Genomic DNA, 57,671 nt, shown 5'->3' on the forward strand with positions numbered 1-57,671 from the left:
TCGCCCCCCCCGGGCCCCCCCGGGCCCCCCCCCCCTCCCCCCCCCCCGGCGCGTTCTTGGGGGCGCCCCCCCCCCCCGCGGGGGGGCGCACGCCCATGATCACGAGGGGGCGGGGGTCAGGGGCGCAGGAGCTCCTCCTCCAGGCGGAGCACCTCGAGGTCCCGGCCCACGCCGGCCACGGCGGTGACCCGGCCGTCGGCGTCGCGGTAGCGGACCACGGCGTCGCCGCCGGCCAGCGAGCCGTCGACCTCTGCGCTGCCGCTGCCCTCGCCGCCGGACAGGTCCGGAACTTCGCCGGCCAGTCGGTACTGGCGGCTGAACTGCTTGGTCCAGAAGAAGGCCGGCTCCGCCAGGCCGCCGTCCTGGCTGCGGCCGAGGACGTCGAGGGCCGCCGCGGCGCCCTGCCGCTGCGCCTGCGCCCAGTGCTCCACCCGCCGGCGCCGGCCGGTGGTGGCGTCGGGCCAGGCGGCCACGTCACCGGCGGCCCACACGCCGTCCGCCGACGTGCGCCCGCGGGCGTCGACCACCACGCCGCCACCCTCATCGTCGTCGGCGAGCTCGAGGTCGGCGCGGCGGGCGAGGTCGAGCCGTGGCGTGACGCCCGTGCCCACCACGAGCAGGTCCGCGCGGCCCTCGGCCGGGGCCCTGGTGCCGTCCTCCAGCTCGAGCACCCCGTCGTTCCAGCGCACGGCGCGGCCGGTGACGAAGATGACGCCCTCCGCCTCGTGCGCGGCGCGGACGGCCCGGCCCACGTCCTCGCCCATCTGGCGGGCCAGCGGCACCTCGGAGGTGGCCACGACGGTGACGTCCACGCCCTTCTCGCGCAGCACCGCGGCCGCCTCCAGGCCGATGAAGCCGGCGCCGAGCACCACGGCGCGGCGCTGCTCGGGGGCGTCACCCACGGCGGCCAGCAGCGCGTCGGCGTCCTCCAGGGTGCGCAGCAGGCGCACGTCGTCGCGGCTGAAGCCGGGCAGGTCGGGCCTGACCGGCTCCGAGCCGGGCGCGAGCACCAGCGCGTCGTAGCCGAGCACCGTCGTGGCGCCGTCGCCGGCGCGCACCGTCAGGCGCTTCTGGTCGGTGTCCAGCACCGTCGCCTCGCTGCCCAGGCGCAGCTCCACGCCGTGCTGGTCGTACCACTCGCGGGCCAGCAGCGGCAGCGCGTCCTTGGGCTTGGCGCCGGCGAGGTAGAACTTGCTGAGCTGGGTCCTGTCGATGGGCGGGTGCGGCTCGGCCGAGACGAGCACCAGCTCACCCGCGTAGCCCTCGCGGCGCAGCCGCTCCACCGCCGCGAATCCCGCCGCGCCCCCGCCGACGACGACGACGCGGTCCAGCGCCCCGTCGCCGCTGGTGCCGGCGGCCTCCGGCCCGGGCGCCGGCGCGCCGGCCCGCCCCGTCACGCGGACGACGGCCTCCTCCCCGCTGCCCTCGACCTCCACGGCGTACCGGGTCAGCGGCTGGTAGGCGGGAGCGAGCAGCGCCTCGCCGGTGCGCAGGTCGAAGCAGGCGTGGTGGAAGGGGCAGCGCACGAGGTCCCCGGTGCGCAGGCCCTTCGCCAGCGGCGCACCGACGTGGGTGCAGGTCGCGGACAGCGCGGTGACGCGCTGCTCGCCGCCGTCGTCGACGTAGCGGGTCAGCAGGACCTGCTCGGCGTCGTCGCCCGTTCCGAGGGCGCCGGCGAGGACGCCGTCCAGGGGCAGGTCGCCCAGGCGGACGCCGCGGGTGAGGTCGGGGGTCGTGTCGGTGTCTTCAGCCACCCCCGAAGAACTACCCGCTGGGAGCGGGTGCCGCCTGTCGAAGGTGGCGCAGACCCATGATCACGGCGGGTGGCCGTGATCATGGGCGCTCGCCACCCCGCCGCTCGTCAGAGCGGCTCGAGCAGGCGGCGCAGGAAGCGGCGGGTGCGCTCCTCACGCGGGTCGGCGATCACCTGGGCCGCTGGCCCGCGCTCGGCGACCACGCCGCCGTCGAGGAAGAGGACCTGGTCGGCGACCTGCTGGGCGAAGCGGATCTCATGCGTGACCACGACCATCGTCGTCCCGCCCTCGGCCAGGTCTCGCATGACGGCGAGCACCTCGCCGACCAGTTCCGGGTCGAGCGCGGAGGTCGGCTCGTCGAAGAGCACCACCTGCGGGCGGATCGCAAGCGCCCGGGCGATGCCCACGCGCTGCTGCTGACCGCCGGACAGCTGGGAGGGCAGCGCGTCCTCCCGGCCCGCCAGGCCCACGCGCTCGAGCAGCACCAGCGCCTCGGCGCGGGCCTCCTCGCGCGGACGCCCCTGCACCACGACCGGGCCCTCGAGGAGGTTCTCCAGCACGGTGCGGTGGGGGAAGAGGTGGTGGGCCTGGAAGACCATGCCGCTCTGGGCCCGCAGCCGGGCCTCGGCGCGCTGCGCAGCGCGCCGCCCCTGCTGCGGCAGCCCGGCGAAGTCGACCGAGACGTCGCTGATCCGCACGGCGCCGGCCTCGGGGCGCTCCAGGGCGTTGAGGCAGCGCAGCACGGTCGTCTTGCCGGAGCCTGACGGACCGATGAGGACGCTCACGGTCCCGGCCGGCACCGACAGGTCGACCCCGCGCAGCACACGGGTCTTCCCGAAGCTCTTCTCCAGCCCCGTGGCCTCGAGCAGCGGGGCGCTCATGCGGTCACGTACCTGTTCAGAAGGGCCTCGAGCCGGTCCTGGACGGCTGACAGTCCCACGCAGACCACCCAGTAGTAGACGGCGGCCATCGAGTAGAGGGTGAGGAACTGGTAGGTCGGGGCCGCGATGAACTGCGCCACCCGGAACAGCTCCGTCACCGTCACCACCGACACCAGGGACGTGTCCTTCAGCAGCGAGATGAGCGTGTTGCTCAGCGGTGGCACGGCCAGGCGGGAGGCCTGGGGGAGCACCACGCGGCGCAGCGTCGTCCCGTAGCCCATGCCGACGGTCGCGGCGGCCTCCCACTGCCCCCGCGGCACCGAGAGGATGGCGCTGCGGACCACCTCGGAGGCGTACCCGCCCACGTTCAGGCTCAGCGCGAGGATCGCGCTCGGCCACGGGTCGATCGTCAGGCCCAGCGAGGGCAGGGCGTAGAAGACGATGAAGAGCTGCACCAGCAGAGGGGTGCCGCGGATCGCCGAGACGTAGACGCGCGCGACACCGGAGACGAGCCGCACCGGCGACAGCCGCATGAGGGCGACGACGACGGCGATCGTGAGCCCGATGGCGAACGACGCCGCGGTCAGCGGGATGGTGCCGAGCAGCAGCCCCTGCAGCAGGGGCCACGCCGAGGTGCGCGCCAGCTCCCAGTCGACCACCGGGTCACCACCCGCCGGGGGCGGCGGCCGTCACTGGGAGACGTCCTCGCCGAAGTACTTCTGGGAGATCTCCGCGAGCGTCCCGTCGGCCTTGAGCTCGGCCAGCGCCTCGTCGACCTCGGGCGTCAGCTCCGACCCCTTGGCCAGGGCGAACGCCTGCTGGCTGGTGTCGGGGGTGCTCCCGGCGATCTTCACCGAGGTGTCGCCGGTGGTCTTGAGGTAGTCGAGGGCGGCGAGGTCGTCGTTGACGGTGGCGTCGACACGGCCCTGCTTGAGCAGCGTCACCGCCTGCGCGAAGCCCTCCACACCCTCGACGGTGGCACCGGCGTCGGTGGCGACCTGGGCCCAGTTGCTGGTCAGCGACTGGGCGGTCGTCTTCCCGGCCAGGTCGGCCACAGAGGTGATCGAGGTGTCGTCGGCGCGGGTGATGATGGCCCCGGTGGAGGTCGTGTACGGGGTGGAGAAGTCGTACAGCGCCTGGCGCTCGGGGTTCACGGTGACCTGGTTGGCGATGACGTCGTAGCGGCCGGCCTCGAGGCCGGCGAAGATCGCGTCCCACGTGACGTCGGTGAACTCGACCTGCACACCCATCCGGTCGGCGACGGCGGTGATGACGTCCACGTCGTAGCCGGTCAGCTTGCCGCCGTCCTCCTGGTCGTGGTAGGTGAACGGCGCGTAGGTGCCCTCGGAAGCCACGCGCAGCACGGCGCCCGTGCCGGACGCCGAGCCCGACGGCGCAGCGCTGCTGCTGCCGCTGACGATGCCGTCAGCCGGGGAGCCACCACCGCAGGAGGACAGGGCCAGCGCGGCGGCGGCGGCGAGCAGGACGAGGGGGGAGCGGCGGAGCACGGGCGACCTCCGGGTCGGTGGTGGAGCGGTGCGCCCCCGGACGGTCCGCGGGAGCAGCTGGTGGGGTGGTGGCGCAGCGGGGGACGGCGCTGCGGTGCTGAGCGCCGTCCCCCGCGGTGCAACGCTCGATCAGGCGCGGATCTGCCGGCGGCTGGAGATGACTCCGGTGTCGAAGCCGGCGAGGTGCAGCCCGCCGTGGAAGCGGGCGTGCTCGATCTTCACGCAGCGGTCCATGACCACGGAGATCCCGGCCTCCTCGGCCCGCCGGGCGACCTCCTCGTGCCACGAGCCCAGCTGGAGCCAGAGGACGCTCGGCGAGGTGCCCCCGCCCCTGGTCTCCTTCAGCTGCAGCACCTCGTCGAGCACGCTCGGCAGGTCCTCGTGGCGGCGGAAGACGTCCACGACGTCGGGCACCACGGGCAGGTCCGCCAGGCTCGGGTAGACCGGGCGCCCGAGGATCTCCGTCGCGCGCGGGTTGATGAAGTAGACGTCGTACGGGGAACTGGAGAGCAGGTACGTCGCCACGAAGAAGCTGGCGCGGGCCTGGTTCTCCGAGGCGCCGACGATGGCGATGCTCTTCGCCTCGCGCAGCAGCGCGAGGCGCTCGGGGGCGGTCGGGCCCACCCACGTGCGAGTGGTGTCCACGGTGAGCGTCATGCGTCAGCCCTCCTTCACGGCGGCGGTCAGGGCCTGGTCGAGGTCCCAGAGGATGTCGTCGAGGTCCTCGAGCCCGACGGAGATGCGCACCAGCTCCGGCTTCACGCCCCCGGCCTCGAGCTGCTCGGCGCTCAGCTGCTGGTGCGTGGTGGACGCCGGGTGGATGACGAGCGTGCGGGTGTCGCCGACGTTGGCCAGGTGCGAGGCGAGCTGCACGGCCTCGATGAAGCGGCGCCCGGCCTCGCGGTCGCCCGCCACCCCGAAGGAGAACACCGAGCTCGGGCCGAGCGGCAGGTACTTCTTCGCGCGCTCGTGGTGGACGTGGGAGGGCAGCCCGGCCCAGTTGACCCACGCGACGCGGGAGTCGGCCTCGAGCCACTCGGCCACGCCGCGGGCGTTGCGCAGGTGCTCCTCCATGCGCGGGGCGAGGGTCTCCACGCCCTGCAGCAGCTGGAACGCCGACTGCGCGGACAGCGACGGGCCGGTGTCGCGCAGCTGCTCCGAGCGCAGCTTGGTGAGGAACCCGTACTCGCCGAAGTTCTGCCACCAGCGGATGCCGTTGTAGCTCGGCACTGGCTCGGTCATCTGCGGGAAGCGGCCGCTGCCCCAGTCGAAGCGCCCCGACTCGACGACGACGCCGCCCAGGGTGGTGCCGTGGCCGCCGAGGAACTTCGTCGCGGAGTGGATGACGATGTCGGCGCCGTGCTCGATCGGGCGGACCAGGTAGGGCGGGGTGAGCGTCGCGTCGACGACGAGCGGCACTCCCGCGGCGTGCGCCACCTCGGCCAGGCCCTCGAGGTCGGCGACCTCGCCGGAGGGGTTGGCCACCACCTCGGTGTAGACGGCCTTGGTCGTGTCGGTGATCGCGGCGGCGTAGTCGGCGGGGTCGGTGCCGGCCACGAACGTCGTGTCGACGCCGAAGCGGCGCAGCGTCACGTCGAGCAGCGTCACCGTCCCGCCGTAGAGCTGCGAGCTGGCGACGACGTGGTCGCCAGCACCGGCCAGCGCGGCCAGGGTGATGAACTCCGCGCTCATGCCGGAGGCGGTGGCCACCGCGCCGATGCCGCCCTCCAGCGACGCGATGCGCTCCTCGAACGCCGCGACCGTGGGGTTGGCCAGACGGCTGTAGATGTTGCCGTACTTCTGCAGGCTGAAGAGGTTGGCGGCGTCGGCGGTGTCCTCGAAGACGAACGACGTCGACTGGTAGATCGGGACGGCGCGCGCGCCGGTCGCCGAGTCGGGGGTCCCGCCGGCGTGCAGCGACCGGGTGCGGAACCCCCAGGCGCGCTCGCCGCTGGGGCGCTCGGTGAGCGGGTCGGGGGAGACCGCGCCGGGCACGGTCTGCGGGGTGGCGTCCTGGCCGGCCGCCTCGGGGTTCACGGCGGCGCCGCCGGGGGTGTCCTGGCTCATGCGTCCATCCTCTCTCTGGCTGTCCTGGGGCCTGTCCGTCCTCCCCCTCCGCGACGATCAAGGGACCCCGCGCCACGTCCACCGACGGTCGGGCGAGGGGATGTGGCGCTCACGTCCTTGGTCGTCGCTGAGGGGGAGGGGGTGGGTCAGCTCGGGCGGGTCTGGCGGCGCTGGATGCCGTCGCGGACGGCGTCGACGGCGCGCTCGTCGGCGAGCGACGTCGTGTCACCCGGCGCCCGCCCCTCGAGCAGGTCGCCGAGGATGCGCCGCATGATCTTGCCGCTGCGGGTCTTGGGCAGGTCGCGGACCACCACGACGTGCTTCGGCTTGGCCACCGGCCCGATGACGGTGGCCACCTGGGCGCGCAGCGCGGCCTCGAGCGCGGGGTGCGCGTCGCCGTCGTCCAGCACCGACCGCGTGGAGGGGATGACGAAGGCCGCCACCGCCTGGCCGGTCAGCTCGTCGGCGACGCTCACCACTCCGGCCTCGGCGACGTCGGGGTGCGCCACCAGCGCCGACTCCACCTCGGTGGTCGAGAGGCGGTGCCCGGAGACGTTGACGACGTCGTCCAGGCGCCCGAGCAGCCACAGGTACCTGTCGGCGTCGTAGCGTGCGCCGTCACCGGCGGCGTAGAAGCCCTGCACGGCGAACTGGCGCCAGTAGGCGTCGCGGTAGCGCTCCGGGTCGCCCCACACCGTGCGGGCCATCCCCGGCCACGGCCTGCGGACCACCAGCCAGCCGCCCTGCCCGGGCTCCACCTCGCGGCCGGTGTCGTCGACGACGGCGGCGTCCAGGCCGGGCAGCGGGCGGGTGGCCGAGCCGGGCTTCAGCGTGGTCGCCCCCGGCAGGGGAGCGACCACCGTGGCGCCGGTCTCGGACTGCCACCAGGTGTCGACGACGGGCGCGCTGCCCCCGCCCACGTGCTCGCGGAACCACACCCACACCTCGGGGTTGATGGGCTCCCCGACGCTGCCGAGCAGCTTCAGGCTCGACAGGTCGTAGCGGGCTGGCACGTCGTCGCCCCACGTCATGCACGTCCGCACCAGCGTCGGCGCGGTGTAGTACGTGGTGACCCGGTGCTTCTCGATGATCTCGAAGTGCCGCCCCGGGGCGGGAAAGTCGGGCACGCCCTCGTACACCACCTGCGTGACGCCGTTGAGCAGCGGCCCGTAGATCGCGAAGGTGTGCGCCGTCACCCACGCGAGGTCGGCGGTGCACCAGTGGACGTCGGTCTCGGGGTGGGCGTCGAAGTGCGCCCAGTGCGCGTACCGGGCGTGGGTGAGGTAGCCGCCGGTGGTGTGCAGCAGGCCCTTCGGCCGGCCCGTCGAGCCGGAGGTGTAGATGATGAAGAGCGGGTGCTCGGCGGGGAAGGCCACGGCCTCGTGGACCGGCTCGGCGACGTCGACGGTCTCGTGCCACCACACGTCGCGCCCGTCGGTCCACGGGATGGGCTCCCCGGCGTAGGCCTCCTCACCGGTGCGGCGGACCACGAGCACGTGCTCGACGTGGTCGAGGCCGGCGACCGCCTCGTCGACAGCGGCCTTGACCGGCACGGCCTTCCCGCGGCGGAACTGCCCGTCGGTGGCCACCACCACCTTGGCGGCTGTGTCCGCCACCCGGAACCGCAGCGCCTCCGCCGAGAAGCCGCCGAAGACGAGGGAGTGCACCGCCCCGATCCGCGCGCACGCCAGCACCGTCACCAGGGTCTCGGGGATGACCGGCAGGTAGAGCACCACGCGGTCACCCGGCTCCACGCCGAGCGCCGTCAGGGCGTTGGCAGCGCGGCTGACCTCGGCGAGCAGGTCGGCGTAGGTGGTCGTGCGGGTGTCGCCGCGCTCGCCCTCGAAGTGCGTGGCCACCCGGTCGCCGTGGCCCGCGGCCACGTGCCGGTCCAGGCAGTTGACGGCGGCGTTGAGCGTGCCGCCGTCGAACCAGCGCGCCGACGGCACCGACAGCTCCGCCAGCGGGTCGGTGGGGTCAGCGCCGTCGCCGAACCGCGGTGGGGACCACTGCAGCACGGTGTGCCACGGGGTGTCCCAGTCCAGGTGCGCCGCCTGCTCGGCCCAGAAGGCCTCCGGGTCCTCCTCACCGCGCCGGTGCCACTCCTCGGCGGTGGCGGCGTCGAGGTTGGCCGCCCGGGCGAGGCCCTGCGGGGCGGGGAAGGTGCGCTCCTCGGCCAGCAGGGTGGTCAGGGTGGCGCTCACGGGCTGCGGCTGGGTCATCAGGGCGGGTCCTCCGGGCGGGAGCGGGGTCCAGGGGCGAGGGTGGGGTGTGGTCGCTGGGGCGCAGGGTGCGGGGCTCGTGCTGCTGGTGGCGGCCACCGCGCTGCACCTGGGGTTCCAGCTGGTGGTGACCGCGCTGGTCTACCCGGCGCTGCTGGCGGTCGGTGACGACGACGACGAGCGCGCCGCCGTCCGGTGGCGCCTCGCGCACGACGCGCACCGCCGGCGGATCACGCCCGTGGTCGGCCTCGTGTACGGGCTGCTGGCGCTCGCCTGCGCGTGGGTGCTGCTCGCGGGTCCGCGCAGTGCGGCGGCGCTCGTCTCGGTGGGCGCGGTCGTCGTCGTCGTGCTGGTCACGGCGACGGCGGCCGGGCCGGCCCACGGGCGGCTGGCCGCGCAGGGCCGCTCGCAGCCGCTGGTGCGCCGGCTGCGCCGCGCGGACGCGCTTCGCCTGGCCGGCGCCGTCGTCGCCGCTGCCGCCGCTGCCGCCGCGGCGACCGGGTGAGGGCTCACGCCCACCGCCGCAGCGCCCACCTCTCGAAGAGGCCGACCACGGCGTCGCTGAGCTTGCCCAGCACCGCGAGCGTGATGATCGCCAGGAAGATCCTGTCGGTGCGGCCGTTGTTGCCGCTCTCGGTGAGCAGGAAGCCCAGGCCGATCGAGGAGGCGATGAGCTCGGCCGCCACGAGGAAGAGCCAGGCCTGCGCCAGTGCCAGCCGCAACCCGGCCAGCACCGCCGGGACGGCCGCGGGCAGCTGCACCTGGGCCAGCAGGGACAGCCCGCGCAGCCCGTAGGCCCGGCCCGCCTCGACCAGCTGCGCGTCCACGTGGCGCAGCGCGGAGGCCGTGGTGGTGAAGACGGGGAAGAAGGCCCCGATGGCGATGAGGATGACCTTGGGCGGCTCGCCCAGGCCCACGTAGATGCCCAGCAGCGGCACCCACGCCAGGGACGGGACGGCGCGCAGCCCGCCGATGGTCGGGTGCAGCAGCGCGTCGGCCCAGCGCGACAGCCCGACCAGGGAGCCGACGGCGAGGCCGACCGCCGCGCCCGCGGCGAAGCCGAGGAGCACGCGCTGCGTGGAGATGGCGATGTGCTGCTGGAGCAGCCCCCGCTCCCACAGGTCGCCGGCGGCGCGCACCACGGCCGCGGGCGCGGGCAGGTTCACCGGGGGGTAGACCTGCAGCGCCACCAGCAGCTGCCAGAGCCCGAGCAGCGCCAGCGGCGGCAGCGCGCCCCACCACGGCGAGATGCGCCGGCGCGTCCCCGGCCCGCTGCGCCGGGTGCGCGGCGCTGAGGGGTCCCCGGAGCCGCCCAGGCCGCGGGCCTGTGCGCTGCGCCCGTCCAGCGTCGAGGGGTCGGCGCTCACGAGGGGTCCGCCTGCTGGGCGTAGGTCGGGTCGAACAGGCTCTCCAGGGCGGCGTCCACCGTGGCCTGGTCGGCCACGTCGCCGTTGGCCACGAAGAGCGGGCCGATCTTCTCCAGCACCGCCGCCTGCGTGGTGCCGGGGACGGGGGAGATGTCGAGCTTCGTGCGCCCCAGGGTGGTCGCGGCCACCTGCGGGTCGATGCCGGCGACCTCGGCGAGGAGGGCGGTGGCGGCCTCGAGGTTGGCCGGCACCCACGCCCGGGCCTTCTCGTAGGCGTTGACGACCGCCTGGGCCAGGTCGGGGGACTCGGCCAGGAAGTCCTCGCGGGCGTTCAGGACGCCGTAGGAGTTGAAGGCGATGTTGTCGTAGACGATCTTCGCGCCGCTCTCCGCCTGCGCGGCGGCCATGATCGGGTCCAGGCCCGCCCAGGCGTCCACGTTGCCGGCGTCCAGCGCGGCGCGTCCGTCAGCGTGCTGGAGGTTCTCCAGCGTGATGTCGGAGGTCGTCAGCCCCGCCGTGCCGAGCGCCTGCACGAGGAAGAAGTAGGGGTCGGTGCCGGTGGTGGCGGCAACCCGCTTGCCGCGCAGGTCCGCGACGCCGGTGATGGGGGAGTCCTTCCCGACCACCACGCCGGACCAGTTCGGCTGGCTGAAGACGTCGATGGTCTTGATGGGCGAGCCGTTGGAGCGGGCGAGCAGCGCGGCCGCGCCCGCGGTGGAGCCGACCTGGATGTTGCCGTTGCGGAGGAACTCGTTGGCCTTGTTGGAGCCCGCGGACTGCACCCACTCCACGGTGACGCCCTGGCCGCCGAGCTCGGACTCCAGCCAGCCCTGGTCCTTGATGACCAGGCTCAGCGGGTTGTAGGTGGCGAAGTCGAGGGTGAGGGTGCGCGCCTGCTGGCTCCCCGAGGAGGAGGCGCTGCCCGCGGCCGCGGCGGGCGCCGCGCCGGAGGCGTCCTCGCCCTGGGCGCACGCGGCGAGGCCGGCGGCGCCGAGCGGGGCCAGGGCGAGCAGCCCCAGCAGGGAGCGGCGGGAGGGGTGGGCGGGCAGGGCGGGGCTGGGCACGGGGGGCCTCCGGAGGTCCGTCGAGGTGCGGGCGGGCACGGGGTGGGTCAGGGGCAGGGACGGGTCAGGGGTGCTGCGAGGGGTGGTGCGAGGGCCGCGGCGCGCGGCGGGGGCGGGGACCGTGCCGGGCTCAGGCCCGGGGGACCCCGAGCAGCTCGAGCAGCTCGGCGCGCAGCGCGGCCAGGTGGGCGTCACCGCGGTCGCGGGGGTGCGCCACCTGCACGGCGGTGGTGCGCAGCACCCCCGCCCCGGCCTCGGGGGCAGCGCCCTCCGGGCGGCCCAGGACGACGACGCGGTCAGCCAGGTGGAGGGCCTCGTCGACGTCGTGGGTGACGAGCAGGACGGTGGTGGGCGTGGCCGCCAGCACCTCCAGCAGGAGGTCCTGCATCGTCAGGCGCGTCAGCGCGTCGAGCGCGGCGAAGGGCTCGTCCAGGACCAGCACGCCCGGGCGGCGGGCCAGCGCCCGCGCCAGGGCGGCGCGCTGCGCCATGCCTCCTGAGACGCTGCGCGGCCGGTGGCCGGCGAAGCGCGACAGGCCGACGACGTCGAGCAGGGCCGCCACGCGCTCGCGGCCCTCCTGCGCCGGGGTGCCGCGCGGCAGCCCCAGGGCGGTGTTGCCGGCGAGGGTGCGCCACGGCAGCAGGCGCGGCTCCTGGAAGGCGACGGCGCAGCGGGGGTCGTGGTCGCGCACCGGGCCGCCGTCGAGCAGCACCCGGCCGGCGTCGGGGGAGTCCAGGCCGGCGACCGCGCGCAGGAGCGTCGACTTGCCGCACCCGGAGGGGCCCAGCAGGGCCACCACCTCTCCTGCGGCGACGTCGAGGTCCACGCCCTCCAGGACGACGTGGTCCCCGAAGCGGCGGCCGACCCCCTCCAGCCGGACGGGGACCGGCGAGCCGGCCCCACCGGCTGCCGAGGGGTGCGGGGGCTGGGCGGCGGCCCCGGTGCGGGTGCGCGAGGGTGCGCTGACGGCGCTGGACACGACGGCCTCCATCGGTCCTGGCGGTAGCACCGGTCCGAGGGAGCACCTCGGGTGGTTGCTGCGGCGTCGCTGAGCCAGGTCTCTCGGCCGCTCGGGATGGTCGGGCCCGATGGTACGGGGTCCGCGGGGCAGGTCGGCCCTCCAGGTCCCCCGCGGAGCCCCGCGGCGGCTGCGGGGCCGGTCCCGGTCCGGGCCGGGTGCTCGCCCGGGGGCTGCGGCCCGTGACGGCCCGTGCCCCCGCGGCGTCCGCTCGGGGGAGGGTCCGCGCCCGCGCCGGTGACCGCGTCGCCCGGTCGGAGTGCTGCTCGGTGGACAGGTCCCCGCGCGCCCGACAACCTCGCCGACGTGGACACCGCGACGGAGCAGCTGATCGCCTCTCTCGAGGCGCTGCTCGACGCCGCCAGCCTGGACGGGCCGACCACGCAGGTCGTCCCACTGGAGGACTGGGCCGCTGAGCAGGCATGATGGCGGTGTGGTGACGGCAGGCGCGCGGCGCGGGCGAGGTGACCTCGAGCGGGAGGTGCTCGCGGCCCTGGGCGCCGCAGGAGCCCCCGCCACCCCCGCGGAGGTGCGCGAGCGCCTGGCCGGGGACCTCGCCTACACCACGGTGATGACCACCCTGGCGCGCCTGCACGAGAAGGGCCTGGTGCTGCGCGAGCGCGACGGGCGGGCGCACCGCTACCGGGTGGCCGACGCCACCGAGGTCGCCGCGGCGCGGATGCGCCGGACCCTGGAGTCCAGCGAGCGCCGCGAGGCGGTGCTGGCCCGCTTCGTCGGCGACCTCGCCCCGGAGGACGTGCCCGTGCTCGAGCGGCTCCTGCGCGACGCCGAGCGGCGCGGCTGAGGCCGCAGGCGGTGGTCTACGCCCTGCAGGCGCCCCTGGTCGCCAGCCTGTTGCTCGCGCTGGGAGCCCCGGCGGTGGCGCGCCGGTGCCCGCCCCGGGCCGCCACGGTGGTGCTCGCCGCGTGCGCCGTCGGCTGCGCCCTGACCACCGCGCTGGTGCTGCTGCTGCACCTGGTCGTGCTGGTCGCCCAGCTGCCCGCGGTCGCCGCCCGGGCCGCGTACGACGCGGGCCGCCTCGCCCACCACGTGCCGGTGCCGCAGCAGGCCTCGCTGGTGGCCGTGGCCGTGCTGCTGGCCGGTGCGCTGCGCGCCGCTGCGCTGCACCGGCGCCGCGCGCTGGCCCTGCGGGCGGCTGACGACCTGTGCGCCCGCCTGGGCGGGCGGGTCGGGGGCGTCGTGGTCGTCGACGACGGCGCGGAGGCCTTCGCCCTGCCCAGCCGGGGAGGACGCGTCGTGGTGTCCCGGGCCCTGCTGGAGGCCCTGCCCGGTGAGGAGCAGGCGGCCCTGCTGGCCCACGAGCGCGCCCACCTGCACGACCACCACGACCTCCTGCGCGCCGCCACCGCGTGGTCGGCCGCGCTCGACCCCCTGCTGGCGGGCCTTCCCGCGGCGGTGCGGTACGCCAGCGAGCGGTGGGCCGACGAGGCCGCCGCTGCGGCGCTCGGTGGTGACCGCCCGCTCGTGGCGCGCGCGGTGGCCCGCGCCGGGCTGGTGCGCACGGCGCTCGAGGGCAGGGCGGCGTGGGGCAGCGTCGCCCTGGCCGGCGGCGAGGGCGACGTCGTCCGCCGCGTGCGGGCGCTGCTGGCGCGCCGGCCCTCCAGCGGCCGTCCGCTGCTGGCCGCCGGGGCGCTGTGCCTGGCGCTGCTGGTGGCCGCGGGCGGCCACGCCGTGGAGGACACCGCCGAGGTCCTCCAGCACGTGCGCAGCGGTGGCCAGGAGGCGGAGGGGCTGGCCTCGGTCCACCTCGTGCACCAGGCGGGTCACCGCGCCCTGGAGGAGCTCACCCCGTAGCCGTCACCCGTCCGGAGCAGCGGCCGCGCCGGTCGTGAAGGGCGTCACCCCCGATGTACTACTACGTTGCGAGTAGTAGATCGGGGGAGATGTCGTGCACCAGCTGTCACCGGCCGCCCGCCCGCGCCACCGCGCCCACCTCCGCGTGGTGCCGGTGCCGCCGCCGGGTCCGGGCGGCGCCGCGGGGAGCGGCTTCCGCGGCGACGTCGAGGGGCTGCGCGCCGTGGCGCTCGGCCTGGTCCTCTGCTTCCACGCGGGCGTCCCCGGTGCCGGCGGAGGGCGCCTGGGCGTGGACGTCTTCTTCGTCATCTCCGGCTTCCTCATCACCGGCCTGCTCGTGCGCGAGGTCGAGCGCACCGGGAGCGTCCGCCTGGCCGCGTTCTACGCCCGCCGGGCGCGCCGGATCCTGCCCGCGGCCGTCGTCGTCCTCGTGGTCGCGCTGGCGACCACGGGGGCGCTGGCGCCGCAGCTGCTCGCCAGCACCGGTCGTGACGGCTTGGCCGCGGCGCTGCAGGTGGCGAACTGGCGCTCCGGACTGGCCGACCCCGTCCAGCTGTCGGGCGAGGCCGAGGCCAGCCCCCTGCTGCACTACTGGTCGCTGGCGGTGGAAGAGCAGTTCTACCTGCTGTGGCCGCCGCTGGTGCTCCTGGCGCTGGCCGCGGCGCGGCGCCGGGGGAGCTCTGTCCGGCGGGCCGTGGCGGTGGCCGCCGGCGCCGTGGTCGCGGTGTCGCTGGCCTGCTCGGTGCTGCTGACGCCCGTCTGGCCCGCGCTGGCCTACCTGGCCACCCCCACGCGCGCCTGGCAGCTGGCCACCGGCGCGCTGCTGGCGCTGGCCACGCCCCGCCTGCTGCGGCTCGCGGCGGGTGGCCGCGGTGGCGCGCTGCGGCGCTGGGCGCCGGCCGCGGGCTGGGGGGCGCTGCTGGTGGTGCTGACGAGCGCTGCCTGGACCGGCGGCGTGGCCTACCCCGGCTGGGCGGCCCTCGTGCCGACCCTGGCCACCGCGGCGGTCGTCGCCGCGGGCACCCCGGGACTGGGCGGCGAGCGCCGCGGCGCGGGCCGGCTGCTGGCGTGGCGGCCGGTGCGCTGGGCCGGGCGCGCGTCCTACTCCTGGTACCTGTGGCACGTGCCCGTGGTCTTCGCCGGCCAGGCGCTCGGCCTGTCGGGCTGGCCGGCGCTGCTGGCGCTCGAGCTCCTCGTGGCCGGGCCGCTGGCCGCGCTGACCCTCGCGGTGGTCGAGCAGCCGTTCCGCACGTCCGCGCGCTTCGCGGGCCCGGTGCGCGGGCTGGTGCTCGGCGCGGCGGCCACGGCCGTCGCCGTCGGCGCCTCGGTCGCCGCGGTGCTCCTCGCCTGACGCCGCCGCGGCGGGGCAGGGCGCGGAGCCCCGGAGGACCTGCTGGCGCCTTCTGAGGACCTGCTCGAGCGGGCGACGGGAATCGAACCCGCGTAGCCAGTTTGGAAGACTGGGGCTCTACCATTGAGCTACGCCCGCACCACCGCCGGTCACCACCCCGCGAGACGGGGCCGTGGACGGCGGCGCGGGCACGAGCGTAGCGGCACGGCGCGCGGCCCCGGGCGCGTAGCCTTCACACCGTCCGCTGGGCACGGGGTGTGGCGCAGCCAGGTAGCGCGTCCGCTTTGGGAGCGGAAGGCCCCCGGTTCGAATCCGGGTACCCCGACGAGCGGCGATATGGTGGCCGGCAGTGCCCGGCGCGGTCCGGTGCTGCCCGCGCGAGGCCCGCACCAGCCGGCCACCAGCGCTCCGGACGCCCGCTGGACCGCACCGCTGGACCGCCCGACCACCTGAAGACCTGGAGAACCCCTGCTGTGAAGAGCGACGTCGAGACCCTCAACCCGACGCGGGTCAAGCTCACCGTCGAGGTGCCCTTCGCCGAGCTGAAGCCGAGCCTCGACAAGGCCTACAGGTCGATCGCCGGTCAGGTCTCGGTGCCCGGGTTCCGCCGCGGCAAGGTGCCGCCGCGCGTCATCGACCAGCGCTTCGGCCGCGGCGTGGTCATCCAGGAGGCCGTCAACGACGCCCTGCCCGGCTTCTACCAGCAGGCCGTGCAGGAGAGCGCGGTGCGCCCGCTGGGCCAGCCCGACGTCGAGATCACCGAGGTCCCGGGCGGGGAGGGCGCCGACGCCGGTGAGCTGAAGTTCACCGCCGAGGTCGACGTCCGCCCGAGCATCGACCTGCCCGACTTCTCCACCATCTCCGTCACCGTCGACGACGTCGAGGTCACCGACGCCGACGTCGAGGCCAAGCTGGAGGAGCTGCGCGTCCGCTTCGGCACCCTCGTGCCCGTCGAGCGCGCCGTCCAGACCGAGGACTCGGTCACCCTGGACCTCACCGCCTCCATCGACGGCGAGCAGGTCGACTCCGCCGAGGGCATCACCTACGTCGTGGGGCGCGGCACGATGCTCGAGGGCATCGACGACGCGCTCGAGGGCGCGTCGGTGGACGAGGAGCGCTCCTTCACGACGACCCTGGCCGGTGGCGAGCACGCCGGCGAGGCGGCTGAGGTCACCGTCGTCGTGCGCTCGGTCAAGGTCCGCGAGCTGCCCGAGCTCGACGACGACTTCGCCCAGCTGGCCAGCGAGTTCGAGACCGTCGAGGAGCTGCGCGCCGACCTGCGCTCCAAGGCCGAGGACGAGGCGGTGTTCCGCCAGGGCGTGCAGGCCCGCGACAAGGTGCTCGAGGCGCTGCTCGAGCAGGTCGAGGTCCCCGTGCCCGACGGCGTGGTCGAGGACGAGGTGCACCGCCACCTCGAGAACGAGTCCCGCCTGGAGGACGACGAGCACCGCGCCGAGGTGACCGAGGAGACCCGCCGCGTGCTGCGCACGCAGTTCCTCCTGGACGCCGTCGCCGAGCAGGAGCAGGTCAGCGTCGCCCAGCAGGAGCTGGTCGAGTACATCGTCGCCCAGGCCCCCGCCTACGGCATGGACCCGAACTCCTTCGCGCAGGCCATGGACCAGGCCGGCCAGGTGCCGGCGCTGGTGCAGGAGGTCGCCCGCCGCAAGGCGCTGGCCTCGGTCCTGGAGAAGGCGACCGTCACCGACGCCTCCGGCAACCCGGTCGACCTCGGTGACGACGAGGACGAGGACGCCGAGGGCGAGGCCGCTGAGGGCCAGGTCGCCGAGGGCGCTGCCGACGCCGAGGCGCCCGCCGCGGAGGAGAAGCCCAAGCGCACCCGGGCCAAGAAGCCGGCCGCCGACGCCGCCGGCTCCGAGGAGGGCGCTGCCGACGCCGAGGCGCCCGCCGCGGAGGACAAGCCCAAGCGCACCCGGGCCAAGAAGCCGGCCGCTGGCTCGGAGGAGGCCGCCGAGGGCTCCGAGAGCGTCGAGGCGCCCGCCGCGGAGGACAAGCCCAAGCGCACGCGCAAGCCGAAGGCCGAGGCCGCCGAGGCCGCTGGCTCCGAGGAGGCCGCCGAGGGCTCCGAGGGCGCCGGCTCGCAGAGCTGACCGCGCGCTGACCGCGCTCCGCCCCGGCGGAGCCGCCACCACCTCTCGCACGGGCGCAGGGTGGCCCTGGTCCCGTCCCACGGGACCGGGGCCACCCTGCGCCCGTCTGGGACGGCGCCGCAGCCGCCCAGCGGCGGCCCGCCGGTGGCGTGCGCTCGTGGCGAACAGGGGCGCAGACCGGGACTGCCCCGTCCGCGCCCGGCGCTAGGGTCGACAGGGTCGCCAACCCGTCACCGGGGGCGACCACGACGGTGGCCGGAGCCTTCCGGCCCAGACGGATGGAGAGCGACTCCCGTGAGCGATTCCCGGCCGCGCGGACCCCAGGCTGCCGACGTGACGGCCCGCAGCCAGCCCTCGTCCCCCATGGGGCTCGACGAGCACATCTACCAGCGCCTGCTGCGCGAGCGGATCATCTGGCTGGGCTCGGAGGTCCGCGACGACAACGCCAACGCCATCTGCGCGCAGCTCATGCTGCTGGCCGCCGAGGACCCCGACCGCGACATCTGGCTGTACATCAACAGCCCCGGCGGCTCGGTGACCGCGGGCATGGCGATCTACGACACCATGCAGTACGTCAAGCCCGACGTCGCCACGGTGGCGATGGGCCTGGCCGCCTCCATGGGGCAGTTCCTGCTGGCCAGCGGCGCCAAGGGCAAGCGCTACGCCACCCCGCACGCGCGGATCATGATGCACCAGCCCTCGGGCGGCATCGGCGGCACCGCGTCCGACATCGCCATCCAGGCCGAGCTGATCCTCAACATGAAGCGCACGCTGTCCCAGCTCACCGCTGAGCAGACCGGTCAGACGATCGAGCAGATCAACAAGGACAACGACCGCGACCGCTGGTTCACGGCCGCTGAGGCCAAGGAGTACGGCTTCATCGACCACGTCATCCGCAGCGCCGCCGACGTGCCGGAGGGCGGCGGCACCGACTCGCCCGCCTCCGGCTCGGCTGCGGCCTGAGCACGCGAGCAGAGTCAGGAGCCAGCAGATGAGCAACCCCACCTTCCCGCACGGCGCGCCGTCCTCCCGCTACGTCCTCCCGCAGTTCGAGGAGCGCACGGCGTACGGCTTCAAGCGCCAGGACCCCTACACGCGCCTCTTCGAGGACCGCGTGATCTTCCTCGGGGTGCAGGTCGACGACGCCTCCGCGGACGACGTCATGGCCCAGCTCCTCGTCCTGGAGGCGCAGGACCCCGACCGCGACATCACGCTGTACATCAACAGCCCCGGCGGCTCGATGACGGCGCTGACCGCGATCTACGACACGATGCAGTACATCCGCCCCGACATCCAGACCGTCTGCCTGGGGCAGGCGGCCTCGGCGGCGGCGGTCCTGCTGGCCGCGGGCAGTCCCGGCAAGCGCCTCGCGCTGCCCAACGCCCGTGTGCTGATCCACCAGCCGGCCAGCCCCGGCGGCGACTACGGCCAGGCCTCCGACATCGAGATCCAGGCCGCTGAGGTGCTGCGCATGCGCTCCTGGCTGGAGACGACGCTGGCCAAGCACACCGGCCGCAGCGCCGAGCAGATCAAGGTCGACATCGAGCGCGACAAGATCCTCACCGCCGACCAGGCCAGGGACTACGGGCTGGTCGACCAGGTCCTGGAGAGCCGCAAGGCCTCAGCGCTGACCTCCGCGTGAGGTCGCGGGCGGTGCCCGGTCGCAGCGTCTGCGGACGCGCCGCCGGGCACCGCCCGCAACTCCGCTCGTCCCGCTGACAGAGAGTCGTCAGTGGTGTTCCATGGACCCATCCGCGCGGTCGCGCGGGACTACTCGAGGAGGCCCCCCACGTGGCACGGATTGGCGATGGCGCGGACCTGCTCAAGTGCTCGTTCTGCGGGAAGAGCCAGAAGCAGGTCAAGAAGCTCATCGCGGGCCCCGGGGTCTACATCTGCGACGAGTGCATCGACCTCTGCAACGAGATCATCGAGGAGGAGCTCGCCGAGGCCAGCGAGCTCGGCCTGGTCGAGCTGCCCAAGCCGCGGGAGATCTTCAGCTTCCTCGAGCAGTACATCATCGGCCAGGACGACGCCAAGCGGGCGCTGAGCGTGGCCGTCTACAACCACTACAAGCGCATCCAGGCCTCCGACCCGGCCAAGAAGGTCGAGGAGCCGGTCGACATCGCCAAGTCGAACATCCTGCTCATCGGCCCCACGGGCTGCGGCAAGACGTACCTGGCGCAGACGCTGGCGAAGATGCTCAACGTGCCGTTCGCCATCGCCGACGCCACGGCCCTCACCGAGGCGGGCTACGTCGGCGAGGACGTCGAGAACATCCTGCTCAAGCTCATCCAGGCCGCTGACTACGACGTCAAGAAGGCCGAGACGGGCATCATCTACATCGACGAGGTCGACAAGATCGCCCGCAAGAGCGAGAACCCGTCGATCACCCGCGACGTCTCCGGCGAGGGCGTGCAGCAGGCGCTGCTGAAGATCCTCGAGGGGACGACGGCGTCGGTGCCGCCGCAGGGCGGCCGCAAGCACCCCCACCAGGAGTTCATCCAGATCGACACGACGAACGTGCTGTTCATCGTGGGCGGGGCCTTCGCCGGCCTCGAGGAGATGATCTCCGGGCGGATGGGCAAGAAGGGCATCGGCTTCGGGGCCCCGCTGCACGCGGCCTCCGACCTGCCGAGCATGTTCGGCAAGGTCATGCCCGAGGACCTGCTGAAGTTCGGGCTGATCCCCGAGTTCATCGGCCGCCTGCCCGTCATCACCACGGTGCGCGAGCTCGACGCCGAGGCCCTGGTCCGCATCCTCACCGAGCCGCGCAACGCGCTGGTCAAGCAGTACCAGCGGATGTTCGAGATCGACGGCGTGGAGCTGGAGTTCTCCGACGAGGCGCTCGTCGCCGTCGCCGAGCAGGCCATCCTGCGCGGCACCGGCGCCCGCGGCCTGCGCGCGATCATGGAGGAGGTCCTCCTCCCGGTGATGTTCGACCTGCCCAGCCGCGACGACGTCGCCCGCGTGGTGGTCGACCGCGACGTCGTGCTCAAGAACGTCAACCCCACGCTGGTGCCCAAGGACAAGGCCTCCGAGGCCCGCAAGCGCGAGCGCCGCGAGAAGTCCGCCTGACCCCGCAGCGGGTGCCGCACCCGCCCAAGCTGCCGGAGAGCGCACCAGCTCGGACCGTGGACGCTGTGCTCCGGTGTGGAGACCCACACCGGAGCACAGCGTCCACGGTCATCTGGACACCTCGGCTGCTCGTCGGCCCACAGGTCCTGTTGTGGCCAGTGCTGTCCACAGGCCGGAGGGCGGCTCGCCCCCTCCGCCGCGCTCCCTCACCACGCTCGCCGACGTGCGTCCCTCACTGGTCCCCACGGCGCTCGCTCAGCTCGGCGGAGTGGCCACGTGGTCGGACCTGAGCGGTGCGACCAGCTCGGGCGCGGTGGCGCGCGCTGTGGCGTCCGGAGCCGTGGTGCAGGCACTGCCCCGGGTGCTGCTGCTGCCCGAGCTCCTCGCAGACGCGGACGCGCGTGACCTGGCGGCCCTCCTGCACGCCGGTCCACCCGCTCAGCTCAGCCACCTGAGCGCCCTGCGCCGGTGGGGACTGCCGCTCCCGCCCGCTCGACCAGACGATCCGGTGCACGTCGTCGTCGCGGCCGCCCGCCGCCGACGGGCGGGAGGCGAGCACCCCGTGGCGGTGCAGGTCCACCGGACGCGGACGGGGTCACCGGGGCGGCGGAGAGACGGCATGCCCGTGGTCTCGCTGGAGAGGGCCGTCGTGGAGAGCTGGCCGCTGCTGACCGGGGCGGACCAGCGAGCGCCGGCCATCGTGGCGGTGCGGCGCCGGACGACCACGGCGGCTCGCGTGCGCGAGGAGCTCGCGCGGCACCCGCGCCTGCCCGGACGCGCTGGGCTGGAGGCCCTGCTGGCGAAGATCGACGCGGGGAGCCGCAGCGAGCTCGAGCTGTGGGGCTACGAGCACGTGTTCACAGGGCAGACCTTGGCCGACCTCGAGCGGCAGGTCACGGTCGTGGTGGGCGGGACGACCTTCGTGCTCGACTGCTTCGACCGGCGGGCGATGCTCGCCGTCGAGCTGGACGGCCGCCAGTACCACGACGGCCCGTGGCAGCGGGAGCGCGACCTGGCACGCGACGCGGCCGTCGCGGAGCTGGGCATCCTCACGGTGCGCTACGCGCACCGCCGGCTCACGAGGGAGCCAGCGGTCTGCCGCGACCAGCTGCTGCGCCTCGTCGCCGTGCGGCGCCAGCAGCTCGGCACCTGATCACGGGGCGACCGTGGACGCTGTGCTCCGGTGTGAGCCTCCACACCGGAGCACAGCGCCCACGGTCGGGCGCCAGGGGGTCGGCGTCAGGCGGTGGGGGCCGGGGGCGCGAGCTCCACGTCGGTCACAGCGATCGCCTCGGCGCCGCCGCTCGCGCCCGCGTCCGCGGTGATGCGCAGGTCGCGCACGCGCCCGGCGGCGGCGAGGTCGGCAGCCCCGGCCTGCAGCAGCGGGACGAGCGCCGCGGGCGCCGACACGGTGGCCGTCACGACCTCGGTGCGCATCGACGCCTTCGCCTCGCTCTTGGCCTTGCGGACCCCGGCCAGCGCACGCCCGACGGCGGGCAGCAGGGCCGGGTCGGCGCCGGCCGCCACCTCGTCGAGGGGCTCGGGCGTCGGCCACGCGGCGGTGTGGACCGAGCCCTCCTCGGCGCGCCACCAGCTCCAGACCTCCTCGGTGGCGAAGGGCAGGAACGGCGCGAACAGCCGCAGCATGACGTCGAGCGAGCGGGCCAGCGTCGCCCGCGCCGACGCGGCGGCGGCTTCGCCCTGCGCGCCGTAGGCGCGGTCCTTGACCAGCTCGACGTAGTCGTCGCAGAAGGTCCAGAAGAAGGCCTCGGCCGCCTGCAGCGCGGCGGTGTGCTCGTAGCGCTCCAGCGCGTCGGTCGCCGTCCGCACCACGGAGGCCAGCCCGGCCAGCACCGAGGCGTCGATCGCCTCCGTGACCGGCGCGCTCGGGTTGGTGGCGCCCATCGAGAGGGCGAACTTGGAGACGTTGAGCAGCTTGAGCGCCAGGCGGCGCCCGATCTTCATCTGCCCGACCTCGAAAGCGGCGTCGGTGCCCAGGCGCGCGGAGGCGGCCCAGTAGCGGACGCCGTCGGCGCCGTGCTCCTCCAGCAGGCCCAGGGGCGTGACGACGTTGCCCTTGGACTTGCTCATCTTCTTGCGGTCGGGGTCGAGGATCCAGCCGCTGATGGCCGCGTCGGACCACGGCAGCGAGGCGTGCTCGTGGTGCGCGCGCACGACGGTGGAGAACAGCCAGGTCCTGATGATGTCCTGCCCCTGCGGGCGCAGGTCGTAGGGGAAGACGGCGGAGAACAGCTCCGGGTCGCGCTCCCAGCCGCCCGCGATCTGCGGGGTCAGCGACGAGGTGGCCCAGGTGTCGAAGACGTCGGTCTCCCCGACGAAGCCGCCGGCCGCCCCCCGCTGGGACTCGTCGAAGCCGGGCGGGACGTCGGTGGACGGGTCGACGGGCAGCGACGCCTCGTCCGGCACGAGGACGTCCTCGTAGGAGACCTCCCCGGACTCGCCGACGCGGTACCAGACCGGGATCGGCACGCCGAAGAAGCGCTGGCGGGAGACCAGCCAGTCACCCGTGAGCCCGCCGACCCAGTTCTCGTAGCGCACGCGCATGAAGTCGGGGTGGAAGCCGAGCTCCTTCCCCCGCGCCAGCAGCTGCTCGCGCAGGTCCTCGAAGCCGGCGGCGGAGCGGCCGCCGTTGCGCAGGTACCACTGGCGCGAGGTGACGATCTCGAGCGGCTTGTCGCCCTTCTCGAAGAAGTTGGCCTTGCGCTGCGTGGGCTTGGGCTCGGCCTGGAGCGCGCCGGACTCGCGCAGCGCCTCGACGACGGCGACCCGCGCCGAGTGCGTCGTCTTGCCCGCCAGCGCCTCGTAGGCCGACGCGCCCGCGCCGCTCAGCCACGCGGGCACCTCGCGCACCAGGCGGCCGTCGCGGGCGACGACGGGACGGGTCGGCAGGTCGAGGTCGCGCCACCAGGTGACGTCGGTGAGGTCGCCGAAGGTGCAGCACATCGCGATGCCCGCGCCCTTGTCGGGCTCGGCGGCGGGGTGCGCGAGCACCGGCAGCTCCACCCCGAAGACGGGGGAGACTACGGTGGTGCCGAACAGCGCCTGGTAGCGCTCGTCGTCGGGGTGGGCGATGAGCGCCACGCACGCCGGGAGCAGCTCGGGGCGGGTGGTCTCGATGACCACCTCGCCGCTGCCGTCCGCCTTGGCGAAGGCGACCTCGTGGTAGGCGCCGGGGTAGTCGCGGGCCTCCAGCTCGGCCTGGGCGACGGCGGTCTGGAACGTCACGTCCCACAGGCCCGGCGCCTGCGCCTGGTAGGCGGTGCCGCGGGCGAGGTCGCGCAGGAACATCCGCTGCGAGGCGGCTCGGGCGGGCCCGCCGATGGTCGAGTACGTCAGCGACCAGTCGACCGACAGGCCGAGGCGGCGCCACAGCGCCTCGAACTCCTTCTCGTCCTCGGCGGTCAGCTGCTCGCACAGCGCCACGAAGGTGCGCCGCGAGACGGGCACCTGGTCGGCGGCCTTGACCGAGCCCGCGTCACCGGCGTGCGGCGGGGTGAAGCCCTCGCCCTCGTAGGGCAAGGACGGGTCGCACCGGACGCCGTAGTAGTTCTGCACGCGCCGCTCGGTGGGCAGGCCGTTGTCGTCCCACCCCATCGGGTAGAAGACCGTGCGCCCGCGCATCCGCTGGAACCGGGCGACGACGTCGGTGTGCGTGTAGCTGAACACGTGCCCCACGTGCAGCGAGCCCGACACCGTGGGAGGCGGGGTGTCGACGGCGTAGACGCCTCCCGGCGCGCGCAGCGCGGCCTCGCGGGCGAAGGCGTAGGTGCCGCGCTCGGTCCACGCGGCGTCCCACGCCTGCTCGAGGCCCTCCAGGGCCGGGCGGTCGGGCACCGAGGGGGCGGCCTGGGAGGTGGGGCGGTCAGTCACGGACACGCCGTCATCCTCCCAGACCTGGCCGCTCGCCGTGCTCGCCGCAGCTTCCTCAACGGGTGACGAGGGGGACCACCGCGCCGCCCGTCAGCTCCTTCCGGTAGAGGTCACGCAGCCCGTTGGTGTCCGAGGTGACGAGCGGCTGGACGGTCACCACGACAGCGCTGCCGTCCGAGGGCAGCGTGACGCGGCCGTACTCCGCAGGGGAGATCGCTCCCTTGGGACCGGTCACCGCGGAGCCGGACGCGTTGGCGGTGACCAGGCGCAGGGAGGCGACGGACGGCAGGTCGCCCGAGGCGGTGGACAGGTCTCGCAGCAGGACGTCAGTGCGCCCGTTGGTGTCACCCGGGGTCTGAGGTGAAGCAGTGGAGAAGGCCGCCCACCGGCCCGTGCCGTCGAGGGCGACCTGGTGCTCCCAGGTGCCGGTCTGCCCGTTGCCCAGCGCGACGAGCCTGTCCCTCACGACGTCCTTGACGTACGCGAGCCCCGTGCTCCCCGACGCGGTGGGCGTGGTGGAGAGGAGTTTCGCGGCGCTGACGAACACCACGCGGTTGCCGTCGTCGCTGACCGCCACGTCACCGGTGTCGCGGTAGGTGCCCACCTCGACGGTGCGCCCGTTGGTGGTGGTGGAGGAGACGACGAGGGCAGCCCCCCGCTCTCCGGCGCTGAGGTCCTTCCGGTAGAGCACCAGCGGGCCGGTCGAGCTGGTGGCCGTGAAGAACGCGTAGCGCCCGTCCCTGCTCATCGCGAGCGCGGGCCCGGTGGCCGTGCGCGGCAGGTTGCCGCCTCCGGTCGCCGTCGACACCCGGGTCACGGCTCCGGTGCCCAGGTCCTTGGCGAAGACGTCGACCGCCTTGTTGGTGTCACCAGCCACCAGGTCGGCTCGCGCCGAGTAGAAGAGGACGCGCCCCCCGTCCCCGGAGACCGCGACCGACGGGCTCGTCGCGTACACGCTCGATCCGGTCTGGAGGACGGTCCCCGCCACGGAGGCGCTCACCGCGCCCGTGGGAGGCACGCTGACGAGCTGCCAGCTCGCTGCCGGCCGGCTCAGGTCCGCCCGGTAGACGTCGGCCAGGCGGTTGGTGTCCGACGGCACGAGAGCCGCTGTCGTGGACAGCACGACGAGCGTGCCGGAGTCGCTGATGGCGACGTCGCTCGCGTTGGTGGGGTCGCTGGCACCGGTCGCCGAGGCGGCCAGCGGAGCGATCCGCCGAGCCGGTGTGCGGCCCGTGGTGTCCACCCGGTACAGCTCCGAGGCGCTGTTCGTGTCGGTGGGCTCTAGCCGGGCCGAGGTGGCGACCACGACGAAGCGTCCGTCGCGGGAGGCGGCCAGGGCGCCGCTCTGCCCAGCGCCGCCGGTGGGCGTGCCGCTGGCCAGCGGCGTCGTGCTGACAGCGGCGGACGCGGCAGAGCGGTTCCCGCTGGTGTCGACGGCGACGACGGTGAGCACCACCGGGATGCTGTCCACCAGACCCGTGACGGTGGCGCTGGTCTCCGGAGCCGTGGTGGTGGCGGCAGTCCTCCCGTCGCTGTGCAGCACGAGGTAGGAGGCGATGTCGGTGTCCGCGGGGGCCGTCCACCGGAGCGTGGCCCGGCCGTCGCCCGGCACGGCGGTCACCGCCGACGGGGCGGCCGGCGCGAGGGTGTCGCGCGGGGTGGCCGTCACCGCGGTCGAGGGCGCGGACTCGTTCTGCGCGGCGTCGACGGCGACGACGGTGTAGGCGTAGGCCCTGCCGTTGACCAGGCCGGTGTCGGCCCAGCTCGTCCCCGGCGCGCTCACGGTGGCGACCTGGCTGCCGTCGCGCAGGACCCTGTGGCTGGCCACGTCCTGGTCGGACGGAGCGGCCCACTCGAGGACCACGCGCTGGTCCTCGGCGACGGCCACCACACCCGTGGGCGCCCCCGGAGCGGTGGTGTCCGCGGGGGTGGCGGTCCCTCCGGGTGAGCGGTCGGACTCGTTGTCGTGGGCGTCGACAGCGCTGACCTCGTACCTGTAGGAGACGCCGTTGGCGAGTCCTCGGTCGGTCCAGACGTCGGTGGGCGCGTCGAGGGAGGCCACCAGCTGGCCGTCGCGGTAGACCCGGTGCCCCGCGAGGTCGCCCTCCGAGCCCACCGTCCAGCGCACGACGACCTCCTCGTCACCTGGGGTGCTGCTCACCCCTGTCGGCGGGGCCGGAGGCGTCAGGTCGGTGGGGGTGGCGCTGACGGCGGGGTCGGTCGGCAGAGAGCTGTTGCCGCGGTCGTCGACGGCGATGAGCCGGTAGGCGTAGGTGCGGCCGTTCACCACGTCGCTGTCGGAGTAGGCGGCGGTCGGCCCGGGGACCACGGCGATCTCGGCCCCGTCCCTCAGGACGCGGTAGGCGGCGAGGTCGGCCTCGGTGTTCGGCGTCCACGACACGCTGACGGTGCCGTCGCCCCCCGCGGCGCTCAACCCGCTGGGGGCAGCCGGCGGCGTGGAGTCCACCGGGGCGGCGGTGCCGCCGGTGGAGCGCGCCGACTCGTTGCCGTCCGCGTCCACGGCGCTGACCTCGTAGGCGTGGATCTGGCCGTTGGTCGCGGAGGTGTCGGTGAAGGAGGTCGCGGGAGCGGCCACCTCGGCGAGCAGCACGCCGTCGCGGTAGACGCGGTAGGACGCCAGATCGGGTTCGGTGCCCGCGTCCCAGCCCAGCGTGACCGAGCCGTCCCCGGCAGCGCTCGTCACGCCCGACGGGGGCGCCGGCGGCGCGGTGTCGGCGGGGGTCGCGGTCACCGGTGCCGATGCGGCGCTGGCGTTCCCGGCGGTGTCCACGGCGACGAGCCGGTACGTGCTGGCGCCGCCGTTGACGAGGCCGGTGTCGGTGTAGGTGGTCGTCGGGTGCGCGACCACCGCGACCTGCGTCCCGTCGCGGTAGACGCGGTAGCTGGCCACGTCGGGCTCGGTGCCCAGGGTCCAGGTCAGGACGACCTGGCCGTCCCCGGGCACGGCGGCGAGGCCGTTCGGGGCGTCCGGGGCCGTGGTGTCGGCCGGCGTCGCCGTGGCGGTCGCCGTCGGCGGGCTCTCGTTGCCGTGGGCGTCCACGGCCGAGACGGCGTAGCCGCGCGCCTGGCCGTTCACCAGCCCGAGGTCGGTCCAGCCGGTCACGGGAGCCGTGACCGTGGTCAGCAGCGCGCCGTCCCGGTAGACGCGGTAGGAGGCCAGGTCCGCCTCGGTGACCGCCGCCCACGCCAGCTCCACGCGGCCGTCCCCGGGGGTCGCCGTCAGAGCCGTCGGGGCTGCGGGCGCGGTGAGGTCGGTGGGCGTCGCGGCGACGGTCGCGGTCGGCGCGCTGCGGTTGCCGTGGGTGTCGACGGCGCGCAGGGAGTACTCGTAGCGGCGGTCGTTCGTCAGCGCGATGTCGGTGTAGGTGGTGGCCGGCGCGGGAAGGGTCGCCACGACCGCGCCGTCCCGGTGCACCTCGTAGGAGGCCAGGTCGGCCTCGCCGTTCGCGGTCCAGGTCAGGGTGACGAGCCCGTCACCGCGGGCGGCGGCGAGGTCCGCGGGCACCGCGGGGGCGGTGAGGTCCGTCGGCGTCGCCGTGACAGCGGGGTCGCTGGCCGGCGAGCCGTTGCCGGCCGCGTCCACGGCGACCAGGCGGTAGGCGTAGGCGCGGTCGTTGGTCAGCCCGGTGTCGGTGTAGGTGGTGGCGGGAGCGGTCAGGGTGGCCACGACGGCGCCGTCGCGCAGGACGCGGTAGGAGGCGAGGTCGGCCTCGGTGACGGCGGTCCAGCTCAGGACGACCCGCCCGTCCCCGCGCGCGGCCACCAGGCCGGTGGGGGCGGCGGGGGGCGTGAAGTCCCGCGGGGTGGCGCTGACGGGGGGCGCCGTGGCGGCCGAGGCGTTGCCGCGGGTGTCCACCGCGACGAGCGCGTAGGCGTAGGCGGTGCCGTTGGTGACCGCGCCGTCGTCGTAGGTGGTGGCCGGTGCGGTGACGGTGGCGATCACGGCGCCGTCCCGCAGCACCCGGTAGGAGGCCAGGTCGGCCTCGCTGCTCGGGGTCCAGGAGAGGCTGACCACGCCGTCGCCGGCCACGGCGGAGGGGCGCGCTGGCACGGCCGGCGGGGTGAGGTCGGTCGGTGTGGCGACCACCGGCGCGGAGGCGGCGGAGGTGTTGCCGGCGGTGTCACGGGCGCCCAGCGTGTAGCTGTAGGTCCTGTCGTTGACCAGACCGGTGTCGGTGACGCTCGTGGCGCCGGCGCCGATCACGGCGCCGGGCACCCGCACGCCGTCGCGGACGAGGTCGTACCCCGCCAGGTCGCTCTCGGTGTTCCCGGTCCACGTGAGCACCACCTGGCCGTCGCCGGCGGTGGCGGCCAGACCCATCGGCACGGCGGGCGGCGTGAGGTCGGTGGGGGTCGCCGACACGGCGGGGGAGGAGGCGGCGCTGGCGTTGCCGCGCGCGTCGACGGCGGCCAGCGCGTAGCTGTAGCTGCGGTCGTTGACCAGGCCCGTGTCGGTGTAGCCGGTGGCCGGGGCCGTGACGGTGGCCACGACGGCGCCGTCGCGCAGCACCCGGTAGGAGGCCAGGTCGGACTCGCCGTTCGCGGTCCAGGACAGCACCACGCGCCCGTCACCGCGGGTGGCGGTCAGCCCGGTGGGGACCGCGGGCGGGGTGAGGTCGGTGGGGGTGGCGCTCACCGCGGGCGCCGACTCCGCCGAGCGGTTGCCCGAGGTGTCCAGAGCGGACACGGAGTACTGGTAGGTGCGGTCGTTGACCAGGCCCGTGTCGGTGTACCCGGTGGTCGGCGCGGTGACCGTGGCCACCGGCGTGCCGTCGCGCAGCAGGCGGTAGGAGGCGACGTCGTACTCGGGGCTCGCGGCCCAGGTCAGCGTGACGCGGCCGTCACCGCGGACCGCGGTCACCCCCGTGGGGGCGGCCGGGGCCACGGTGTCGTGGGGGACCGCGGTGGCCGCGGCGGAGTCGGCGGAGGTGTGGCCGGTGGAGGAGTACACCGCCCGGGTGGTCCACGTGTAGGAGCGGCCGTTGACCAGGCCGGTGTCGGTCCAGGTGCGGGTGGGCGAGCTGACCGTGGCGACAGGAGCCCCGTCCCGGCGCACCTCGTAGGAGCTCACGGTCGAGTCGGCCGGGGCCGACCACGAGAGCGCGGCCTGCCGGTCGCCGACGGTGGCGGTGAGCCCGGTCGGCGGCAGGGTGGTCGGCGTGACCAGCACCGTGGCCGGCGTCTGGCTCGTGTAGGGCCCCTGCGCGCCGATGCCGATGAGGCCGGCGTTGTAGGTGACGGTGCGGACCTCGACCGTGTACTGGGTGCCGTTGGTGACCGGGGAGATGCTCGCGGTCAGCGCCGTGGTCTCCGCCATGGTCACCTTCGACCCCCCGGCTGGGGTGTAGGCGACGACGTAGCCGCGGATGTTCGCCTCTGCCGGTGCTGTCCAGGACAGGGCGATCCGGGCGTCGAGCGGTGCCGGCTGCGCCACGGCCGGCGCCGCCGGGTCCGTGAAGGACACCGGCGCGGCGTCCAGCCGCCGGGGCGCGGGGCCCCCGGGGCCGCCGGTGATCAGCACCGCCAGGACGGCACCCACGGCCACCAGCGGCGCGAGGGCCCCGCGCAGGCCGCTCCGGCGACCGTGCGCGGGCCGTGCTCCGCCCAGCCGCATGCGTGCTCCCGTCCGTCAGAGCTGTCCGTCGGACGTGCAGGTGCCCGCCTCCCCGGTGCCGTCGGCGCGCCGGAGGGGCACCTTGAGGCTGGAGGGGCCGCCGTCCCCGGTCGGCCCAGCGCGACCGGTCCGGGCCGCTGTGGTGGGATCGGCCCGTGGGTGAGCAGCGGGCAGTGGTGACGGGTGCCAGCTCGGGGATCGGTGCCGCCACCGTCCGGCGCCTGCGCGCCGAGGGCTTCGAGGTGCTCGCGGTGGCCCGGCGCGCCGACCGGCTCCAGGCCCTCGCCGCCGAGACCGGCTGCTCCGCCCTCACCGCCGACCTCACCGACCAGGCCGACGTCGACGCCCTGCGCGCCGCCGTCGAGGACCGCTTCGGCGGTGACCTCACCGCGCTGGTCAACAACGCCGGCGGCGCCTTCGGCACCGACACCGTCGAGGGCGCCAAGGCGGAGGACTGGCAGCGGATGTTCGACGTCAACGTCCTGGCCACCCTGCGCACCACCCAGGCGCTGCTGCCGGCGCTGCGCGCCGGGCGCGGCGGCGACGTGCTCGTCATGAGCTCCACCGCGGCGCGCATCGTCTACGAGGGCGGAGGCGGGTACACCGCCGCCAAGCACGCGGAGTCGGCCATCGCCGAGACGCTGCGCCTGGAGCTGGCCGGCGACCCCGTCCGCGTGCTCGAGGTGGCCCCGGGCATGGTCAGGACGGAGGAGTTCTCCCTCAACCGCACCGGCGGTGACGCCGCGCGCGCCGAGGCCGTCTACGCCGGCGTGCGCGAGCCCCTGGTCGCCGAGGACGTCGCCGACTGCGTCGCCTGGATGCTCACCCGCCCGCGCCACGTCAACGTCGACCTGCTGGTGGTGCGCCCGCTGGCGCAGGCCGCCCAGCACAAGGTGGTCCGCGAGCAGGACTAGGACGACGACGGGCCGCGTCCGGACGGCCGCACGGCCGGAAGAGGCCGGTCAGCGCCCGGGCGCGTCAGCGGTCGGCTAAGTCCCGGCGGTCGGCGAAGGCCTCCAGCACCCGGCGCCCCGCGTCAGCGGTGCGCCGGCACGCCTCACCCGCGCCGTCGGCGACGACCGCGTCGGAGAGCACCTCGGTGGCCACCGTCGCCGGCGGCCGGGAGGCCGACCCGTCGAGGGCGGGCGCGAGCGCCTCCAGCCAGGCGAGCAGGTCCACCACGCCCTCGCCGGGCAGCTGGCGGTGGTGGCGGCCCTCCTCGCGCAGGTCGGCCATCGGCTCGGGCAGCGCGTCGCACAGCTGCACCGAGACCACCAGGCCGTCGTCGGCGGCGGCCGCGACCTCCTCCAGCGACCCGCCCGAGCGGTGCCAGTGCCACGCGTCGAGGATCAGCCCGGAGTTGGGGGCGCCGACGTCCTCCACCAGCGCGCGGGCGGCGGCCAGCGTGCGCAGCTCGGCGTAGGGCATGAACTCCACGCCGATGCGCAGCCCGTGGCGCGCGGCGCGGGTGCACAGCCGCTCGAAGCCGCGGCGCACGACGTCGTCGGGCACGACGTCGAACAGGCCCACGTTGATCTGCTGCGCCCCGGTGAGGTCGGCCAGGTGCAGGAGGATGTCCTCCTCCAGGCGGGTGCCGCGCACGTCGGCCTCGGTCCACCAGTCGCGCAGGAACTCCAGCTCCACCACCTCCAGCCCCGCGCGGGAGAGGTAGCCGCGGATGTCGTCCTCGGCGATGCCGCTGCGGCGGGCGCTGAGGTAGTCCGCGGCTCCCAGGCCGATGCCGGCGTACCCGGCCGAGGCCGCGGCGCGCACGCGCTGCGCGAAACCGGTGGTCTTCAGGGTGAGCGCTGACAGGTGCAGCGGGGGGACGCGGACTGGTGCGGACGGCTGGGTCTGGATCATGGTGGGTACTCCGAGCGGTCGACGAGACCTGGCGCGCTGTCCTTCCGACCGTAGGGTTGGCCGCTGACCGAGGGGGGCGCGGATGAGCAGGTCGGAGGCTGATGGGGTGAGCGGCGGGGAGTTCGTCGCCCTGACGGCGCAAGGGGTGTCCCAGCACGTCGTCACCCGGGTCCGGCACGTCGCCGCCGCCCTCCCGCAGGCGCTAGCGCTGGACGACGGGGTCGTCCGGCTCGACTACGCCGAGCTGGAGCGCCGCGCGGCGGCGCTGTCCTCGAGGATCGCGGCCGCCGCGCCGGGCGGTGAGCCGGTGGCGGTCCTCCTCAGCCACGGCTCCACCGCGGGCGTGGCGGTGCTGGCAGTGCTGGGCACGGGCGCGCCCGTCGTCGTCCTGGACCCCACCACGCCGGTGGAGCGGCTGCGCCACTACGTCGAGCAGTCCGGCGCCTCCACGGTGGTCACCGACGCCTCGCGCGCCGCCGACGCCGCCGAGCTGTGCCCCCGGGTCGTGCGCACCGACCGCGCCCTGGTGGCCCTCGCGCAGGACGACGCCGCGGTGGCGCCCGACTGCTCCTGGCCGCTGGCCGACGACCAGCTCGACAGCCGCGCCCCGGTCGTCATCGTCTACACCTCCGGCTCCACCGGGCGCCCCAAGGGCGTGGTGGCGCACTCGGAGTCGGTCCTGCACGACGCCACCACCAACGGCCGGGGCTGCTACGGACCCGGCGCGGTGATCGGCAACCTGCTGCCGATGGCGTTCAGCGCCGGCATCGGCCTGCTGCTGGCCGGCATGGCCACCGGGTCCGCCCAGGCCCTGTTCGACCCCCGCACCCGTGCCGTCTCCGAGCTGCCGGGCTGGCTGCTGCAGGCCGGGGTCACGGTGCTCGCCGCCAGCCCGGCCATCCTGCGCGGGGCCGTGGCGGCGCTCGCCCCCGGTGAGCAGCTGGGTCGCCTCGCCGCGGTCACGACGGCGGGCGAGACGATCCACGCCGCCGAGATGCAGCGCCTGCGCACCGCGCTGGGACCCGGCTGCACCGTGCACAACCGCTACGGCTCCTCCGAGACCTGGCTCATCGCCGAGCACGTCATCACCCCCGGCGACCCGGGGCCGACCGGCGCCGTGCCGGTCGGGCTGCCGGTCGAGGGCGTCTCGCTGCGGGTGGTCGACGAGGCCGGACGGCGCCACGCCACCGGCACCGGCCGCCTGGAGGTCACCTCGCGCTGGCTCACGGACGGCTACTGGCGCGCACCCGAGGCGACCGCGGCGGTCTTCACCGCCGGCGCCGACGGCTCCACCTCCTACCTCACCAGCGACACCGCCACCATCGCCGCCGACGGCGTGGTGCGGCTGCTGGGGCGGGTCGACCACAGCGTCAAGATCCGCGGGCACCTCGTGGAGCCCGGCGAGGTCGACGCGGTGCTGCACGCCCTCCCGGAGGTGCGCGAGGCCGTGGTCGTCGGCGTGGTGCCCGGCGAGGAGGGCGGCCGCTCGCGGCTGGTGGCCTACGTGGTGCCCGAGGCGGCCTCGCTGCAGGTGCCCCAGCTGCGGCGCGCGGTGCGCGCGGCACTGCCGGCGTTCATGGTCCCCGAGCAGGTCGTGCTGCTGGAGCGGCTGCCGCGCACCGAGCGCGGCAAGCTGGACAGGTCCGCCCTGCCCCCGCCGCCGGCGGTGGAGGTCGGCGGGGTCCCGCCGCGCACCGACTGGGAGCGCGTGGTGGCGGCCTTCGTGGCGCGCGCGCTGGACCTGGACGCCGTCGGCGCCCACGACGACTTCTTCGAGCTCGGGGGTGACTCCCTGGCGGCCGAGGCGCTGCTGGCCGCCATGGGCTCCTCCCTCGACGTCCCCTCCGAGGTCCTCACCACGAGCCTCATCGCCGAGAACCCCACGGTGGCCGAGCTGGCCGAGGCGCTGCGCCGCCGGCGCCGCTCCGGGCGCGACGCCGCGGTGGTCACCTTCAACGGCGGCGGCTCGCGCCGCCCGCTGTTCGTCGTCGCCGGGGCCGGCGGCGTCGCGCTGGCCTTCCGGCGCCTCGCCGAGCGGCTGGGCGGCGACCAGCCCCTCATCGCGCTGCAGGCCCGCGGCCTGGAAGGTGGTGGGCGCCCGGAGTGGTCGGTGCGCAGCCGCGCCCGCCACCACCTGGCGCAGCTGCGGCAGGTGCAGCCGCACGGCCCCTACCGCCTGGCCGGTCACTCCCTGGGCGCGCTGGTCGCCCTCGACCTCGCCCAGCAGCTGCGCGACGCCGGCGAGGAGGTCGAGTCCCTCATCGTGATCGACTCCTTCCCGCCCGACCCGGCGCTGGCGCCGCCGGCCCTGGAGGGCCCCCTGCCGCAGCGCGCCAAGACCCTGGCCTCGATCCTCCTGACCGGCGTCGTGCAGAGCCGCGGCATGGGCCACTACGACAGGTTCCACCTGCAGGGCAAGCTGCTGCAGCGGCGCTACCGCACCCGGCCGTGGGAGGGGCGGGCCCTGGTGCTGGTGGCCGCCGACGACCCCGACGCCGAGGCGCGCTCGCGCTGGGCGGAGCACCTGCGCGGCCCGTGGACGATGCACCGCACCGGCGGTGACCACACCGGCGTGCTGCAGGAGCCGCACGTCGGGCCGCTGGCCGAGCTGGTCAGGGACGAGCTCGACGCCCTGGAGCGCCGCGGCAGCGGCGCCGGGCACCGCTCGGTCGGAGCCGCCTGACGCCGTCGTCCTCCCCGTGCTGCGAGCGCCGGGAGGACGACGGCGGTCAGCGGGGCGCCCGGAAGGTCGCCGCGATGTCGGCTCCGCCCTGCCCGGCGTCCACGGCCGCGGCGAAGCGTCGCTGCACGGCCTCGGCCACCGCCAGCTCCACGCCGGCCCCGCGCGCGGCCTCGACGATGAGCCGGGTGTCCTTGGCCGCACCGGCCAGCGGGAACGCCGGCTCGTCGAGGGCGTCCTCGAGCATCGCCGCGCCCTTGACCTGCACGTAGGGCGAGTCCATGGCGCCGCCGCGCACCGCCTTGAGCACCAGGTGCGGGTCGACCCCGAGGGCGCGCGCCAGCACGAGGGACTCCGCCACCGACTCCACGAGGCTGGCGACGAGGCTGTTGCACGCCAGCTTCAGGGCGCTGCCCGCGCCGACCTCGTCGGACTCCACGGTGCGGGCGCCGACGGCCTCCAGGACCGGGCGCGCGGTCTCGCGGGCCGCCGCAGGGCCCGCGGCGAGCACGACGAGCTTCCCCTGCTCGGCGGGCCCCTTGGTGCCGAGCACCGGCGCGTCGAGCAGGGCCACGCCGTGCTCGCCGGCCCACGCGGCGACCCTGCGGGTGCCGTCGGGGCCGATGGTGCTGGTCTGGACGACGACGACGCCCTCGCGCAGCCCCGGCTCCGCCTGCGCGAGAACGTCGAGCACCGCGTCGGCGTCCATGAGCATGACGACCACCACGTCGGCGCCGCGCACAGCCTCGGCCGGGGAGTCGGCGACCGTCGCGACGTCGGCCAGCGGCTCGGCGCGCTCGCGGGTGCGGTTCCACACGGTCAGCGGAAGCCCGGCGCCCGCGATGTTCCGGGCCATCCCGGTGCCCATGATCCCCGTGCCAAGCAGCGCGACGGTCGGGCGGGCGGCGCCCTCGGCGGTGGTGCTGTCGGCGGTGGTGGTGGTCTGCTCGGTCACGTCCGCCACCCTCGCCCGCCGCCGTCGATCCCGCAGCCGGGCGCCCGGTTGCGGTCCCGAGGGGGCCCGGAACCGCAACGGGGCGCCCGGCTGCGGGGAGGGGGCAGAAGGGGGAGGCGCGTCAGGGGGACCGCGGCGTAGGATCGGGGGCACAGGCACCGACCCGGCCATCACCGGTGAGCCTCCGGAAGAACAGGGCCCGCGCCGACAGGAGCGGCCCCCAGTAGAACCGGACGGGAGCAGCCCGTCAGCGCTGCACGACGAGCGGTCGCAGCCCGGCACCACGGGAAGCGGCAAGCGGGGTGGTACCGCGGGGCCCGGCCAGCACGGCGGGCGTCGTCCTCGCACCGACCTGATCTGGTGGATCGCGGAAGGTGTGACGTGACCGAGCTCTCCGACCGGAAGTCCTACCCCCTGGCGTCGGCGCTGGGCCACGACGCCGGCGTGCCGGCCTCGCCGAGCTTCCCCGACCTCGAGGCCGCGGTCCTGGCGCACTGGGAGGCCGACGGCACCTTCGAGGCGTCGGTCGGCCAGCGCGAGGCCGGCGAGGAGGGCGCCAACGAGTACGTCTTCTACGACGGCCCGCCCTTCGCCAACGGCCTGCCGCACTACGGCCACCTGCTCACCGGGTACGTCAAGGACGTCGTGCCACGCTACCAGACCATGCTCGGCAGGCGCGTGGAGCGCCGCTTCGGGTGGGACTGCCACGGCCTGCCCGCCGAGGTCGAGGCCGAGCGCCAGCTGGGCATCCACCACAAGTCCGAGATCGAGGCGCTCGGCGTGGCGGCCTTCAACGACGCCTGCCGCACCTCGGTCCTGAAGTACACCGACGAGTGGCGCGACTACGTCACCCGCCAGGCCCGCTGGGTCGACTTCGACCACGACTACAAGACGCTCGACACCGACTACATGGAGTCGGTGATGTGGGCCTTCAAGACCCTGTGGGACAAGGGCCTGGTCTACGAGGGCTTCCGCGTGCTGGCGTACTGCTGGCGCTGCGAGACGCCGCTGTCCAACACCGAGACCCGCATGGACGACGTCTACCGCCAGCGGCAGGACCCGGCCGTCACCGTGGGCATGACCCTGACCAGCGGGGACTGGGCCGGCGCGAAGGCGCTCATCTGGACGACTACGCCGTGGACCCTGCCCTCCAACCTCGCCATGGCCGTCGGCCCCGAGGTCGAGTACGCCCTGGTGGAGCCCTCCGAGGGCGCGTTCGCCGGGCAGCGCCTCGTGCTGGCCGCCGCGCGGGTCGGCGCGTACGCCCGCGAGCTGGGCGAGGCGCCGGCGGTGCTGGCCACGAAGGTCGGCCGCGAGCTGCTCGGCACCACGTACACCCCGCCGTTCGGCTACTTCAGGGGCCGGGAGAACGCCCACCAGGTGCTGCTGGCCGACTACGTCACCACCGACGACGGCACGGGCGTGGTCCACATCGCCCCGGCCTTCGGCGAGGACGACAAGCTCGTCACCGACGACGCCGGCATCGAGGCCGTCGTGCCCGTGGACGGCCGCGGGGAGTTCGACGCGCGCGTGGCCGACTACGCCGGCCAGCACGTCTTCGACGCCAACGCCGCGATCATCAGGGACCTCAAGGCCGCCACCCGCGGCGAGGGCGCGGAGGTTGACGGCGGCCCGGTCACCCGCGGCACGGTGCTCGTCCGCCAGGAGACCTACGACCACCCCTACCCTCACTGCTGGCGCTGCGGCAACGCGCTCATCTACCGCGCCGTGAGCAGCTGGTTCGTGGCGGTCTCGCAGTTCCGCGACCGCATGGTCGAGCTCAACCAGCAGATCGACTGGGTGCCGGGCCACGTCAGGGACGGCTCCTTCGGCAAGTGGCTCGAGGGTGCGCGCGACTGGTCCATCAGCCGCAACCGCTTCTGGGGCAGCCCGATCCCGGTCTGGACCAGTGACGACCCGTCGTTCCCACGAGTCGACGTCTACGGCTCCCTGGCCGAGCTCGAGCGCGACTTCGGCGTGCAGGTGACCGACCTGCACCGCCCGTTCGTCGACGAGCTGACCCGCCCCAACCCGGACGACCCGCGCCCCGAGGGCGAGCGCAGCACCATGCGCCGCGTCCCCGAGGTGCTCGACTGCTGGTTCGAGTCGGGCTCGATGCCGTTCGCGCAGGTCCACTACCCGTTCGAGAACGCCGAGTGGTTCGAGGACCACTACCCGGGCGACTTCATCGTGGAGTACGTCGGCCAGACCCGCGGCTGGTTCTACACGCTGCACGTCCTGGCCACGGCCCTGTTCGACAGGCCCGCGTTCCGCACCGCGCTCGTGCACGGCATCGTGCTCGGCGACGACGGCCGCAAGATGTCCAAGTCGCTGCGCAACTACCCGGACGTCTCGGAGGTCTTCGCCCGCGACGGCGCCGACGCCATGCGCTGGTTCCTCATGTCCAGCCCGATCCTGCGCGGCGGCAACCTCGTCACCACCGAGGCCGGCATCCGCGACGGCGTGCGCCAGGTGCTGCTGCCGCTGTGGAGCACCTGGTACTTCCTGGCCCTCTACGCCGGCGCGCTGCGCCCCGAGGGCGCTCAGGACGACGACGGCGGGGGCGCCGGCCCCACCCCGGGCGTGGTGGGCCGCTGGCGCACCGACTCCCCCCACGAGCTGGACCGGTACGTCCTGGCCAGCCTGCGCGACCTCGTCACCCAGGTGCGCGGCCAGCTCGACGCCCTCGACGTCGCCGGGGCCTGCGAGAGCGTGCGCGTCTTCCTCGACCTGCTCACCAACTGGTACGTGCGCCGCTCGCGGGAGCGCTTCTGGGGCAACGGCCCGGACGCGGTCGACGCCGTCGACACCCTCCACACCGTGCTCGAGGTGCTCACCCGCGTGGTGGCGCCGCTGCTGCCGCTGACGGCGGAGGAGGTCTGGCGCGGCCTGACCGGCGGGCGCAGCGTGCACCTGGCCGACTACCCCGCGCCGGAGGACCTCCCGGCGGACCCCGACCTCGTCCAGGCCATGGACGCCGTCCGGGCCGCCTGCTCGGCGGCCCTCGGGCTGCGCAAGGCCGGTGGGCTGCGGGTGCGCCAGCCGCTGCCGCGCCTGACCGTCGCGGTCCCCGGCGGCGGGACCGAGGGGGCGCTGGCCTCGCTGGTGGGACTGGTCGCCGACGAGGTCAACGTCAAGGACGTCGTCCTGCTCGGCGCCGAGGACGCGGCCGCCGAGCGGTTCGGGGTCCGCCAGCAGCTCACCGTCAACGCGCGGGCGGCCGGGCCGCGCATCGGCCGGGAGGTCCAGGCCGCGATCCAGGCCGCGCGCTCCGGCGCGTTCGAGGTGCTCGCCGGCGCCGCCGACGACGGCGGGGACGTGGTCCGCGCCGGCGGGGTGGACCTGCTGCCGGGGGAGTACGAGCTGAGCACCGTGGTCGCCCAGGACGCCGAGGGGGCGGGCCAGCGCGCCACCGCCACGCTGCCCGGCGGCGGCTTCGTGGTCCTGGAGACCGCCGTGGACGACGAGCTGGCCGCCGAGGGCTGGGCCAACGACGTCGTCAGGCTCGTCCAGGACGCCCGCAAGACCGCGGGCCTGCACGTCTCCGACAGGATCTCCCTGGTGCTCGACGTGCCCGACGAGCGCGAGGCGTGGGCCCGCGCCCACGCCGACCGGATCGGCGAGCAGGTGCTGGCCACCACCGTCGAGGTGCGCCCGGGCTCGGACGACGTGCTGGTCGAGGTCACCAGGGCCGTCGGGAGCGCCCGGTGAGCCGCGTCGAGGGCGGCTCCCCCGAGCGCTCCGCGCAGCACGCCGAGGAGCGCCGAGCAGCGGCCGAGCGCCTGCGCGCGGTGCACGCCGAGCTCCTGGCCCGCACCCCCGAGGGCTCCGTCCAGCCGCGGCTGGAGCCGGTGCGGGAGGTGCTGGAGCTGCTGGGAGACCCCCAGCGCGCCTACCCGGTCATCCACCTGACGGGCACCAACGGCAAGACCTCGACCTCGCGGTTCGCCGAGCGGCTGCTGCGGGAGATGGGCCTGCGCACGGGACGGTTCACCAGCCCGCACCTGTCCAGCGTCACCGAGCGCATCAGCATCGACGGCGAGCCGGTCTCCGACGAGGTGTTCGTCGCCGCCCACGAGGACGTCGCGCCCTACCTCGCCATGGTCGACGGCCGGCTGCGCCAGGCGGGCCAGGTGCCGCTGACCTACTTCGAGGTGCTGGCCGTCCTGGCCTTCGCGGCCTTCGCCGACGCCCCTGTCGACGTCGCCGTGGTCGAGGTCGGGGTGGGTGGGGAGTGGGACGCCACCAACGCCGCCGACGCCACCGTGGCCGTCGTCACCCCGATCTCCCTGGACCACACCGACCTGCTCGGCGACACCGTGGAGGAGATCGCCGAGACCAAGGCCGGCATCTTCACGCCGGACTGCGCCGTGGTGCTGGCCCAGCAGCCCGTCGAGGCCGCGCAGGTGCTGCTGCGCCGCGCCGTCGAGGTGGGCGCCACCGTGGCCCGCGAGGGTCTGGAGTTCGGGGTGCGCTCGCGGGTGGTCGCCGTCGGCGGCCAGGTGCTCGAGCTGCAGGGCGTGGGCGGCACGGTCTACTCCGACGTGCTGCTCACCGCCTTCGGGGAGCACCAGGGCCACAACGCGGCCGTGGCCCTGGCCGCGGTGGAGGCCTTCCTCGGCGGCCAGGGGCTCGAGCCGGACCTGGTGCGCGCCGCCTTCGCCGACGTCACCACGCCGGGGCGCCTGGAGGTGGTGCGCCGCTCCCCGGTGGTGCTGGTCGACGCCGCGCACAACCCCGGCGGGGCGCAGTCGCTGGTGGCGGCGCTGGAGGACTCCTTCGAGTACACGCGGCTGGTGGGGGTGGTCGCCGTCCTGGACGGCAAGGACGCGCTCGGGATCCTCGAGGTGCTCGAGCCCGTCCTGGACGAGGTGGTCGTCACCCGGTCGAGCTCGGCGCGGGCGATGGAGGTCGACGACCTCGCCGACATCGCCCTGGACGTCTTCGGCGGGGACCTGGGGGAGCGGGTCCACGTGGCGGCGCGCCTCGACGAGGCCCTGCAGGTGGCCGTGGACAGGTCGGAGTCCGAGGCCCCCGGCGGCCTGGGCGCCGGGGTGCTCGTCACCGGGTCGATCACGCTGGTCGGCGACGCCCGCACGCTGCTGCGGGCCCCCGCCGCCCGCTGACCCGCGACGTAGGCTGCAGGCGTGTCCGACGGCCCCCCGCAGCAGGGCGAGCTGAGCGTGCCGCCCCCCACGATGACCGCGCGCCTGGCGTCCACCGTGCTGCTGCTGGAGGCCTTCGCGGTCTTCTTCGGCACCCTGGTCGCCTCGGTGCTGCTGCCCCCCGCCGGCGTGGGCCGGGGCCCGGTGTGGGGCCTGGGCCTGGCGCTGGCCCTGGTGTGCGTGCTGGCCAGCGGCACCGCACGCCGCCCCCGCGGCGTGGCACTGGGCACCGGGGTGCAGGTGCTCCTGGTGCTCAGCGGCGTCGTGGTCGCCCTCGTGGCCACCGAGGCGGGCCTGGCCGCGCTCGTGGTCGCCCTGGGCTTCGCGGCGCTGTGGTGGTGGCTGGTCTCCGTCGGGCGCCGCATCGACGCCGACCGGCGCCGCTGGGCGGCCCAGCTCGCGCAGCGCCGCCCCTGAGCGGCAGGCTCAGCGGCGCCACCGCGGCAGGTGGGCGCCGAGGTCGGCGAAGAGGTCCTCGTTGAGGCGGTACCCGAGCGCCGCCTCGGCGACCACCCTCCTCCGCTCCGGCTCGTCCCACGGCGCGGCGTCGAGCCGCGCCCGGTAGCCGTCCCGGTACCGCTTGGGCGATCCCACCGCGGGGAAGTGCCACGAGCGCAGCTGCTCCTCCGGCCAGTCGTACGCCCGCGCCAGCAGGCGGCGGACCACCTGCCCGCCGGACAGGTCGCCGAGGTAGCGCAGGTAGTGGTGGGCGACCAGGCCAGCGGGCCAGGCGGAGACCTCCCGCAGCCGCTCGGCGTAGCGCCGGGTGGCCGGGAGCGGCACGAGGTGCTCGCGCCAGTCCTCGCCGAGGTGCTCGCGCAGGTCGGCGGACACCGCAGGCAGGCGCCTCAGGTCGTCGTCGGCGAAGGAGGCGACGACGACGTCGTCGCGCAGCGCGTCGACAGCGGGCTCCAGCACGGCGTACAGCTGGTGCACCTGGGCCAGGAAGGTGGTCAGCGCCTGCGGTGCCAGCTGACCCGCCAGCAGCTCGTCCATGAAGGGGGAGCGCTCGGCGGAGCCGTGGGCCTGCGCCGTCTCCCGGCGCAGCCGCGCGGCGAAGCCCTCCGGCGCCCCTGCGCCCGCGTCGTCGTCCACGCCCCCATGGTCGCGCGGGTGGCGGCACCACCCGCTGGGGGGCAGCCGGATCGGCACCGCGGCGTCGCGCCGCTAGGGTCCGGGCCGTGACCACTGAGCGCAGCCTCGTCCTCGTCAAGCCCGACGGCGTCCGCCGCGGCCTCACCGGGACCGTGCTGGCCCGCATCGAGGCCAAGGGCTACCGGCTCGTCGCGCTGCAGCAGCGCCAGGCCACCGAGGCCGAGCTCGCCGCGCACTACGCCGAGCACGAGGGCAAGCCCTTCTACGGGCCGCTGCTGGAGTTCATGGCCTCGGGGCCGCTGGTGGCCGTGGTCGTCGAGGGCGAGCGCTGCATCGAGGGGTTCCGCTCCCTGGCGGGGGCGACCGACCCCACCACGGCCGCCCCGGGCACCATCCGCGGCGACCTCGGCCGCGACTGGGGCGCGAAGGTCCAGCAGAACCTCGTGCACGGGTCGGACTCCCCGGAGTCGGCGGCGCGCGAGATCGGCATCTGGTTCCCCTCGCTGTGAGCCCGGCGGCCCCACCGCCCGCGGTGGGGCCGCGCCCTCACGGGGACGCCGGCTGCTCCCGCACCTGGCGGGCGTAGACGACGACGTTGTCCGCGTAGTGCCCGGTGCCCTCGTCGAAGGCGCCGCCGCACGTGATGAGCCGCAGCTCGGGCCCGGCCACCGGCCCGTAGACGTCCTCGGTCGGGAAGGCGTCCTTGGCGACCCGCTGCACCGCCGTGACGACGAAGGCGGCGGTGCTGCCGTCAGCCCGCTCGACGTCGACCTGCGCGCCCACCTGCACCGAGGCCAGGCGCGCGAAGACGCCGGGCCCCGAGCGGGAGTCGACGTGACCGGCGATGACGGCCGGTCCGGTCTGCCCGGGCGCCACGCCCTGCGCGAACCAGCCCGCGAGCGCGGCGTCGGCGGGCACCTCCAGCGCGCCGTCGGGCGTGGTGCCCAGGCGCACCAGCGGCGAGGAGATCCCCGCCGAGGGGACCCGCACGGCCGTCGGGGGGACCTGCGGGGAGGCGGCGGGCGCCGGCAGGTCCGCCGGCGCCGGCAGCGGGGCCGCCGCCTGCGCCGGGACGCCCGCCGGGGCGTCGGCGGCGCCACCCGCCCCTGGCGGTGCCGGCTCCGCCGCGGTGACCAGGACGGGGCTGCCGGAGGACGGCGCGGCCTCCCACCGGGCGGGGGCGACGGCCGTGGTCGCCGCCGACCCGGCCACGACGAGCAGGCCCAGGCACACCGCGGCAGCGGCCGCGCGGCTGCCCGCCGAGGAGGACGCGCGCCGCGCCGCGCCGCGCAGCACGCGCTCCAGGGCCCCGGCGGGTCCGCGCTGGGCGGCTGCCGGTCCCGCAGCGTGGCGGGCCCGGTCCACGCGGGTCACCGGCCCGCGGGAGCCCCGCCACGGCGCCGCAGCAGCGCCAGCGCGCCGGCGAGCGCCCCTGCGGCGAGCGCGGTGCCCGCCGCTGCGGAGGCGACCCCGCCGCCCGTGCCACCACTGGCGCGCTCCGCCAGGAAGCCGCCGCCGGTGGCGGCGCCGCCCTGCGGGACCACGCCGGAGCCCGTCGCGTCGGTGACCGCCTCGAGCTGCAGCCCCGAGGCGCCGTCGGCCAGGACGAGGACGGTGTAGACGCTGCCGCCGGCCAGGTCGGTGGTCTCCTGCGCCCTGCGCTGCCCCGTGGCGGCCTCGAAGGTGACCTGGCCGGCCGGCACGTCGACGTACCCGGTCGGCTCGGAGAAGGGGGCCTGGGAGGCCACCGGGCGGCCGCCGGCGGTGACGTCGGTGGCCTGGCCGGGCTCCGCCGCGGGGAGCACGCGCACCCGTGCCGTGCCGGGGCCGGGAGCGGTGAGGTCGTCGCGGATGGCCGACAGGCGCGGTGCGGTGCTGTCTCCCAGGCCGGCGATCGTGTACGCGTCACCGGGCTGGGCCGTGAGGGTCTGGGTGAGCACGGGCGTCGTGCTCGGCGACGCGCCCACCGGGCGCACGGCCACCGCGTAGGAGCCCGCGGGCAGCGGCTCGTAGCCGGTGATGGCGCCGTAGCTCGCCTCCGGGGCCAGGGTCAGCTGCCGCGTGGAGCCGTCGAAGGCGGTGAGCGTGGCGGTCATCGTCACGCCCCCGAAGCCGGGGACCAGGTGGGCCACCCTGACGTAGGCGTCGCCCGGGGTGGTCGGCCCACCGGGGGCGCGGTCCGCCGAGACGGCTGCCGAGGCGGGGCCGAGGACGAGGGCCGCCAGCAGGACGCCGGTGGCGGCGGCCCTCCTCGACGCGCGGGGCGCTGAGCGCACGGGTGCTCCTTCCCAGCCGGAGGACGGCCACCGTCTGTTGCGGCGCAGTTGCTCACCGTTCCTTCCGGCCCGCCCCATCATCCATCCGGCGCAGTGCTGCCGCCACGTCGGTGCGCCTCCGCCCGGGCCGCGGCCGTCTCACGGCCCAGCGGGCGGCAGCACCAGGCGCAGCACCTCGGCAGGACCCTCGCGCTGCCGCTCGGCCGTCGCCCGGTAGGGCGGGTCCTGCGCGCTCAGCTGGCGCTCCAGCAGGACCAGCGCGTCGGGGTCGGCTCCCACGGCGCTGCCGCCCAGGCCGTCGAGCAGCACCGTGCGCACCGGCTCCGCCCCTCCGGCGGTGGCGGGCAGGTCCGCCACGGACAGCGGCTGCTGGGCCGCCAGCTGGACCAGCAGGGCGGCCACCCGCAGGTCCACCGGCTGCGAGCGCAGCGCCTCACGGGCCCGCGGGGAGAAGTCGAGCCGGGGGTTGCGGGCCAGCTCGGCCAGCGCCGCGGGGTCGGCGGCGGTCGCGGTGGCGCCCGGTGCGGACTGCTGCGCAGGGGTGCTCGGCCCGTCCCCGGCCGACAGCGGCACCACCGGCCGGCCGGGCGGGGCGGCGGAGGAGGTGGCCGCCGGCTCCGGCGCCGCGGCGCCGCCGGGAGCGCCCGTGGCGGCCGTGGCCCCGGTCTGGGGCGACCCCGCACCGCCGGCCGGTCGCAGCAGGAGAGCGGCGACCACGGCGGCCGCCGCCACCGCCAGGACCACGGGCAGCACCGCGCGCCGGCGCGCGCTCGCGGCCCGCTGCGCGCGGTGGCGCGCGTGCCGCGGCGCCGCGGACTGCACGTCGGTCCGGTGACCCCCGGGAACGGGCACCTCATGCCTCCGCAGGACGGGGTGGCGGGCGCCGGACATCATCGCGCAGTGACCGCCCGGTCGCACGGCGTGGTCAGGTCGCCGTCGCGGCCGCGCCGGGCCGGACCCCCGTGCCGCTGCCCGGGCGACGTGCGGGGCCGGGAGCCCCCCTCCGCGCTCCCGGACCCGCAGGTGGTTCGCAGCCGGCACCCCGCCGGATGGCTAGGCTGCCCGGGTGGCAGGCAGCGAGCCCGCGGGTGCGGCGCAGCGGGTGACGTACCTCCTGGTCGACGGCGAGAACATCGACGCCACCCTCGGGATGAGCGTGCTGGGCCGGCGCCCCGCCCCGGGGGAGCGACCCCGGTGGGACCGGGTGCGCGACTTCGCCGCCGAGGCCTGGGGCCAGCCGGTGCGCGCCCTGTTCTTCCTCAACGCCACCTCCGGCTCCATGCCCATGAGCTTCGTGCAGGCGCTGCTGGCCATGGACTACCGCCCGATCCCCCTGGCCGGGGGCCCGGGGGAGAAGGTGGTCGACCTCGGCATCCAGAAGACCCTGGACGCCATCGCCGAGCGCCCCGGCGACGTGCTGCTGGCCAGCCACGACGGCGACTTCACCGCCCACCTGCGCCGGGTGCTGGAGACCGAGGGCCGCCGCGTCGGCCTGCTCGGGTTCCGCGAGTTCGTCAGCTCGACCTTCGGCGACCTCCTGGGCCGCGGCCTGCAGGTCTTCGACCTCGAGGACCACGTCCACGCCTTCACCGAGGTGCTCCCGCGCGTCCGCGTGATCCCCCTGGCCGACTTCGACCCCGAGCGCTACCTCTGAGGCACCCGCCCACCCCCGCGCGGACGGGGCGGGGGGCGAGTGGGTTGGGCGGGCTGTGACAGACTGGCGGTGGACGGCCGGCACCTCACACCTGGCGGCGGTCCCGACGACGACCTCGCCGCTCGCGGCGGTGGCCCGACCTCGCGCCGCAGCCCCCCACCGGTGGCTCGCAGGCGCAGGGGAGCACCGCTCGAGGGACGCAGGGGCACCGGTCCCCCGGTGCCCTCCGGTCGCCGCCGACGCCGGGCAGGACCGCGCCGGGGCCACGAGCCCAGCGGCGCTCCTACCCGGCCACCCAAGACTTCCCCACCGCTCGCGGGCGGTGGGCCGAGCACCCGGGAGCCGGTGGTGTGGCCGGCACCCGGGGTGGACGGAGCTCCCGTGAGCACCAGCAACGACGTCGACGACGACGGCTCGACCGCCAGCGGCGGCCAGCGGCGGCGCCGCGGCCACCACCGCGCCGTGTCGCGCCCCGCGGGACCCCCCGCCCTCCACTTCCAGGCCGGCGAGCCCGGCGCGCAGCCGGCTCCTGCGCCCGAGCCCCCGCCGGAGGCGGCCCCCGCCGCCCGGCCCGCGGCCGGCAGCGCCCTGCCGCTCTTCCAGGCGGCCGCGGAGCCGGCCACCACCCGCTCCTCCCGGCGCCGCGGTGCGGACCCGGCCGACGGGTCCGGGACCGCGCCGTCCACCGGAGCGGCCACCTCGAGCGAGACGGCCCCCGAGGCGCCCGCCGCGGAGGCGCTCCCCGCCCCCTCGCCCTCCGCGGCAGCCGGCGCTGAGCCCGCGGGGCGCCGCCCGCGCCGGCGCCGCGCCGCCAGCCGCCCCGCCGGCCCGCCGGTGGAGGTCCCCGAGGCCCCGGCCGAGGCCGGTGCCCCCACCGCCGCCGAGCCCGCGGCACCCGAGGCGGACCTGCGCCGGGGGACGGCGGACGCCGGCGAGCCGGTCTCCACCCAGGTCGAGGCCGTCACCGCTGACGACGACCTCGACGCCAGCGCCCTGGACGGCGACGCCGCTGAGGCCGCTGAGGCCGCCGAGGACGGCGCCGAGGACGTGGCGCGCGGCGAGGTCGCCGACGACAGCGCCGACGAGGTCGCCGACGAGGTCGCCGACGAGGTCGCCGATGAGGTCGCCGACGACGAGTCGGGGGACGAGGCCGAGGACGGGTCCGAGGACGGCGCCGGGCGCCCGCGGCGCGGCCGCCGTCGCCGCGGGGGTCGCGGCCGCCGCCGGCGCACCGGTGAGGAGGCCGACGAGGCCGACGAGGCGGCCGAGGGCGCCGACCCGTCGGCGTCGTCCGCTGGTCCCGGTGACGCCGAGGACGCCCAGGACGCCGGAGGCAGCGCAGACGCGGACGACGCCGACGAGGCGGAGGACGCCGACGAGGCGGACGACGCGGAGGAGTCCGAGGACGGCGAGGCGGAGGGCTCCTCCACGTCCAGCCGCCGTCGTCGCCGTCGTCGTCGTCGCGGTGGGGGAGACGCCGAGGACGAGGCGGGCGAGGCCGAGGCCGCCCCCAGCGGCTCGACCAGCTCCCGCCGCTCGCGCTCGCGCCGTGCGCGCTCTGAGTCCTCCGACGGCGGTGACGTCACCGCCGTCAAGGGCTCGACGCGGCTGGAGGCCAAGCGCCAGCGGCGCCGGGACGGGCGCGACGGCGGCCGCCGTCCGCGCGTGCTGTCCGAGGCGGAGTTCCTCGCCCGGCGCGAGAGCGTCGAGCGGACGATGGTCGTGCGCTCGCGCGGCGGGCGCTCCCAGGTCGCCGTCCTCGAGGACGGCGTGCTGGTCGAGCACTACTCGGCGCGCAAGCAGCAGACCTCGATGATCGGCAACGTCCACCTGGGCCGCGTGCAGAACGTGCTGCCGAGCATGGAGGCCGCCTTCGTCGACATCGGCCGCGGTCGCAACGCCGTGCTGTACGCCGGCGAGGTCGACTGGGAGGCCGCGGGCCTGTCCGGCCAGGCCAAGAAGATCGAGTCCGCCCTCAAGTCCGGCGACCCGGTGCTCGTGCAGGTCACCAAGGACCCGATCGGCCACAAGGGCGCCCGCCTCACCAGCCAGGTCTCCCTGCCGGGTCGCTACCTCGTGTACGTGCCCGGCGGCAGCATGACCGGCATCTCGCGCAAGCTGCCCGACACCGAGCGCTCGCGCCTGAAGTCCATCCTCAAGGAGGTCGTCCCCGAGGACGCCGGCGTCATCGTGCGCACGGCGGCCGAGGGCGCCAGCGAGTCCGAGCTGCGCCTGGACGTCGAGCGCCTCACCGCCCAGTGGGAGGAGATCTCCGCCCGGGCCAAGCAGGTGACGCCCCCGACGCTCCTGCACGGCGAGCCCGACCTCGTCATCAAGGTGGTGCGCGACGTCTTCAACGAGGACTTCGCCCACCTCGTGGTCGAGGGCGAGGAGGCGTGGAGCTCGATCAAGCCCTACGTCGACTCCGTGGCCCCCGACCTCGCCGAGCGCGTCACGCGCTGGGACGCCGAGGGCACCGAGGGCAGCGCGTTCGCCCACCACCGCGTCGACGAGCAGATCGCCAAGGCCCTCGAGCGCAAGGTGTGGCTGCCCTCCGGCGGCTCCCTGGTCATCGACAGGACCGAGGCGATGACGGTCGTCGACGTCAACACCGGGCGCTTCACCGGCTCCGGAGGCAACCTCGAGGAGACGGTCACCCGCAACAACCTCGAGGCGGCCGAGGAGATCGTGCGCCAGCTGCGGCTGCGCGACATCGGCGGCATCGTCGTCGTCGACTTCATCGACATGGTGCTGGAGTCCAACCGCGACCTGGTGCTCCGGCGGCTCGTCGAGTGCCTGGGCCGCGACAGGTCCAAGCACCAGGTGGCCGAGGTGACCTCCCTCGGCCTGGTCCAGATGACGCGCAAGCGGGTGGGCCAGGGCCTGCTGGAGACCTTCAGCGAGCCGTGCGAGCACTGCGCCGGCCGCGGGGTGGTCGTCCACGCCGAGCTCACCCAGCACAGCGGCCACAGCGGCTCGGCGGGCTCGGGCCACCCACCCGTGCCGGCACCGCCGCGCGGCCGCTCGGAGCAGCGCGGCGACCGCCAGGAGCGCCAGGACCGTCCGGAGCGCCAGGACCGTCCGGACCGTCCGGAGCGCCAGGACCGTCCGGACCGCCAGGAGCGCCAGGACCGCGCCGAGCGCGGTCCCCGTGAGGAGCGGACCGACCGCGCCGCGGAGCAGGGCCGCGCCGACCGCCACGAGGGCGCCGAGCGCGGCGACGAGGCGCGCAGCCGCGAGGAGGCCGCGCGCGACGCGGTGCGCGAGGCGATGAACGGCATCGCCCTGGCCACGCTGCGCCCGGCGACGCCGCCCCCGTCCGTGCAGCAGGCGCCCTCGCTGGAGGCCGCCGCGCTGCTCGCGGCCCTCGGCGGTGCCGAGCCGGCCGAGCAGCCGGACGAGCAGCCGGCCGGGGAGGTGCCCGAGGCCGACCCGGACCAGCCCGCAGCCGCCGCCGACGTCGCGGTGACCGAGGTGACCGAGGTGACCGAGGTGGCGGTCACCGAGGTGACCGGGGTGACCGAGGTGGCGGTGACCGAGGTGACCGAGGTCGCTGCCGTCGCGCTGCCCGCGTCCCTGTCGGACGACCCGGCAGGACTGCCCGGCGACCAGCTCGGCGACCAGCTCGGCGACCTGGCCGGGGTTCCGTCGGACGACCCGGCGGACGCGGCCGGTGACGACGGCGCCCAGGACGGCGGAGCGGACGACGCGGACGGCCGCGGCTGACGCCGCGCCAGCCGCTTTGACGCTCGGCCCGCGCCATCCGTATCCTGGTGCGTCGGTGCGCCCCCGGTGCGCCGGTGCGCGCCCGCGGCGCGCACCCGCCGGGAGCACCACCAGAGCCGCCTCCGCCGGTCACCGGCCGGTGCCAGCGGCGCGCCGAGGACCAGCACCACCGCAGACAGTCCAGCAGTTCCAGCAGAGAGTGAGCGACACGTGTACGCCATCGTCCGCGCCGGCGGCCGCCAGGAGAAGGTCGCCGTCGGCGACGTGCTCGTCGTCGACCGGGTGGCGGGGGAGACCGGCTCGTCCGTCTCGCTGACGCCGCTCCTGCTGGTCGACGGCGAGACCGTCACCAGCGCCGCCGACGCCCTGGCCAAGACGACCGTCACCGCCGAGGTGATCCGGGCCGAGCGCGGCCCGAAGATCGTCATCCAGAAGTACAAGAACAAGACGGGCTACAAGAAGCGCCAGGGCCACCGCCAGGAGCTGACCCGCCTGCGCATCACGGCCATCGGCTGACGCCGACGCGCCACCGAGCACAGACCGAGCACAGGAGAGCACTGAGATGGCACACAAGAAGGGCGCCAGCTCCAGCCGCAACGGCCGCGACTCGAACGCCCAGCGCCTCGGCGTGAAGCGCTTCGGCGGCCAGGTCGTCGGCGCCGGCGAGATCATCGTCCGCCAGCGCGGCACCCACTTCCACCCGGGCGACAACGTCGGCCGCGGCGGTGACGACACGCTGTTCGCCACGGCCGCCGGCGCGGTGCAGTTCGGCACGCGCGGCGGCCGCCGCGTCGTGGCCGTGGTGCCCGTGGCCGTGGAGGCCTGAGCTCAGCGCGAGCTGTCTGGCCGGCGCGTCTGACGCGGCGGCCCACCGAGGGGGTGGCCGGAGACCGGCCGCCCCCTCGCTGCGTCCCGGGTCCGGGAGCAGCCCCAGCAGCACGACCGAAGGAGAGGTGCCCCCGTGGCGACGTTCGTCGACCGCGTCGTGGTGCACGTGGCAGCCGGCAGCGGCGGCAACGGGTGCGCATCGGTGCACCGCGAGAAGTTCAAGCCGCTCGGCGGCCCCGACGGCGGCAACGGCGGGCGCGGGGGTGACGTCGTGCTGGAGGTCGACACCTCCACCACCACGCTGCTCGACTACCACCACGCCCCCCACCGCCGCGCCACCAGCGGCAAGCAGGGCTCGGGCGGCCACCGCAACGGCGGTGACGGTGAGGACCTCGTCCTGAGGGTGCCTGAGGGCACGACCGTCCGCAGCGCCGACGGCGCCCTGCTCGCCGACCTCGTCGGCCACGGCACCCGCTTCGTCGTGGCCGCCGGCGGGCGCGGCGGCCTGGGCAACGCCGCGCTGGCCAGCCCGCGCCGCAAGGCCCCCGGCTTCGCCCTGCTCGGGGAGCCCGGGGAGTCCGACGACGTCGTCCTGGAGCTGCGCAGCCTCGCCGACGTGGCCTTCATCGGCTACCCCAGCGCCGGCAAGTCCAGCCTGGTCGGCGCGCTCTCGGCCGCCAAGCCGAAGATCGCCGACTACCCCTTCACCACGCTCGTGCCCAACCTCGGGGTGGTGACCGCGGGGGACGAGCGCTTCACCGTGGCCGACGTGCCCGGACTCATCCCGGGCGCGAGCCAGGGCAAGGGCCTCGGCCTGGAGTTCCTGCGCCACGTCGAGCGGTGCGCGGCCCTGGTCCACGTGCTCGACTGCGCCACCCTCGAGCCCGGCCGCGACCCCATCACCGACTTCGACGTCATCGAGGCGGAGCTGGCGGCCTACCCGATCGCCCCCGACGCCACCGGCCCCGCGTCGGTCCCGCTGCCCGACCGCCCGCGCCTCGTGGTGCTGCACAAGGTGGACGTGCCCGAGGCCAAGGAGCTGGCCGAGCTGGTGCGCCCCGAGCTGGAGTCGAGGGGCCTGTCCGTGCTGGAGGTGTCCTCCGCGAGCCACGAGGGGCTGCGCCAGCTGTCCTTCGCCATGGCGGCGCTGGTCCGGCGGGCCCGCGAGGAGGCCCCCGAGGCTCCGGTGGCCCGCACGATCATCCGACCGCGCGCCGTCGACGACGCGGGCTTCACCGTGCGCCGCGAGGGCGCTCCCGGCTACGCCGACGCCCAGGACGACGTGGTGTTCCGCATCCGCGGGGCCAAGCCCGAGCGCTGGGTGCGCCAGACCGACTTCGCCAACGACGAGGCCGTGGGCTACCTCGCCGACCGCCTCGCCCGGCTGGGCGTGGAGGAGGAGCTCCTCAAGGCCGGTGCCGTCGCGGGCTCCACCGTGGTCATCGGCCCGGGCGACGACGCGGTGGTCTTCGACTGGGAGCCCACCCTGGTCGGCAGCGACATGGCGGTCGGCCCCCGGGGCACGGACCTGCGGCTCGAGGGCTCCGGGCGCGCCAGCCGGGAGGAGAAGCGCGAGCTGTACGAGGAGCGCCGCTCCGCCAAGCGCGAGGCCCGCGAGGAGCTGGCCGAGGAGCGCCGCGCCGGCATCTGGACCGACGCCGGGGACGAGGGGTGAGCACAGCCCGCCGCGACGGCCACGACGGCCACGACGGGCACGACGGTCACGGCGTCCGGGGAGCCGGCCCGCGGCTGGCCGACAGGTCGGCGCTGGCGGGGGCCGGCCGCGTCGTCGTCAAGGTGGGCTCCTCGTCCCTGACCCAGCCCAGCGGGGGCATCGACGACGCCCGTCTCATCGCGCTGGTCAACGCCCTGGTCGAGCGGGTGCAGGCGGGCACCCAGGTGGTGCTGGTCTCCTCCGGCGCCATCGCCGCGGGGCTCGGCCCGCTGGGGCTCGCCCGGCGCCCGCGCGACCTGGCCACCCAGCAGGCGGCGGCCAGCGTCGGCCAGGGACTGCTGGTCGCGCGCTACACCTCCGCGGCCGCCGCCCACGGCCTGACCGTCGGCCAGGTGCTGCTCACCGCCGACGACGTCGTGCGCCGCACCCAGTACCGCAACGCGCAGCGGGCGCTGGAGCGGCTGCTGGGGATGGGCGTGCTGCCGGTGGTCAACGAGAACGACACCGTGGCCACCGCGGAGATCCGCTTCGGGGACAACGACAGGCTCGCCGCGCTGGTCGCGCACCTGGTGCACGCCGACGCCCTGGTGCTCCTGTCCGACGTCGACGCCCTCTACGACGGCCCGCCCGACCGCCCCGGCGCCCGGCGCGTGCCCGTGGTGTCCTCCCCGGCGGACCTGGACGCCGTCGTGGTCGGGGGCAGCAGCAGCGGCGTCGGCACCGGGGGCATGACCACCAAGCTCGACGCCGCCGCCATCGCCACCGGCGCGGGCATCGCGACGGTCCTGGCTGCTGCGGCGCAGGCCGGGGAGGCGCTGGACGGGCAGGACGTCGGCACCTGGTTCGCCCCCACGGGAGCGCGCCCGCGCACCCGGATGCTGTGGCTGGCCCACGCCGCGCACCCCCAGGGGCGCCTGGTGCTGGACGCCGGGGCGGTGGCCGCGCTGGTCCGGCGGGGCGCCTCGCTGCTGCCCGCCGGCGTGGTGGCGGCCGAGGGGTCCTTCGAGGCCGGCGACCCCGTGGACCTGTGCGACCAAAGCGGCCACGCCGTGGCGCGCGGGCTGGTCAACTACTCGTCGGTGGAGGTGCCCGACCTGCTCGGGCGCTCGACCCGGGAGCGGCTCGACGCCCTCGGGCCTGGGTACGACCGCGTGCTGGTGCACCGCGACGACCTGGTGCTGCTGCCGCGCCGGCGGCAGGGTGGGGCTGAGCAGCCCCGGACGACTATTGTCAGGACCTGAGAACGGAGACACCCCCGTGGACGACGCCCCCCGCCAGCCGCCGCCACCACGGCTGGTGCTCGCGCCCGAGGCGGGGACCGGCGGCGACGCCCCCCTGCCGGGGCTCGAGCGGCTGCCCGGAGGCGGCCGGCAGGCGGCGCAGGCGCCGGGCCAGACCTCGCTGTGGCACGTCAGCGTGACCTTCGCCGGCCCGCGGGTGCCGCGCCAGCAGCTGCACGCGGCACTGGTGCGCCTCGTGGAGGCCCAGCCGTTCCCGGCCACCGTGCGCTACAACGACGAGCGCGCCGAGATCAGCTACTGGGACGAGGCCGAGGACGTCGACGACGCCGCCGCCCTGGGCCTGCGGATGTGGGCCGAGCACCGCCGCACCGCCGACCTGCCGGGCTGGCGGGCCGTGGGCATCGAGGTGGTCGACCGCGAGACGCTGCGCGCCCGCGGCGACCGGACGCCGCCGCCCGCGGCCCTGGGCGACGTCCGGCCCTGGTGACCTGGCAGACTGGGGCGTCGGACCCGACCGCCGCACCCGCTGACAGCGCGGGTGCCCGTGCACTCCTGGAGGCGCTGTGCTCGTCGCCCTGACCCTGGTCATGAGCGCCACCGGCGCCAACGAGCCCGCGGAGCACACGGGGATCCCGCCGCTGGTGTGGGGCCTGATGGCCTTCGCGACCTTCCTGCTGCTGCTGGCGATCCTCTGGGCGTTCCGCAGCGTCGGCAACCGCCACTGAGCGCCCCGGCCGGCTCACCCGCCCCCGCGCCGGAGCGCGCCCTGGCCAGGTCCCGGGTCGGGGTGATGGGCGGCACCTTCGACCCCATCCACAACGGCCACCTCGTGGCCGCCAGCGAGGTCGCCGCGCGCTTCGACCTCGACGAGGTCGTCTTCGTGCCCACCGGAGAGCCGTGGCAGAAGTCGTCGCGGGCCGTCTCACCCGCTGAGCACCGCTACCTCATGACGGTCATCGCCACCGCCTCCAACCCGCGCTTCACCACCAGCCGCGTGGACGTCGACAGGCCCGGGCCCACCTACACCGTCGACACGCTCTCGGACCTGCGCGCCCAGCGCCCCGACGCCGAGCTGTACTTCATCACCGGCGCCGACGCCCTGGCGCAGATGCTGACGTGGAAGGACGCCGCGCGCCTGGCCGAGCTGGCCAGCCTCGTCGGCGTCACCCGCCCCGGCCACGAGCTGGCGGTGCCCGCCTCGGGGTCCCTGCCGGCGGGAGCGGTGCACCTGCTGGAGGTGCCCGCGCTGGCCATCTCCTCCACGGACTGCCGCGAGCGCGTCCAGCAGGGCCTGCCGGTCTGGTACCTCGTGCCCGACGGCGTGGTGCAGCACATCGCCAAGCACGGCCTCTACCGCGGCTGAGCCCGCTGCCGGGCTCAGCCGGCGGGCTCGGCAGCGGGGCGGCTGCGCGGCAGCCCCGGTCGCGGTCAGGCCGCGGTGCTGGCCAGGCGGGCGCGGCGCAGGAGGACGACGCCCACCGCGCACCAGGGGAGCACCCCGACCGCCGTCAGGGCGCCGTGGAGCAGGGGGTTGAACGGCACCGCCGCGAGCAGCGGGACCGTGAGCACGGGCACCGCGGCCCACCACCAGCGCAGCACCCCCGCGCGGACCAGGCCCACGAGCACCGCGAGGTTCCCCAGCACCGCGAAGGCCTGCAGGATGCCGGCGTAGGCGAAGAAGGGGCTGGCGAAGGTGGCGTCGTAGACGCTGACGGCCTGCTCGGCGGGCACCTGCAGCGCGAGCTGCAGCCCGATGAAGTCGAACATCACCCACCCCGAGAGCACCAGCGCCCCGAGGGCGCTGAGCAGGGCGCCCGCGGTGGCCAGCAGCGCGCCGCGGCGCACCCGGGGCAGCGCGGGGACGGCCAGCAGGCCGAGGGCGGTGCCCAGGTTGCCGAAGTGCAGCAGCGCGGCGGACACCTGCGTCTGCACCGGTGCGGCGGCGAAGCCGGCCAGGTAGTCGGCCGTGCTCTCGCTGGCCTGCGGCGGGGAGGTGACCATGCCGGCGGTGAAGAGCACCGCACCGGTGAGCAGGGCGCCGCCGGCCAGGGCGGTCAGGGGAGGCCGCCAGGGCTGCGCCCCGCGGGCGGCGCGGGCGGCCCGGGCGGCCCGCGGTGCGGCGACGGGCGCGTCTCCGGGGGTGCTGCTGTGGGTGCTGCTGGTCGTGGTCACGGTGTCCTCCAGGAGTGCGCTGCTGCCCCGGGACCTCCCCGGGGTGGTGCCACGAGGCTGCTCGCCGACCGCCCGCTGCGGCGTCCGCCGCGGCGCACCGACCCGCCTCCGCCGCACGGGGGAGGTGGGGAGCCGGGAGGGCCCCTCGTGCGGCGGACGCCTCGACCACCGCGAGCGCCCTACCGTCGGCGCGTGGCACTCCTGGACGCCGCCGCGCTGCGGCGAGGCCCCGCACCCCGCTCCGCCCCGTCGGGCCGCGCGCCGCGGGTGCGGGCGCTGGTCTGGCCGGTGGCCGGGGCGGCCCTCGCGGTGCTCGCGGTCCTGGAGGCCGCCCTCAACGACGCGCCGGCCGACCGGGCCGCGCTGAACACCGCCCCGGGGGTCGTGGCCGGCCTGGCCCTCGCCGCTACCGGGCGCTGGCCCCTGGCAGGCGCCGCGGCGGCGCTGCTCACGCTCACCGCGAGCGCGCTGGCCGGCGTCCCCGGCGCCGGAGGGGCCCAGCTCGTCTCGATGCTGCTGGGCGTCGGGGTGGCAGCCTCCCGCTCGGCGCGCTGGCGGCGCGACGCCGCCGTGCTCGCCGCGGCGCTGCTGGCCGGGTGCGCGGCCTTCGCCGTGGTCGGGGGCAGCCGCACGGGGCTGTGGGAGTCCTCCTTCACCTGCGCCGCCGCGGTGGCGGCCTGGTCGGTGGGACGCCTGGTCCACCGCGAGCGGGAGACCGCTGAGCGGCTGCGCCGCACCGCCGCCGAGCTGGAGGCCTCCCGCGCCGCCGCCGCCCAGGCGGCCGTGGTGGCCGAGCGCGCGCGGATGGCCCGCGAGGTGCACGACTCGGTGGCGCACTCGGTGAGCGTCATGGTGCTGCAGATGGGGGGCCTGCGGCGCCTGCTGCCCCACGAGCCGCGCGCCCAGGAGGTGCTCGCGGGACTGGAGCAGCTGGGCCGCGAGGCCGTGGACGAGATGCGGCGGGTCGTGGGCGTCCTGCGCCGCGCGGAGGACACCGGCGCCCCTCCCGACGGCCTGGACCGCCTCGAGGAGGTCGTCGCCGGCGTGCGCGCCGGTGGGGTCGCGGTCGCCCTGTCGAGCAGCGGCCGGGCGCTCCCGCTCGCGCCGCAGGTCGCGCAGTGCGCGGTCCGGGTGGTGCAGGAGGCGCTGTCCAACGCCGTCCGCCACGCGCCCGGCGCGGCCGTCCAGGTCGACGTGCGGTGGGGGGAGGACAGCCTCACCGCCGCGGTCACCGACCACGGCCGGGCCGGACCCGGCGGCCCGGCGCCCGCGGGCGCCGGTCCCGCTGCCACCGCGGGGGGCAGCGGGCTGCGCCACATGCGCGAGCGCGTGGGGGAGGTGGGCGGCTCGCTGGCGACCGGGCCGCTGCCGGGCGGCGGCTGGTGCGTGCGGGTGGAGCTGCCCGTGCTCGCCGGGGCCGCCGGGGCCGCCGGGGCCGCCGGGGCCGCCGGGGCACCGGCGTGAGCGTCCGCGTGGTGCTGGTCGACGACCAGGCGATGGTGCGCGCGGGCCTGCAGATGGTGCTCGCCGCAGAGGACGACGTCGAGGTCGTGGGGGAGGCCGCCGACGGCGCCGCCGGCGTGCGCGAGGTGGCCCGCACGCGCCCCGACGTCGTCCTCATGGACCTGCGGATGCCGGTCATGGGAGGCCTGGAGGCCGCGCGCAGGGTGCTGGCCCAGCCCGACCCGCCGCGGGTGGTGGTGCTGACCACCTTCGACGACGACGAGGACGTGGCGGCGGCCCTGCGCGCCGGCGTCAGCGGCTTCCTGCTCAAGACCGCGCCCGCGGAGGACCTGGTGGCGGCGGTGCGCACCGTCGCCGCGGGCGCCGGGCTGCTCGACCCGGCCGTCACGCTGCGCGTCATCGCCTCCTTCGCGGCGGCCCCGGTGCCCGACGGGCGGGCCTCGGCGCAGCTGGCGGAGCTGACCGCCCGGGAGACCGACGTCCTGCGGCTGCTGGCGCGGGGCCTGTCCAACGCCGAGGCCGCCGAGCAGCTGCACCTGGGGGAGGCGACGGTGAAGACGCACGTGTCGCGGGTGCTGCTGAAGCTCGGGCTGCGCGACCGGGTGCAGGCGGTGGCCTTCGCCTACGAGAGCGGCCTGGTGGTGCCCGGGCGCCCCTGAGGCGGCGGTTCGGGCGCAGGCGCCCGTCCGTGCCATCCTGGGAGGGTGACCGCCACCCCCCGAGCCGTGGAGCTGGCCGTCGCGGCCGCGCGCGCGGCCTCCGAGAAGGGCGCCACCGAGGTGCTCGCCCTGGACGTCAGCGAGCAGCTGGTGATCACGGACGTGTTCGTCCTGGCCGCCGCCGCCAACGACCGGCAGGTGCGCGCCGTCGTCGACGCCGTCGAGGACGCGCTGCACCAGCTCGGCGCCGACGTCGTGCGCCGCGAGGGCATGAACGAGGCGCGCTGGGTGCTGCTGGACTTCTCCGACGTCGTCGTCCACGTCCAGCTCGCCGAGGACCGCCAGTACTACGCCCTGGAGCGGCTGTGGAAGGACGGTCCGGCCATCGAGCTGCCGGAGGACGTCACCGGCCCCCGCAGCGCCCTCGACAGCGGAGCGGCGGGGCTCGCGCGGTGAGCGCGG

General features: G+C 75.9%; 47 protein-coding genes, 2 tRNA genes and 1 riboswitch (1 of these 50 running past the window's edge). Of the genes, 29 read left to right on the plus strand and 20 right to left on the minus strand.

Annotation, left to right across the window (positions count from 1 at the left end; genetic code table 11):
* Positions 1-116: 116 nt before the first annotated feature.
* From ACUN9U_RS16115 to acs, 7 genes are all read right to left on the minus strand, one after another.
* The gene (locus ACUN9U_RS16115; RefSeq protein WP_445486036.1) at positions 117-1,754 is read right to left on the minus strand and encodes an FAD-dependent oxidoreductase; all 1,638 of its coding nucleotides are present in this window, start codon (positions 1,752-1,754) and stop codon (positions 117-119) included.
* Between the two features lie 107 nt (positions 1,755-1,861).
* Entirely contained in the window at positions 1,862-2,635 is a 774-nt protein-coding gene (locus tag ACUN9U_RS16120) for an amino acid ABC transporter ATP-binding protein (protein ID WP_445486037.1), read from the minus strand.
* Positions 2,632-3,294 (minus strand): amino acid ABC transporter permease, encoded by a 663-nt coding sequence (locus ACUN9U_RS16125; RefSeq protein ID WP_445486038.1) that lies wholly within the window; start codon positions 3,292-3,294, stop codon positions 2,632-2,634. The genes ACUN9U_RS16120 and ACUN9U_RS16125 overlap by 4 nt, the downstream gene beginning before the upstream one ends.
* Positions 3,295-3,324: 30 nt before the next feature.
* The gene (locus ACUN9U_RS16130; protein ID WP_445486039.1) at positions 3,325-4,143 is read right to left on the minus strand and encodes an amino acid ABC transporter substrate-binding protein; all 819 of its coding nucleotides are present in this window, start codon (positions 4,141-4,143) and stop codon (positions 3,325-3,327) included.
* A gap of 129 nt (positions 4,144-4,272) precedes the next feature.
* The gene (locus tag ACUN9U_RS16135; RefSeq protein WP_445486040.1) at positions 4,273-4,800 is read right to left on the minus strand and encodes a CoA-binding protein; all 528 of its coding nucleotides are present in this window, start codon (positions 4,798-4,800) and stop codon (positions 4,273-4,275) included.
* A 3-nt stretch (positions 4,801-4,803) separates the two neighbouring features.
* On the minus strand, positions 4,804-6,210 hold the full coding sequence (locus ACUN9U_RS16140) for an O-acetylhomoserine aminocarboxypropyltransferase/cysteine synthase family protein (RefSeq protein WP_445486041.1): 1,407 nt from the start codon (positions 6,208-6,210) through the stop codon (positions 4,804-4,806).
* Between the two features lie 146 nt (positions 6,211-6,356).
* Complete coding sequence (gene acs, locus ACUN9U_RS16145; RefSeq protein WP_445486042.1) at positions 6,357-8,432, minus strand: acetate--CoA ligase; 2,076 nt, start codon at positions 8,430-8,432, stop codon at positions 6,357-6,359.
* A gap of 49 nt (positions 8,433-8,481) precedes the next feature.
* On the opposite strand from acs, the gene ACUN9U_RS16150 reads away from it, so the two are divergent.
* Positions 8,482-8,937 carry a hypothetical protein gene (locus tag ACUN9U_RS16150; RefSeq protein WP_445486043.1) on the plus strand — a complete coding sequence of 152 codons (456 nt, stop codon included), beginning with the start codon at positions 8,482-8,484 and terminating at the stop codon, positions 8,935-8,937.
* Between the two features lie 4 nt (positions 8,938-8,941).
* On the opposite strand, the gene ACUN9U_RS16155 is transcribed toward ACUN9U_RS16150, so the two are convergent.
* The 3 genes from ACUN9U_RS16155 to ACUN9U_RS16165 all read right to left on the minus strand — a co-directional run bounded on the left by ACUN9U_RS16155 (position 8,942) and on the right by ACUN9U_RS16165 (position 11,842).
* A complete protein-coding gene (locus tag ACUN9U_RS16155; protein WP_445486044.1) occupies positions 8,942-9,799 on the minus strand; it encodes an ABC transporter permease in 858 nt (285 codons plus the stop codon).
* A complete protein-coding gene (locus ACUN9U_RS16160) occupies positions 9,796-10,863 on the minus strand; it encodes an aliphatic sulfonate ABC transporter substrate-binding protein (RefSeq protein ID WP_445486045.1) in 1,068 nt (355 codons plus the stop codon). The genes ACUN9U_RS16155 and ACUN9U_RS16160 overlap by 4 nt, the downstream gene beginning before the upstream one ends.
* A gap of 130 nt (positions 10,864-10,993) precedes the next feature.
* The gene (locus ACUN9U_RS16165) at positions 10,994-11,842 is read right to left on the minus strand and encodes an ABC transporter ATP-binding protein (RefSeq protein ID WP_445486046.1); all 849 of its coding nucleotides are present in this window, start codon (positions 11,840-11,842) and stop codon (positions 10,994-10,996) included.
* Positions 11,843-11,847: 5 nt separating this feature from the next.
* Positions 11,848-11,945, minus strand: a riboswitch (SAM riboswitch).
* A gap of 369 nt (positions 11,946-12,314) precedes the next feature.
* Here ACUN9U_RS16165 and ACUN9U_RS16170 point away from each other — a divergent pair.
* The 3 genes from ACUN9U_RS16170 (at position 12,315) to ACUN9U_RS16180 (ending at position 15,047) form a co-directional block, all read left to right on the plus strand.
* Positions 12,315-12,686: a BlaI/MecI/CopY family transcriptional regulator gene (locus ACUN9U_RS16170; protein WP_445486047.1), complete on the plus strand. Its 372-nt coding sequence runs from the start codon at positions 12,315-12,317 to the stop codon at positions 12,684-12,686.
* Positions 12,687-12,697: 11 nt separating this feature from the next.
* Entirely contained in the window at positions 12,698-13,696 is a 999-nt protein-coding gene (locus tag ACUN9U_RS16175) for a M48 family metalloprotease (protein ID WP_445486048.1), read from the plus strand.
* A gap of 94 nt (positions 13,697-13,790) precedes the next feature.
* A complete protein-coding gene (locus ACUN9U_RS16180; RefSeq protein WP_445486049.1) occupies positions 13,791-15,047 on the plus strand; it encodes an acyltransferase family protein in 1,257 nt (418 codons plus the stop codon).
* Positions 15,048-15,114: 67 nt separating this feature from the next.
* Here ACUN9U_RS16180 and ACUN9U_RS16185 read toward each other — a convergent pair.
* Positions 15,115-15,185, minus strand: a tRNA-Gly gene (locus tag ACUN9U_RS16185).
* Positions 15,186-15,298: 113 nt separating this feature from the next.
* Between ACUN9U_RS16185 and ACUN9U_RS16190 the strand changes: the two genes are divergently transcribed.
* The 6 genes from ACUN9U_RS16190 (at position 15,299) to ACUN9U_RS16215 (ending at position 21,383) form a co-directional block, all read left to right on the plus strand.
* Positions 15,299-15,372: transfer RNA gene (locus tag ACUN9U_RS16190), tRNA-Pro, on the plus strand.
* A gap of 148 nt (positions 15,373-15,520) precedes the next feature.
* On the plus strand, positions 15,521-17,155 hold the full coding sequence (gene tig / locus ACUN9U_RS16195) for a trigger factor (RefSeq protein ID WP_445486050.1): 1,635 nt from the start codon (positions 15,521-15,523) through the stop codon (positions 17,153-17,155).
* A 363-nt stretch (positions 17,156-17,518) separates the two neighbouring features.
* The gene (locus tag ACUN9U_RS16200; RefSeq protein ID WP_445486078.1) at positions 17,519-18,118 is read left to right on the plus strand and encodes an ATP-dependent Clp protease proteolytic subunit; all 600 of its coding nucleotides are present in this window, start codon (positions 17,519-17,521) and stop codon (positions 18,116-18,118) included.
* A 28-nt stretch (positions 18,119-18,146) separates the two neighbouring features.
* Positions 18,147-18,797, plus strand: a complete 651-nt coding sequence (locus ACUN9U_RS16205; protein WP_445486051.1) for an ATP-dependent Clp protease proteolytic subunit — start codon at positions 18,147-18,149, stop codon at positions 18,795-18,797.
* A gap of 149 nt (positions 18,798-18,946) precedes the next feature.
* A complete protein-coding gene (clpX, locus tag ACUN9U_RS16210; protein WP_445486052.1) occupies positions 18,947-20,230 on the plus strand; it encodes an ATP-dependent Clp protease ATP-binding subunit ClpX in 1,284 nt (427 codons plus the stop codon).
* A gap of 619 nt (positions 20,231-20,849) precedes the next feature.
* Positions 20,850-21,383, plus strand: a complete 534-nt coding sequence (locus ACUN9U_RS16215) for a DUF559 domain-containing protein (protein WP_445486053.1) — start codon at positions 20,850-20,852, stop codon at positions 21,381-21,383.
* 86 nt (positions 21,384-21,469) lie between these two features.
* On the opposite strand, the gene valS is transcribed toward ACUN9U_RS16215, so the two are convergent.
* Complete coding sequence (valS, locus tag ACUN9U_RS16220; RefSeq protein WP_445486054.1) at positions 21,470-24,127, minus strand: valine--tRNA ligase; 2,658 nt, start codon at positions 24,125-24,127, stop codon at positions 21,470-21,472.
* A gap of 49 nt (positions 24,128-24,176) precedes the next feature.
* Positions 24,177-29,687, minus strand: coding sequence for a fibronectin type III domain-containing protein (locus ACUN9U_RS16225; RefSeq protein ID WP_445486055.1), 5,511 nt, complete (start codon positions 29,685-29,687; stop codon positions 24,177-24,179).
* 224 nt (positions 29,688-29,911) lie between these two features.
* Here ACUN9U_RS16225 and ACUN9U_RS16230 point away from each other — a divergent pair, with 224 nt between their 5' ends.
* A complete protein-coding gene (locus ACUN9U_RS16230) occupies positions 29,912-30,670 on the plus strand; it encodes an SDR family oxidoreductase (RefSeq protein WP_445486056.1) in 759 nt (252 codons plus the stop codon).
* Between the two features lie 64 nt (positions 30,671-30,734).
* Here ACUN9U_RS16230 and ACUN9U_RS16235 read toward each other — a convergent pair whose 3' ends face one another.
* Positions 30,735-31,619: a sugar phosphate isomerase/epimerase family protein gene (locus ACUN9U_RS16235; protein ID WP_445486057.1), complete on the minus strand. Its 885-nt coding sequence runs from the start codon at positions 31,617-31,619 to the stop codon at positions 30,735-30,737.
* A 106-nt stretch (positions 31,620-31,725) separates the two neighbouring features.
* Between ACUN9U_RS16235 and ACUN9U_RS16240 the strand changes: the two genes are divergently transcribed.
* Positions 31,726-34,302, plus strand: a complete 2,577-nt coding sequence (locus tag ACUN9U_RS16240) for an AMP-binding protein (RefSeq protein ID WP_445486058.1) — start codon at positions 31,726-31,728, stop codon at positions 34,300-34,302.
* Between the two features lie 46 nt (positions 34,303-34,348).
* On the opposite strand, the gene ACUN9U_RS16245 is transcribed toward ACUN9U_RS16240, so the two are convergent.
* Positions 34,349-35,254, minus strand: coding sequence for an NAD(P)-dependent oxidoreductase (locus ACUN9U_RS16245; RefSeq protein WP_445486059.1), 906 nt, complete (start codon positions 35,252-35,254; stop codon positions 34,349-34,351).
* 381 nt (positions 35,255-35,635) lie between these two features.
* On the opposite strand from ACUN9U_RS16245, the gene ileS reads away from it, so the two are divergent.
* From ileS to ACUN9U_RS16260, 3 genes are read left to right on the plus strand one after another with little or no spacing between them, the layout of a single operon-like run.
* Complete coding sequence (gene ileS / locus ACUN9U_RS16250) at positions 35,636-38,965, plus strand: isoleucine--tRNA ligase (RefSeq protein ID WP_445486060.1); 3,330 nt, start codon at positions 35,636-35,638, stop codon at positions 38,963-38,965.
* Positions 38,962-40,380 (plus strand): bifunctional folylpolyglutamate synthase/dihydrofolate synthase, encoded by a 1,419-nt coding sequence (locus tag ACUN9U_RS16255; RefSeq protein WP_445486061.1) that lies wholly within the window; start codon positions 38,962-38,964, stop codon positions 40,378-40,380. The genes ileS and ACUN9U_RS16255 overlap by 4 nt, the downstream gene beginning before the upstream one ends.
* Positions 40,381-40,401: 21 nt before the next feature.
* Positions 40,402-40,836, plus strand: a complete 435-nt coding sequence (locus tag ACUN9U_RS16260; RefSeq protein WP_445486062.1) for a DUF4233 domain-containing protein — start codon at positions 40,402-40,404, stop codon at positions 40,834-40,836.
* A gap of 9 nt (positions 40,837-40,845) precedes the next feature.
* Here the strand turns inward: ACUN9U_RS16260 and ACUN9U_RS16265 are convergent, their stop codons facing one another.
* Complete coding sequence (locus tag ACUN9U_RS16265) at positions 40,846-41,514, minus strand: biliverdin-producing heme oxygenase (RefSeq protein WP_445486063.1); 669 nt, start codon at positions 41,512-41,514, stop codon at positions 40,846-40,848.
* Between the two features lie 86 nt (positions 41,515-41,600).
* Between ACUN9U_RS16265 and ndk the strand changes: the two genes are divergently transcribed.
* Positions 41,601-42,023 carry a nucleoside-diphosphate kinase gene (gene ndk / locus ACUN9U_RS16270; protein WP_445486064.1) on the plus strand — a complete coding sequence of 141 codons (423 nt, stop codon included), beginning with the start codon at positions 41,601-41,603 and terminating at the stop codon, positions 42,021-42,023.
* A 37-nt stretch (positions 42,024-42,060) separates the two neighbouring features.
* Here ndk and ACUN9U_RS16275 read toward each other — a convergent pair whose 3' ends face one another.
* From ACUN9U_RS16275 to ACUN9U_RS16285, 3 genes are all read right to left on the minus strand, one after another.
* The gene (locus ACUN9U_RS16275; protein WP_445486065.1) at positions 42,061-42,888 is read right to left on the minus strand and encodes a class F sortase; all 828 of its coding nucleotides are present in this window, start codon (positions 42,886-42,888) and stop codon (positions 42,061-42,063) included.
* Positions 42,885-43,790 (minus strand): DUF4397 domain-containing protein, encoded by a 906-nt coding sequence (locus ACUN9U_RS16280; RefSeq protein WP_445486066.1) that lies wholly within the window; start codon positions 43,788-43,790, stop codon positions 42,885-42,887. The genes ACUN9U_RS16275 and ACUN9U_RS16280 overlap by 4 nt, the downstream gene beginning before the upstream one ends.
* A gap of 138 nt (positions 43,791-43,928) precedes the next feature.
* Positions 43,929-44,642, minus strand: a complete 714-nt coding sequence (locus ACUN9U_RS16285; RefSeq protein WP_445486067.1) for a hypothetical protein — start codon at positions 44,640-44,642, stop codon at positions 43,929-43,931.
* Between the two features lie 214 nt (positions 44,643-44,856).
* Here ACUN9U_RS16285 and ACUN9U_RS16290 point away from each other — a divergent pair, with 214 nt between their 5' ends.
* The 9 genes from ACUN9U_RS16290 (at position 44,857) to nadD (ending at position 54,277) form a co-directional block, all read left to right on the plus strand.
* Positions 44,857-45,444, plus strand: a complete 588-nt coding sequence (locus ACUN9U_RS16290; protein WP_445486068.1) for an NYN domain-containing protein — start codon at positions 44,857-44,859, stop codon at positions 45,442-45,444.
* A gap of 381 nt (positions 45,445-45,825) precedes the next feature.
* The gene (locus ACUN9U_RS16295) at positions 45,826-49,170 is read left to right on the plus strand and encodes an Rne/Rng family ribonuclease (RefSeq protein WP_445486069.1); all 3,345 of its coding nucleotides are present in this window, start codon (positions 45,826-45,828) and stop codon (positions 49,168-49,170) included.
* 210 nt (positions 49,171-49,380) lie between these two features.
* On the plus strand, positions 49,381-49,686 hold the full coding sequence (gene rplU / locus ACUN9U_RS16300) for a 50S ribosomal protein L21 (RefSeq protein WP_147925533.1): 306 nt from the start codon (positions 49,381-49,383) through the stop codon (positions 49,684-49,686).
* 46 nt (positions 49,687-49,732) lie between these two features.
* A complete protein-coding gene (rpmA, locus tag ACUN9U_RS16305) occupies positions 49,733-49,996 on the plus strand; it encodes a 50S ribosomal protein L27 (protein WP_109773974.1) in 264 nt (87 codons plus the stop codon).
* A 135-nt stretch (positions 49,997-50,131) separates the two neighbouring features.
* Entirely contained in the window at positions 50,132-51,673 is a 1,542-nt protein-coding gene (gene obgE / locus ACUN9U_RS16310) for a GTPase ObgE (protein ID WP_445486070.1), read from the plus strand.
* Positions 51,674-51,747: 74 nt separating this feature from the next.
* The gene (gene proB / locus ACUN9U_RS16315) at positions 51,748-52,914 is read left to right on the plus strand and encodes a glutamate 5-kinase (RefSeq protein WP_445486079.1); all 1,167 of its coding nucleotides are present in this window, start codon (positions 51,748-51,750) and stop codon (positions 52,912-52,914) included.
* 16 nt (positions 52,915-52,930) lie between these two features.
* A complete protein-coding gene (locus ACUN9U_RS16320) occupies positions 52,931-53,401 on the plus strand; it encodes a hypothetical protein (protein ID WP_445486071.1) in 471 nt (156 codons plus the stop codon).
* A gap of 76 nt (positions 53,402-53,477) precedes the next feature.
* Positions 53,478-53,639, plus strand: a complete 162-nt coding sequence (locus ACUN9U_RS16325; protein WP_445486072.1) for a hypothetical protein — start codon at positions 53,478-53,480, stop codon at positions 53,637-53,639.
* Positions 53,606-54,277 carry a nicotinate-nucleotide adenylyltransferase gene (nadD, locus tag ACUN9U_RS16330; RefSeq protein ID WP_445486080.1) on the plus strand — a complete coding sequence of 224 codons (672 nt, stop codon included), beginning with the start codon at positions 53,606-53,608 and terminating at the stop codon, positions 54,275-54,277. The genes ACUN9U_RS16325 and nadD overlap by 34 nt, the downstream gene beginning before the upstream one ends.
* 65 nt (positions 54,278-54,342) lie before the next feature.
* On the opposite strand, the gene ACUN9U_RS16335 is transcribed toward nadD, so the two are convergent.
* On the minus strand, positions 54,343-55,086 hold the full coding sequence (locus ACUN9U_RS16335) for a hypothetical protein (RefSeq protein ID WP_445486073.1): 744 nt from the start codon (positions 55,084-55,086) through the stop codon (positions 54,343-54,345).
* A 192-nt stretch (positions 55,087-55,278) separates the two neighbouring features.
* Between ACUN9U_RS16335 and ACUN9U_RS16340 the strand changes: the two genes are divergently transcribed.
* The 4 genes in view from ACUN9U_RS16340 to ACUN9U_RS16355 are tightly spaced (at most 45 nt apart) and all read left to right on the plus strand, a layout consistent with a single transcriptional unit that may run on beyond the window.
* Complete coding sequence (locus ACUN9U_RS16340; protein ID WP_445486074.1) at positions 55,279-56,550, plus strand: sensor histidine kinase; 1,272 nt, start codon at positions 55,279-55,281, stop codon at positions 56,548-56,550.
* Entirely contained in the window at positions 56,547-57,209 is a 663-nt protein-coding gene (locus ACUN9U_RS16345; protein ID WP_445486075.1) for a response regulator, read from the plus strand. Before ACUN9U_RS16340 ends, ACUN9U_RS16345 begins: the two co-directional genes overlap by 4 nt.
* Positions 57,210-57,254: 45 nt before the next feature.
* The gene (gene rsfS, locus ACUN9U_RS16350) at positions 57,255-57,665 is read left to right on the plus strand and encodes a ribosome silencing factor (protein WP_445486076.1); all 411 of its coding nucleotides are present in this window, start codon (positions 57,255-57,257) and stop codon (positions 57,663-57,665) included.
* Positions 57,662-57,671, plus strand: partial view of a histidine phosphatase family protein gene (locus ACUN9U_RS16355; RefSeq protein ID WP_445486077.1) — the start only. 701 nt of this gene lie beyond the right edge of the window; the window shows 10 of its 711 coding nt (coding positions 1-10); it begins with the start codon at positions 57,662-57,664; the stop codon falls past the right edge of the window. The genes rsfS and ACUN9U_RS16355 overlap by 4 nt, the downstream gene beginning before the upstream one ends.

The organism is Quadrisphaera sp. KR29 (genome assembly GCF_052644995.1).

Excerpts from the sequence above, each read along its gene's own strand:
- ACUN9U_RS16215 (WP_445486053.1), top strand. The coding sequence starts at position 20,850 with ATGCCCGTGGTCTCGCTGGAGAGGGCCGTCGTGGAGAGCTGGCCGCTG.
- rpmA (WP_109773974.1), top strand. The coding sequence starts at position 49,733 with ATGGCACACAAGAAGGGCGCCAGCTCCAGCCGCAACGGCCGCGACTCG.
- acs (WP_445486042.1), bottom strand. The coding sequence starts at position 8,432 with ATGACCCAGCCGCAGCCCGTGAGCGCCACCCTGACCACCCTGCTGGCC.
- ACUN9U_RS16200 (WP_445486078.1), top strand. The coding sequence starts at position 17,519 with ATGGGGCTCGACGAGCACATCTACCAGCGCCTGCTGCGCGAGCGGATC.
- ACUN9U_RS16135 (WP_445486040.1), bottom strand. The coding sequence starts at position 4,800 with ATGACGCTCACCGTGGACACCACTCGCACGTGGGTGGGCCCGACCGCC.
- ACUN9U_RS16235 (WP_445486057.1), bottom strand. The coding sequence starts at position 31,619 with ATGATCCAGACCCAGCCGTCCGCACCAGTCCGCGTCCCCCCGCTGCAC.
- ACUN9U_RS16205 (WP_445486051.1), top strand. The coding sequence starts at position 18,147 with ATGAGCAACCCCACCTTCCCGCACGGCGCGCCGTCCTCCCGCTACGTC.
- ACUN9U_RS16120 (WP_445486037.1), bottom strand. The coding sequence starts at position 2,635 with ATGAGCGCCCCGCTGCTCGAGGCCACGGGGCTGGAGAAGAGCTTCGGG.
- ACUN9U_RS16140 (WP_445486041.1), bottom strand. The coding sequence starts at position 6,210 with ATGAGCCAGGACACCCCCGGCGGCGCCGCCGTGAACCCCGAGGCGGCC.